This is a genomic window from Aliihoeflea sp. 40Bstr573 (genome assembly GCF_024105655.1).
GTDB lineage: Bacteria > Pseudomonadota > Alphaproteobacteria > Rhizobiales > Rhizobiaceae > Aliihoeflea.
In genome coordinates this window covers 1-51,110 of the sequence record NZ_JAAAMH010000021.1, presented here as the reverse complement: position 1 = coordinate 51,110, position 51,110 = coordinate 1, and the positions used below count along the sequence as shown (strand labels likewise).

Here is a 51,110-nt window from a genome sequence, read left to right as displayed (position 1 = left end):
TCGCCCAGCGCGTCGAGGTTGCGGACGGCGAGGTCCGGATCATGGGATCGAAGACCCGGCTGCTCCAGGCGCTCACCGGAAAAAACGGCGTAAACTCAGTGCCCACTCAAGGACTGAAGTGGCGGAGAGAGAGGGATTCGAACCCTCGAGACGGTTTCCCGCCTACACACTTTCCAGGCGTGCGCCTTCGACCACTCGGCCACCTCTCCGGCGCGCCGCGGCCGAGCATCTCGGGCGGCACGGCGCTGATCTAGTCGATTGCAACGGCCTTGTGAAGGCCTCAACGCCGCGAAAGCGAACCGTTGCGGAATTTCATCGGCGAAGCATGATGGCATCGCGCCGGATTGCGCCTTTGGGCAGCTTGGACTAGCACCTCGAGAGCGCTTCGCCGAAGGTGGGGGGGCGTGGTAAGGATCGCTCATGGGTTTCCTGTTTCGCATCGTCTCGTCGTTCTTCCTCTCAATCGCCGTGATCGTCGCCGTCATCGACGCCGCGCGCTCGATCGCGGCCAATGCCGTGTCGCTTACGCCGCTGCGCGATGCGGCGCTTGCCGCCGGGCTCGATCTGGAAACGATGCTCGCGGGCATCGATCCGGCCGGGCCGGTTGCTGATTTCTGGCCACCGATCACGGTTTCGATAGCTTCCGCCCCCGCCATCTTGGTTTTCTGCGGCCTCGCCCTCATATTCTACGCCATTGGATACAGGCGCCGGCGAGACCCGCGGCAGGCGCTGCATGCATGAGCGGCAGGCCGCTCGAAGGAGATAGGCGATGTTCTTTATGGACGGCATCTTGAACAAGAAACTGAAGCTGCCAACCAAGGCCGAGGCGTTGCCCGGCCGCGCCAATGCGATCCCCACCGCCGCCAGTCATTACGTCTCCGGCATCGCGCAGAAATCCGAGGCGCCGGAAGGCTTCGAAACGATCTACTTTGGCATGGGCTGCTTCTGGGGCGCCGAGCGCCTGTTCTGGCAGACGCCGGGCGTGTGGTTGACGGCAGTCGGCTATGCTGGCGGCATCACGCCGAACCCCACCTATCAGGAAACCTGCACGGGGCTCACCGGCCATGCTGAGGTGGTCAAGGTGATTTTCGACCCCAAGGAAGTCTCCCTTGGCGAACTTTTGCGCATATTCTGGGAAAGCCACGACCCGACGCAGGGCATGCGGCAGGGCAATGACGTTGGCACCACGTACCGCTCTGCGATCTACACCACGACCGATGCCCAGTTGGAGGCGGCCGAAGCCTCGAAGGCACAGTATGAGCGAGCGCTGAAGGCAAAGGGACTGGGCAGCGTGACAACGGAAATCATGGCCGCGCCCGTGTTCTATTATGCCGAGGAGGACCATCAGCAATATTTGGCCAAGAACCCTTACGGCTATTGCGGTCTCCAAGGTACGGGCGTCGCCTGTCAGGTGTCGGCGGCGGCCGCTGTCGTCTGATTGGTCCAGGCTGGCCTTCTCGCCCAAGGCGAGCGAAGCCATTCATCCTGTTAGCCAAAGGTCAAAATTCCGCGTGAATTTTGTGCGCCTGCGTGCAAGAGTGCTGCCAGAGCGGGGGATACCCCGCCGACCGGCGTGCGGGGATCGCCCGTCGCGCCGGCACCAGGCAAGACAACCGACAGGGTGTGGATCACGATGAAGCGTATGGTTCTTGGCCTTCTGGCCGCAACACTATTGACCGTTCCGGCCTTTGCCCAGGACGAGATCAGCCCCGGTCTTCTCTTCGATCTCGGCGGCAAGTTCGACAAGTCCTTTAACGAGGCTTCGTTCGGCGGCGCCGAGAAGTTCAAGGAAGAGACCGGGATCGAATATGTCGAGTTCGAGATCTCGAACGAGGCCCAGCGCGAGCAGGCGCTGCGCCGCTTCGCCGAGGACGGCCGCAACCCGATCGTTATGGCGGGCTTCAACTGGGCCGCCGCCCTCGAGGTTGTTGCCGAGGAATATCCCGAGACGGACTTCGCCATCATCGACATGGTCGTCGAGAAGCCGAACGTCCGCTCGATCGTCTTCAAGGAGCAGGAAGGCTCCTACCTGGTCGGCATCCTCGCGGGCATGGCGTCGGAAACCGGCACGGTCGGCTTCGTCGGCGGCATGCAGGTTCCGCTCATCGGCAAGTTCGAGTGCGGCTATGTCGGCGGCGTCAAGGCAGCCAATCCGGATGCCAACGTCATCCGCAACTATACCGGCGACACGCCCGCTGCCTGGAATGATCCGACCCGCGGCGGCGAGATCACCCGCAACCAGATCGACCAGGGCGCGGACGTGGTCTACCACGCGGCCGGCGGCACCGGCGTCGGCGTGCTCCAGGCGGCGGCAGATGCCGACATTCTCGGCATCGGCGTGGATTCCAACCAGAACGGCATGCACCCGGGCAAGGTGCTGACCTCGATGATCAAACGGGTCGACGTGGCCGTCTACAATGCCTTTATGGACGCCAAGGACGGCTCGTTCGACTATGGCATCCAGAATCTCGGCCTTGCCGAGGATGGCGTGGGCTATGCGATGGACGAGAACAATGCCGAACTCGTCACCGAGGAAATGAAGGCGGCCGCCGAAAAGGCCAAGGCCGACATCATCTCCGGCGCGGTCGAAGTGCACGACTTCATGTCCGACAACGCCTGCCCCTACTGATCAAGCAAGACCAGTCTTAGGACCGCCGGGCTCATAGTCCGGCGGTTTTCGTTTGCGGCGCCGGCCGGCGCTTGCCCACGGACAACTTGGCCCATGCAAATGGGTCGGTTGGAAAGCGACAAGGCAAACCTCTCTCGATAAGAAGTGCGCGACACAACGCGCCGGAGCCGGCACTTGCAAACCCTACCTGCCGACAGACCCCTGCGCATTGCCGCTATCGTCTTGCTGCTGGCGACCGGCGTCTTCACCGGCGCGCAACTCGCAAAGACCGCGCCGCTGATCGGGTGGTATGTCGAGGCGGTGGGCATGACGCTGGTCGAGGCGGGCTGGGTGACGGCGCTTATCGGCATCTTTGTTGCCCTCGCCGCATTGCCGGCCGGTTTCGCCATCGCGCGGATGGGGCCGCAGCGCGCCTTCGTCGTCGCCGCCGCCATCATCGTTCCAGGCGGGCTGGTCCTCGCCGCGACGACCGAGCCCGGCCTGATCTTTATCGCCCGTATGATCGAGGGGCTTGGCTATGTCGTTCTTTGCGTCGGCTTGCCTTCGCTGCTGACGGCAATCTCGCCGCCCGCCTGGCGCGGCCCTGTCTTGGCAATCTGGAGCGGCTTCGTCCCACTCGGCTATGCGGTGTCGGATGTGCTGGCAGGCCTGATCGTGCCCGCCTTCGGTGCGCAGTCTTACCTGCTCGTCGTTGTCCTTCTCTTCGCAGCGCTCGCGCTCGCCTCGAACATCGTCCTGCGTTGGCTGACGGGCGTTCCGGCCGACGCCGCGCCCGCCGCGGCTGGCGCATCCGGTGTTTTCAGCCTGCCGATCCTGCTCGTTGCATTCGCTTTCGGCGCCTTCGTCCTGCAATCGGTGGCGCTGTTCACCTTCATGCCGACTTTCGCCGCGGTCCCGGGCACGCTCCTCATCGCACCCGCGATGGTGGCGCTTGCGACACCTATCGGCAATGCGCTCGCCGGCGTTCTTGTTGCCGGTCGCACCGCGCGCTTCATCGTGCTCTTGGCGCTGGCCGCGTTCGTCGTGACAACCATCGCCGCCCATTTCGCCTTCGTGGCGGGCGGTCCGCTCGCGGCAAGCTGGGGTGCCGTGGCGATGGCGGTGGCGAGCGGCGTTGTCGCCTCGGCGCTGTTTGCGGTGATCCCGTTCCTGGTCTCGCGGCCGCAGGCAATTCCGGCCGCGATCGGCCTCGTCAGCCAGGCGGGCGGCCTTGCGACCCTTGCAAGCCCGCCGCTCGCCGCCTTCATCATCGAGCGGGCGGGCTGGACCGGCCATGGCTGGTTCCTCGGCCTCACCGGGCTGGTCGGTGCGGCGGTCCTTGTTCCGCTCATCGCGGCGGGGAAACGGCGAGCCCCTTGACGAGGATCGGCCCGAGCGGCCGGCCGGCAGGTGACCGTGGCGCATCCTCGAGCGTGATCTCGTAGAGCTGGTCGGGGCGCGGCGTTGGCAGGTCGGGGCCGGAGAGCACCGCCTCGCGCGACGATGACATCGTGCCGAGGGAAACGGGCCCGACAGCTGCGTCGTAGAGCGTCCAAACTTCCAGAACCTTGCCGGCCGGCACGTCGAAATCGGTCAGCGGCAGAATGCGGACGCGGTCGTCGCCATAGGCCTCGACCAGAGCTCCGGGCACGTCCTCTTCATTGAGAAGCACGACGACCACCTCCGGATCGCGAGCGGTGACCGACGCCTGGCCGACCACATAGCCGAGCGCGCAGGCTGCCAGCATGGTGGCGGCGAGTGCGGTTCCCCGCGCACCGCGAAAGAAGCCGGACATCGGCCGCCTGAGGCCGAGAACTCCATGGCGGTCAGGCGCGGTGAGGGGAGTGCCGGAGGCCGCCATGTCCGATTGCACGAGCTCAAGACGCGTTTGCTGGGACGTACCAGCGGTCGCCGCCTCAATGCGCGACCACAAGGTATCGCTCACCGGCTCAAACGGCGCACTTCTGTCGAGGACTTCCAAGCGCTGCGCAAGCGACCAGACGGCCTCGCGGAATTCCGGGTCGATCGTCATGTCGCGTTCGGCGCGGGCGCGGTCGGCCTCGTCCATCAGGCCGAGCACGTAATCGCCGGCGCGCATGATGAGTTCCTGGCTCGTCATGACAGGCACTCCTTGAGCGAAGCGACGCCGCGCCTGATCCAGGCTTTCACGGTGCCCACGGGTGCGCCCAGATGGGCGGCGATCTCGCCATGCGAAAAGCCCACGACGTAGGCCATGACGATGGAGCGGCGCCGCTCCGGCTCGAGCTGGTCGAGGCAGCGCTTCAGGTCTTCCGTCTCCGGCAGGTCGGCATAGGCCGCGTCGGCGTCTGCGGCGCGGTCGCCGAGCGTGGCGAGCTGGTCGGCATCGTGGAAATCGAGGCGGCTGCCGTCGCGGATGAGGTTGAGCGCGCGGTGGCGAACGATCGTGGTCATCCAGGCACGCGCCGCACCGCGCTCATGATCGAAAAGCGCTGCCTTGCGCCAGATGGTGACGAAGGCTTCCTGGACGACGTCCTCGGCAAGTTCGCGCCGGCGCACGATGCGCTTGGCGATGGCGACGAGGCGGGCGGCTTCGAGGTCGAAGATCGCGGCCAGCGCCGACCGGTCTCCATTCGCCACGCGGCGCATCAAGCTGTCGCAATCGTCCATTCGTGCATCCAATGCGTCGCTCCCCGTTCTGTCTTCCCGCCCACTTTACACATGCCGCACTCCCTTCCGATGCAAGGGCACGAAAAAAATCCGCATCGCTGCATCCAGATGGGCGACTCGCGTGTAAAGCAGTCGGAGGACCTGCGCGAAACAACGCGCGCCTCTCCCCGAAACGTTCTTTGAAACGCCAACAGGAGAACCGTCAATGTCCATTCGTCTCACCCGCATCGCCCTTGCTGCCGGCGTCGCCACGCTCGGCCTTGCATCCGCCGCCGCTGCCGCCCCTGCCGTAGGTCTCGTCGGCGACAAGACGCTCGTCTGGTTCGATACCGATGCGCCCGAAATTTCCAACACAGCCGAGGTCGAGGGCGTCGACAGCCTGATCGGCATCGACGTGCGCCCGGCCGACAACATGCTTTACGGTGTGGCCGGCGATGGCACGATTGTGACCATCGACCTTGAATCCGGCGCCGCGACGGCTGGCGAGCAGCTTTCCGAGATGCTGCCTGACGGCGTCGAAGGCATGGTCGACTTCAACCCCGTCGCCGACCGCATCCGCGTGATGGGCACCGACGGCACCAACCTGCGCATCCACCCTGATACCGGCGAGACGACGGTCGACGGCTCGCTGAACTTCGAGGCGGGTGACGAAAATGCCGATGCCACGCCGAACGTGGTCGCCACTGCCTACACCAATTCGATCGGCACGCCCGAGGCGACCGCGATGTACGACATCGACGCCGGTCTCGGCGCGCTCCTGCGCCAGACGGCGCCGAACGACGGCACGCTGGCCACCCTGGGCTCGCTCGGTATCGAGGGCGCTGAGACCTACGCGCTCGACATCCAGGCGACCGCCGAGGGCGAAAACACCGCCTGGCTCGTCGCAGGCAATGGCCTTTACACGGTCGACCTCGAAACCGGCGCGACAGAGATGGTGGCGGAGATCACCGGCGCGGATGGTGACATTCGCGACATCGCTATCCTGCCCGCAATGTAGTTGGCGGCCTGAGCGGAAGGGAAAGGCCGGGTTCGCCCGGCCTTTTTTCGTGTGCTCAGTAGTGCGGCGGCCTGGTCACCGGAATCTCCGGCGCCGATTGCTCCTCGAGCGCGAGAAAGCGCTCCGTCAGCGCGTCGAGCTTCTTTTGCATGCGCTCGATCACCTGCCACTGGCGCGCGACCTCGGCAGATAGTTCCTCGATGGTGCGCTCATGTTCGGCGGCAAGCGTTTCGAGTTGGACAATCCGGTCTTCGCTCATGACGAGATGCTTTTGAGTTTGGCGCGCAGCGCCGGATTGAGCGAGGCAGGGCGGCGCGTTCCCGCATCCACATAGACATGCACGAAGAAGCCCTCTGCGGCTGCCTCATCCTCGCCGTTGCGGAACAACCCGATCTCGTAGCGCACCGAGGAATTGCCAAGCCTGGCGACGCGGATGCCGGCATGCACGGTGTCGGGAAACGCCATCTCGGCAAAATACTTGCAGCCCGTCTCGACGACCAGCCCGATCTGCTCGCCCTTTTGGATATCGAGCACTCCGCCCTCGATCAGCCAGCCGTTCACCGCCGTGTCGAACAGCGAGTAGTGAACCACATTGTTCATGTGGCCATAGGCGTCGTTGTCCATCCAGCGCGTGGTGATGGTGCGGAAGGTGCGGTAATCGGCGCGGGTGGAGCGGGTCATCACCACGCTGCCCTGTAAATCGCCAGCGCATCCGACTCCGACACCGCACGCGGATTGTTCACCAGGAGCCGCTGCTGCTTCATCGCATCCGCCGCCATCTTGGAAAGCGCGTCCTCGCCGATGCCCACGTCGCGCAGCCGCGTCTGCAATCCGACGCGTTTCGACAGTGCCGCCAGTTCCTCGATGAACGCCGCGCAACGCCCCTGGACGCCCTCTTCGCCAGTGAGCGCCGGGAAGCAGTCGCCCGCGATCTCGGCGTAAAGATGTGCCGCGTCCGGCGCGTTGAAGCGCAGGACATGCGGCAGGACCAGCGCATTCGACAGCCCGTGCGGAATGTGGAACGTGCCGCCGATCGGGTAGGCGAGCGCATGGACGGCGGCGACGGGCGAGTTGGCGAAGGCCTGGCCCGCCAGCATCGAACCGAGCAGCATCGCTCCGCGCGCATCGCGGTCCTGCCCGTTGTCGATCACCTTCTCGATATTGGCGCCGAGCAATCGCAACGCTTCGCGCGCGAGCATCTTCGACAGCGGATTGTTGTTGGCGCTCCTGGAGGCATAGGCCTCGATCGCGTGGACCATCGCGTCGATGCCGGTCGCGGCCGTGATGGCCGGCGGCAGGCCGAGGGTCAGGTCCGCGTCGAGGATGGCGACGTCCGGCAGGAGGATGGGCGAGGACACGCCGCGCTTTTCCTCCTCGCCGACGGTGATGATGGAAACCGGGGTCACTTCCGAGCCGGTTCCGGCCGTGGTCGGGATCAGGACGAGCGGCAGGCGCGGCCCCTTGGCCTGTCCCACGCCCCACGCCTCGTCGAGGTCTTCCCCCGAACCGATCAAAAGCGCCGCAAGCTTGGCGATGTCGAGCGACGAGCCGCCGCCGAAACCGACGACCCCGCTCGCCCCTCGTCCGGCCTCGACCGCTTTCATCAAGGTCGCGCGCGACGGATCCGCCTCGACCTCGTCGAACACCATGACCGTTAATCCCGCACCTTGGAGCGAGGCCATCGCCTCATCGCACAATCCGATGCGACGCAATCCCGGATCGGTGACGAACAGCACGCGGTTGCCCACGCGCCTGGCCACGATCTCGCCGAGCCGCGCGGCGCTGCCGGGCTCGAACACGATCGATGCCGTTGTGTTGAAGGTGAAGGGAGAAACGGGGGCTTCTGTCATGCGCGCGAAAGTGCCAAGCGGCCCGCCGCTTGTCGAGTGCCAAAGCGTTAACTGCCTGCATTTGCAGGCCGGATGCGCTCATGCTAATTCCGAAGCTTGACCAAGCGTCCAGACGGAAATCCTGCATGTCCGAAGCTGCGATCGAACTTGTCGGCATCAACAAGAGCTTCGGCCCTGTTCATGCCAACAAGAATATCGACCTCAACATCAAGGCCGGCACCATCCACGGCATCGTCGGCGAGAACGGAGCCGGGAAATCGACGCTGATGTCGATCCTCTACGGATTCTACCAGGCCGATTCCGGCGAGATCCACGTCGCCGGCAAGCCGGTGGCGATCACCAGCTCCAATCACGCCATCGCGCTTGGCATCGGCATGGTCCACCAGCATTTCATGCTGGTTCAAAATTTCACGGTGCTCGAAAACATCATCCTCGGCGCCGAGCGCGAGGCGCTGCTCAGTTCCTCCATTTCCAAGGCGCGCTCGGAATTGAAGCGCCTGGAGAAGGAGTACGGCCTCGACGTCGATCCCGATTCCATCATCGAGGATCTGCCCGTCGGCCTCCAGCAGCGCGTTGAAATCCTAAAGGCGCTCTATCGTGGCGCCGATATTCTTATCCTCGACGAGCCCACCGGCGTCTTGACGCCGGCCGAGGCCGATCACCTCTTTCGCATTCTCGCCCAGCTGCGGGCCGAAGGTAAAACGGTTGTGCTCATTACGCACAAGCTGCGCGAGATCATGGCCATCACCGACAATGTCTCCGTGATGCGCCAGGGCCAGATCGTGGCGACGCGCAAGACGGCCGAGACGACCGTCGAAGAGCTGGCCGAACTGATGGTCGGCCGCCGCGTTCTTCTGCACGTCGAAAAGGGCGATGCCCGCGCCGGGGAGGTCAAGCTGTCGGTGCGCAACCTCACGGTAGTCGATTCGCGCGGGGTCAAAGTCGTCGACGATGTCTCCTTCGACGTGCGGGGCGGCGAGATCGTCGGCATTGCGGGCGTCGCCGGCAACGGCCAGTCGCAGCTTCTGGAGACGATTTCCGGCATCCGTCCCGCCGTCTCCGGCACCGTCATGCTCGACGGCAGGCCGATCGACGTCACCGGCGCGGCCGATCCGGGCGAGTTGCGCGACCGCGGCCTTGCCCATGTGCCGGAGGACCGGCACTATGTCGGTCTCGTCCTGCCCTTCGAGGAATATGAGAACTCGATCCTCGGCTATCACGACCGTCCCGAATATCTGAATGGGCCGTTCCTGAATATCGAGGCGATCCGCGCCGATGCGAAGAAGAAGATCTCGCAATACGACATCCGTCCCGGCAATGAGCGGCTGAAGACCGCGAATTTCTCCGGCGGCAACCAGCAGAAGATCGTTTTGGCGCGCGAGATGGAAAAGGACCCCGGCGTCCTCGTCATCGGCCAGCCGACGCGCGGCGTCGATGTCGGCGCCATCGAGTTCATCCACAAGCGCCTGATCGACATGCGCGACCAGGGCAGGGCAGTGCTGCTCGTCTCGGTCGAGCTCGACGAAATCCGATCGCTCTCCGACCGCATCCTGGTGATGTTCGACGGCCGCGTGGTCGGCGAGCGCTCCGGCGAAGCGACCGAAGGCGAACTCGGCCTCCTGATGGCCGGCATCGACGGCAAGGAGGCCGCCGAATGAGCGTACCTTATGCAAAGCTTCCCGCCTGGGCCGACTATGGGCTGATCCCGCTGATCAACGTCGTCGTTGCCTTCGCGGTCGCCGGCCTCGTCGTCTTGCTCGTGGGCGAAAGCCCGGTCGAAGCCTTTACCTACCTGATCGAGGGCGCATTCGGGCGCGGGCAGAACATCGCCTATACGCTCTACTATGCGACGAGCTTCATCTTCACCGGCCTTGCCGTCGCGGTTGCCTTCCATGGCGGGCTGTTCAACATCGGTGGCGAGGGGCAGGCTTACGTCGGCGGGCTCGGCGTCGCGCTCGTCGTCCTTGCGCTCGACGGCACGTTTCCGTGGTGGGTCAATTTTCCGCTCGCCATCGTCGGGGCTGCGTTCATGGGCGCGTTGTGGGCCTTCGTGCCGGCCTATCTCCAGGCCAGGCGTGGCTCGCACATCGTCATTACGACGATCATGTTCAATTTCATCGCCGCCAGCCTGATGGTCTATCTGCTTACCACCGTGCTCAAGCCGGCCGGCTCGATGTCCCCGCAGACGCGCACATTCCTCGACGGCGGGCAGTTGCCGAAGCTGAACTTCGTCTTCGACTGGTTCGGCGCTTCGGTCCGTTCCTCGCCGCTCAACATTTCCTTTCTGCTGGCGCTCGTCGCGGCCTTCCTCGTCTGGATATTGATCTGGCGCACCAAGCTTGGATACGAGATCCGCACGCAGGGTTTCAGCCCCAAGGCGGCGCGCTATGCTGGAATTGGCGAGACGCGGATCGTGCTCGTCACCATGCTCATCTCCGGCGCGCTGGCCGGCATGATGGCGCTCAACCCGGTCATGGGTGACGCGAACCGGCTGCAGCTCGACTTCGTCACCGGCGCCGGCTTCGTCGGTATCGCCGTGGCGCTGATGGGCCGCTCGCATCCTGCCGGCATCATTCCGGCGGCGATCCTCTTCGGCGTGCTCTATCAGGGCGGCGCGGAAATCGCTTTCATGATGCCCTCGATCAGCCGCGACATGATCATCATCATCCAAGGCTTGGTGATCCTTTTCGCCGGCGCGCTGGAGCACATGTTCCGACCGTCCCTGCAGGCGCTGTTCGCCTCGATCTCGCCGCGTTCGGGCGCGGGCGAAGCCGCCGGCCAGAAGGGAGCCTGAGATGGATCAAGCCTTCGTCGTCCTGATCCAGATCCTGGATTCCACGATCCGCCTTTCGATACCGCTCATGTTCGCGTGCCTTGCCGGGCTCTATTCCGAGCGCGCCGGCGTGTTCGACATCGGCCTTGAAGGCAAGATGCTGGCCGCTGCCTTCGCCGGCGCGGCGGCAGCCGCCGTCTATGGCTCGGCGTGGATTGGCCTTTGCTTCGCCGTCATGGTCTCGGTCGCGCTGGCGCTCGTCCACGGCTTCGCCTCGATTACCAATCGCGGTAACCAGATCGTCTCGGGCGTCGCCATCAACTTCATCGCGGCCGGCACCACCGTCATCCTCGGCCAGGCCTGGTTCGCGCAGGGCGGGCGCACCCCGTCGCTCTCCGCCGAAACGCGCTTCACCGGCGTCCACCTGCCCTTCGCGCAGGAACTGCGCGAAGTCCCCATCGTCGGCTATATCTACTACGAGCTGATCTCCGGCCATTCGATGCTCGTCTATCTCGCCTTCGCGACCGTCGCCTTCACCTGGTGGGTCCTGTTCCGCACGCGCTTTGGCCTTCGCTTGCGCGCGGTCGGCGAAAACCCGGCCGCCGTCGACACCGCGGGCATCTCGGTCACGTGGCTGCGCTATCGCGCGGTCATCTGCACGGGCATCCTGTGCGGTTTTGCCGGTGCCTATCTTTCGATGGGTCTTGGCGCAGGGTTCGTGAAGGACATGACGGCCGGCCGCGGCTACATCGCGCTCGCCGCACTCATCTTCGCCAAATGGAAGCCCGTGCCGGCGATGTTCGCCTGCCTGCTGTTCGGCTTCCTCGACGCAGTCTCGATACGCCTTCAAGGCTCGCCGCTGCCGATCATCGGACCGGTGCCGACGCAGCTCATGCAGGCATTGCCTTACATACTGACCGTGATCCTGCTTGCCGGCTTCATCGGCAAGGCGATCCCCCCGCGCGCCGGCGGTGTGCCTTATGTGAAGGAGCGGTGATGTCGAGCGACCTCTTTGCCGCCGCCCGCGAGGCGATGACCCGCGCCTACGCGCCCTATTCGAAGTTCCCCGTTGGCGCGGCGCTCCTGACGACCGATGGCCGCGTCTTCACCGGGGCGAATATCGAGGTCGCCTCCTATCCGGAGGGCTGGTGCGCCGAGACGACGGCGCTCGGTCACTATGTCATGGCAGGGGGCGGCAAGCTGGCGGAAATCGCCGTCGTCGCCGAGAAGATGGATCGAATCACGCCCTGCGGCGGGTGCCGTCAGCGGCTGGCCGAATTCGCCGATCCCGATACCAAACTGCATCTGTGCGACCAGAACGGCATCGTCGAGACGGTGACCATGGCCGAAATCCTACCTTTCGGCTTCCGCGGAGACACGTTGAAATGAAGGATACGGCTGCCCGCCTGGCCGAACGCCTCGAAGGGCGTGCGCCCAAGATCGCGCTCGTCCTCGGCTCCGGCCTCGGCGGCCTCGTCGACGAGGTCGAGAACGCCGTCCGCATCCCTTATGGCGAGTTGCCGGGGTTCCCGGCGAGCGGCGTCACCGGCCATGCCGGCCAGATCGTCGCCGGCGACCTGTCGGGCCGTCCAGTGCTGATGCTCGCTGGCCGCGCGCATTATTACGAGCACGGCAACGCCGCCGCCATGCGCCCGGTCCTCGAAACGCTCGCAGCCACCGGTATCGACCGGCTGTTCTTGACGAACGCCGCCGGCTCGCTGCGCGAGGACATGCCGCCTGGCTCGGTGATGATGATCACCGACCACATCAATTTTTCCGGCACCAACCCGCTCTTCGGCGAACAGACCGACCGCCGCTTCGTGGGCCTGACCGAAGCCTATGACCCGGGCCTGCGTGCAGTGATCGAACGCGCGGCGAAGACGACCGGCACGGAGCTTCATAAGGGCGTCTACATGTGGTTTTCCGGTCCCTCCTTCGAGACGCCGGCCGAAATCCGCATGGCGCGGGTCTTCGGGGCCGATGCGGTCGGCATGTCGACCGTCCCCGAAGTAATCCTCGCCCGCTTCCTCGGCCTGCGCGTCGCCGCCTGCTCGGTCGTGACGAATCTTGCCGCCGGCATGACCGGCGGGGAACTGTCGCACCAGGAGACGAAGGAGATGGCGCCGCTCGGCGGCAGGCGCCTGGCGGCGATCTTCAGGGCAATGTTCGCGGATGATGCGCTGGATGGGTGACGGATCACAGCCCCCGTCACGGGCGGCGTGACCATGCTGCCCCAGGAAATCATCCGCAAGAAGCGCGACGGCATCGCGCTGGCGCCTGCCGAAATCGGCGCATTCGTGGACGGTCTGTCCAAAGGTACCTTCACCGAAGGTCAGGTCGCCGCTTTCGCCATGGCGGTGTTTCTCAATGGCATGGGCCGCGACGAAGCCGTTGCGCTGACGCTCGCCATGCGCGATTCCGGTCATGTGCTCGACTGGTCGGACCTGCCCGGCCCCGTCACAGACAAGCATTCGACAGGCGGCGTCGGGGACAATGTCTCGCTCATGCTCGCGCCGATCGTCGCGGCCTGCGGCGCCTATGTCCCGATGATCTCCGGGCGCGGTCTCGGCCACACCGGCGGCACGCTCGACAAGATGGATTCGATTCCCGGCTACCGCTCGCAGCCGGACGAGCCGCTGTTTCGCCGAACCATCAAGGCTGCGGGCTGCGCGATCATCGGCCAGACGGCCGATCTGGCCCCAGCCGACAAGCGCTTCTACGCGATCCGCGACATCACGGCGACCGTCGAAAGCATAGCCCTCATCACCGCCTCCATCCTGTCGAAGAAGCTCGCGGCCGGGCTGAAATCACTGGTGCTCGACGTCAAGTGCGGCAACGGCGCCTTCATGGCGTCGCTGGACGAAGCGGCGGAGCTTGCGACCAGCCTCGTCGAAGTCGCGAACGGCGCCGGCCTGCCGACCACTGCCTTGATCACCGACATGAACGCGCCGCTAGCGTCCGCCGCCGGCAACGCCGTCGAAGTGCGCAACGCCGTCGAATTTTTGACCGGCGCGCACCGCGACAGGCGCCTTCAGGACGTCACGCTGGCGCTCGCGGCCGAAATGCTGATGTCGTCGGGCATCGCGGCGACGCCGCAGGAAGCGACGGCGAGGGCGCAGGATGCCCTGGACTCCGGTGCTGCGGCCGAGCGCTTCGGCCGGATGGTGAGCGAACTTGGCGGCCCGGGCGACTTCGTCGAAGAGATGGATGGATATCTGCCGAAAGCCGCCCTCGAACGTCCGGTGCTGGCGGAAGAAGCCGGCATCGTCACGCAAATCGCCACTCGCGACATTGGTCTGGCCGTCGTCGAACTTGGCGGTGGCCGCAAACGCGCGGAAGACAGGGTTGACCCCACCGTGGGCATCACCCGGATCGCCATGCCGGGCGAGCGTGTGGAGAAGGGCGCGATGATCGGCCTCGTCCATGCGCGCAGCGAATTCGAGGCAGAGCAGGCGGCCGACAGGCTGCGCCGTTCGATCCGCCTGGCGCCTGATCGGCCGGACCTACCGGACATGATCCTGAGGCGGGTGGTTGCCTGACTACTGCTCCAGCAGCAGCCGGCCGTCCTCGACCTGAAACCGCCGCAGCCCGTTGAGAAAGCTCATGCCGATCAGCGTGCCGGAGAGCGCCTTGTCGTCAAGAACAACGGCCTGGACGTCGCGCACCACGATGCCGCCGATTTCGAGCCGCGCCAGCGTGGCGGGCGCCGCCTTGATGGTCCCGTTGGCCGTATTGACGCGTTGGGTGAAATCGGCCGGCGAGACGGCGACGCCGATCCGCCTCGCGGTCGCCGCGTTGATCGCAACGACGCTGGCGCCGGTGTCGATCATCGCCTCGACGGAGCGGCCATTCATGCGGAAGTCGCCGATGAAGTGGCCGCGCCCGTCCGGTTCGAGCCGCACGCGCCGGCCGGTCGCGGTCTCTGGCGGTTGCGCCAGCATGGACAGCGTCGGTGATGCATCCTGGTCGCCACGCCCGAGCGCGGCCTGCGCCAGTCCCGGCAGAAGGTCCGGGTTGACATTATGAAGGGCGGGAACGCCGATGGCGACGGCGACGACGGCCGCTCCGAGGAGCATCAGATTGCGCAGCATGGACCACTCCGGCACGAGGCTGGCCGAAACTAGCCGATCGATCGCTGCGGCAGGCTTAACGCCGCGCGCGAAATGGCCGAAGCGTTAAGGGGCGGTTAACGGCTCACTTCGTGCCGTACATCCGGTCGCCGGCATCGCCGAGACCGGGCACGATGTAGCCCTTCTCGTTCAGCTTCTCGTCGATCGAGGCTGTAACGACCGGCACGTCCGGGTGGGCCTTCGTGAAGCGCTCGATACCCTCGGGCGCGGCAAGCAGGCACAGGAAGCGCAAATTGGTCGCGCCGCGTTCCTTCAGCTTGTCGACGGCCATGATCGCGGAATTGGCGGTGGCGAGCATCGGGTCGACGACGATGACGAGCCGGTCGGCAAGATCGCTTGGCGCCTTGAAGAAATACTCGACCGCCTGCAGCGTCTCGTGGTCACGGTAAAGCCCGACATGGGCGACGCGGGCGGCGGGCACGAGGTCAAGCATTCCGTCGAGAAGCCCGTTGCCCGCGCGCAGAACCGAGGCGAAGACGAGCTTCTTGCCTTCAAGCGTCGGCGCGGTCATCGGTTGCATCGGCGTCTCGATCTCGCGCGTCGTCAGTTCGAGTTCGCGCGTCACCTCGTAGCAGAGCAGCAGCGAAATTTCGCGCAGGAGACGCCGGAAGCTGGCCGTCGACGTCGCCTTGTCGCGCATGATGGTGAGCTTGTGCTGGACAAGCGGGTGGTCGACGACGGTCACGCCCTGCATGGTCTGTCTCTCCGGATCGCGTTCAATCGGCTGATGCGAGGACGCATAACGCCTGGCACGCGGGAGTCAAACCCTGATCTGGCGTCAGTGCGTGCCGGCGCGCTTGGACGTCCGCTCGTAAAGCTCTCGCACGATGCGGCTCGCGGTCGTCTCGAAAGCGAAGGGCAGGATTGCATGGATCAGCGCCGCGCCGGCCGCCAAGCCGAGCCGGGAAGCAAACCAGCCGGCAAAGGCCATGTGTCCGAAATAGGTCTCGCCGACGGTTGCCGGATGGTGGGTGAAGATGCGTGCGATCCGCGTGGTCATGACTGGTTCCCCGATTTAAGAACCGCATGATCGCACGACGATCATACCGATATGTCCCAATGCCTCCTTGTGTAAGAGCAACTATTGGGACACCATCCCAATATGGCCTATGAAATAGATGAAATCGACCGGCGCATCGTCGCCGCCCTGCAGCGTGACGCGTCTCTGTCTGTCGACCAGTTGTCGGAGGAGGTGCACCTGTCGCGCAATGCCTGCTGGCGGCGGGTCAAGCTTATGGAGGACGAGGGCATAATCACCGGCCGCGTCGCGCTGGTCGACGCCGAGCGCCTAGGCTACGGGCTTTCGGTCTTCATCCTGGTGCGCACCACGCATCACGAGCCCGGCTGGCTGGACCGATTCCGCACCGCCGTCCAGGCGATCCCCGAAATCCAGGGCGTCTATCGCATGTCCGGCGACCTCGACTATGTGCTGCGCGCCCGCGTGCCCGACGTAAAGGCCTATGACCGGCTCTACCAGCGGCTGATCGCCAAGGTGCCGTTGTCGGATGTCTCGGCGTCCTTCGTCATGGAGGAGATAAAGGAGACGATGATGCTGCCGCCGATCGTGCGGTAGCGATGGTGACAGCACGGCAGGTCGGGCGCATCATCGCTGGCTGGAGGGATTTGCGATGACCGTTCGCCAACTCGACCGCGACCAGTGCCTCGACATTATCGAGAAGAACCGGCTTGGCCGGCTCGCCTGTATCAGTATCGGTGTGCCCTACATCGTTCCGATCCACTATGTGCACGCCGAGGACCATCTCTACGCGTTCTCGATGCCGGGCCGGAAGATCGAGGCGTTGCGGTCCGATCCGGGAGCGGCGATCCTTGTCGAGGACATCGACACGCCACAGCACTGGCGCACGGTCATGGTGCGCGGCCGCTACGAGGAGCTTCCGGACCGGATCGGGTTCAAGCGTCTTCGCGACCGGGCATGGCAGTTGCTCAGCCGTCACGCGGTCTGGTGGGAACCGGGCGCCTACAAGCCCGTGGCACCGGCACTGGCGTTCAAGTCCGAGCAGGTCTTTTTCCGTATCTCCATCGACGAGATATCGGGCAGGGAATCGATCGACGGCGATTGACGCGCCGCGCGCGATGGCGAATAGAGGCCGCCATGACCAGCCCCATCTCCACCACCATCGGTTTCCAGCGGCTTCCCCACGGCAAGGGCCTCGATCTCCCGTCCTACGCGACCGAGGAGGCGGCGGGCATGGATGTGCGCGCGGCCGTCGCGGCCGACCGCGAACTCATCGTCCTGCCCGGTCGCCGTGTCCTGGTGCCGACCGGCTTCGTCATGGAGATACCGGCCGGCTATGAGGTTCAGGTTCGTCCGCGCTCGGGGTTGGCGCTGAAACACGGCATCACCTGCCTCAACACGCCCGGCACCATCGACAGCGACTATCGCGGCGAAGTGAAGGTGCTGCTGATCAACCTGGGCGACGAGGAATTTGCCGTCACGCGCGGCATGCGCATCGCTCAGCTCGTCGTCGCCCCGGTCGTGCGGCCGCGCCTGGAAGAACGTTCGCATCTGGGCGAGACCGCGCGCGCCACAGGAGGCTTCGGGTCGACCGGAGCCTGACACAAATCTTGTTGCCTGCCGCGAATTGATGGTGAACAAAAGCTGAAGCTCCACGTTTGGATGCAGCACCCGTTCGGGACGCGCATTCAGATGAAGGAGACACGCAATGCCGACAATCGGTCAATCGAAGATCATGATCCTCGCCACCGACGGCTTCGAGCAGTCGGAACTTGAGGTTCCGCTCAAGAAGTTGAAGGAAGTCGGCGCAACCGTCGATGTCGTATCGCTCGAGGCAGGCGAAATTACCGGCTGGGACAAGGACGACTGGGGTAAAGCCGTTGCGGTCGACAAGGTGCTCGGTGATGCGTCTGTGTCGGACTACGACGCGCTCGTGCTGCCAGGCGGCCAGATCAATCCCGACCTGCTTCGTGTAGAGGAAAACGTCGTCTCGTTCGTGCAGGCGTTCGAGAAGACCGGCAAGCCGCTCGCGGCCATCTGCCATGCCCCCTGGCTCCTTATCGAGGCCGGGCTCGTGAAGGGCCGCAAGGCAACTTCCTACAAGTCGATCAAGACCGACATGATCAACGCCGGCGCCAAGTGGGAGGATTCGACCATCGTTCGCGACGGCAATTTGATCACTGCTCGAAATCCCGGAGATCTGGACGCCTTCTGTGCCGCCCTCATCGAGGCGGTGGAAGGCGGTTCGGCACAGCGTTCGGCCGCCGAGTAGCGGATCAGTCTCGCGGCCGGGCAAGCGGCGCTGGCGCCTTCGTGGCTGCCGCGCCGCTTCTTTTTTGCGGGCTATTCTCGTCGCATGCTGCGCATGCCATAAGGCCTCGGATTCACCGGACATAGGCCCATGACACTCGCAGGCTTCGCCGCCTACAGCGCCGCCCTTGCCATCGCGGCGGCCATTCCCGGACCCGGCATCATCGCGCTGGTTGCGCGCGCGCTTGGCTCCGGAGCCCGCTCGACCGTGCCAATGGCGGTCGGGCTCGCTATGGGCGATATCGTCTACCTGACGGCAGCCGTCATGGGCTTGGCCTTCATCGCCCAGACTTTCGGTGCGGCCTTTCTGGTCGTCAAATACGCAGGTATCGCCTACCTGCTCTATCTGGCGTTCAAGCTTTGGAATGCCGGACCGGCGGCCGAGCGCGTCGAGGCGAGGAAGGGCGAGGGGCCCCTGGCATCCTGCCTGAGCGGTCTCGTCGTGACGCTCGGCAATCCCAAGGTGATGGTGTTCTACCTGGCGTTGTTGCCGACCATTCTCGATTTGCGCACGGTCTCGGGCGGCGACCTTCTGGTGCTCGCCGGGCTGACCCTCATAATCTTGATGATGGTGCTGCTGCCCTATGTCGCGCTCGCCGCCCGGGCGCGGGGGCTGTTGTCGACGCCGCGCGCTTTGAAGCGCCTCAACCGCACGGCGGCCGGCATCCTGGTCGGTGCGGCGGCCGCGATCGCCGTTCGCACCTAATTGATCCTAGTGCATCAGCGCACCGCCGCCGCCGCGGCGCGCGCAGGCGGGGCCAGGGCCGCGCATGTAATGGCGCTCCGGCCGATAGGTTGGCAGGAGAAACTCGCGCAGCGCGCGGGGAAGATTGTTGAGGCGAGCCCAGATACGCATGACCCAATATCCTTGGCCAGTCGGTTGTCCCTTCCGAATGGCGTCAAACTAGCGAATTCAGATGAATTTCCGGTGAATCGGAAATTAATCCATGCGGCAAATCTGCCTGCAAGAATGGCGGAAATGCGCGGGTTTGGTGGCGCATTTGCGCCATAATTCGGGGGCGTCAGCTCTGTTGCCAAAATGCCACGGTTTTGGATGGCCTGAAACATTCGATCACGATCGGCGTCGCCCCGGAACATGCCCCCAGACCGGACGTTGGGACCTCATCGGGCACGGGCAATCCGGCCCACCACAACAACCACGAGGATAGACGGACCATGGGTTTCTTTTCCAAGGACATCAAGACGATGGACGATCTCTTCGTCCACACGCTTCGCGACATCTACTATGCCGAGAAGCAGATATTGAAGAACCTGCCGACCATGATCGACAAGGCGACCAGCCCCCAGTTGCGCCAGGGTTTCGAGACGCACCTGCGCGAAACCGAAGGTCACGTGTCGCGCCTGGAGCGCGTTTTCGAACTTCACGGCGTAGAAGCGAAGGCCGTCAACTGTCCTGCGATCGACGGCATCTTGAAAGAGGCGGACGAGATTGCCGGCGAGGTTGAGGACAAGCAGGTGCTCGATGCCGCGTTGGTGGCGGCGGCGCAGGCCGTCGAACACTATGAGATGACGCGCTACGGCACGCTGGTGGCATGGGCGAACAAGCTCGGCCGCAGCGACTGCGCAACCCTTCTCAAGCAGACGCTCGATGAGGAGAAGGCAACGGATCGCAAGCTCACGGACCTTGCCGAGAGCGGCGACGTCAATTTGGCGGCGGCCGAATAGGAAGGCAACTCGGGCAGCGTCACAATTCGCCGTGCCGGTATCCCGCGCAGGGAGCTTGGGCCGTTGCGGTGCTGCCGGGAGCGTGCGAGATTCGCTGACGGCAGATTGATCCTTCTCCCTCGCCCCGGGCGGCCAGCGGGATAGCGGGGAGTGGAATTCGGCGGTCCGGCTTCATGGCGAAGCCGGGCCGCTATTGCCTTGACGTGGCGTGGCTTCATATGAAGCGCGATGGCGATCGAGATCGAACGGAAATTCCTGCTCAGTTCCGAAGCCTGGCGCGGCCAGGCCGTTTCCGTCATGCGGATGCGGCAAGGCTACGTCGCGGCGGCGCCGGACAGGTCCGTACGTGTACGCGTCGCAGGGCCTCATGCGTGGCTGACGCTGAAATTCGGCCGCGCCGGACCCGCGCGCGAGGAATTCGAGTACCCCATCCCGCTTGGCGATGCCGAGGCCATCCTCGCCCATGCCGCGCGCACGATCGACAAGGAGCGCCACATCGTGCCCTGGCACGACCTTGTCTTCGAGGTCGACGTGTTCCACGGACGGTTGGAAGGCCTGGTCCTTGCCGAACTCGAAACGGAACGGACCGTTGGCGAAGATCTCCTGCCGGAGTGGATCGGGCGCGAGGTGACGGATGACTCCCGCTATTACAATGCCGTCCTCGTCCGGGACGGCCTGCCGGAAAACCCCACATGAGCCGCCGCATCGTCCCGCGCCATCCGCTGGCCGCTGAAGCGCATCGTCTTTTCGCCAATGATCTCGACGCCATTTCCGACGGCCTGCTGCTCGCTCGCGAGAAGCGCGACGAGGGCCTTCACGAGACCCGCAAATCGATCAAGAAGGCGCGCGCCCTCCTGAAGCTTCTTCGTTTTGCCGACACTGATTTCTATGCCGCCGAAAACGCCCGCCTTCGCGATCTGGCCCGTTCCCTCGCCCATGCCCGAGACGCCGCCGCGATGGTCGAGGCGGTCGACCGACTTGTCCATTCCCATCCGCAGGGCGCCGAGCTGCTGGAGGATCTGAGATCCCCGCTGACGAAACGGCGCGACGAGCAAGTCATCGACGAAGCAGCGCTGCGCTCCTTGATAGACGATGGGTTGAGCCGATCGGCCCAGATGCGCCGCGACATGGATAGCTGGACGCTACCGGTCGATCCGAAACCGGCCGCCGCGGTCCTCGCCGATGGCGTGCGCGCCAATCTGCGTCGGGCGGAGCGCTCCACGAAGCGCGCGGGCGAACGGTCTGCCGACGGGGATTTCCACGATCTGCGCAAGGCAGTGAAGGCGCACTGGACGCAGCTTGGCCTGTTGCGCGATCTCTGGCCAACGAAAGTCGGTAAAGCGCGCCGGCAACTCTCCGCTCTTGGCGAGCGGCTTGGCGAGCACAACGACCTCGCCGTACTTCTCGCCCTCCTCCGCTCGCGCGAGATTGATCTGGAGCGCAAACGGCGGACTTTACTGTGCAAGCTGGTCAAACGTGAAAAGGCTGCCCTGGCGAAGTCGACATTGAAGACCGCGCAACGGCTGTTTGACGATCGTCCGAAAGGATTGCGCTCGGCTTTCATCAAGCATCTTCAAGCCTCTGCGTCGTCTCCGGAGATACCGACACGTGAACTTGGCGCATCTCATCTGTGAATTTCTCTTGCCTGCACTGCGCGTCTGTCACTAAAAGGCGGTGGGGATTTCGGGGTCTTCAAGAAGGCGATAGTCCTTTGCCAGACTTCCGGGCTGATTAACGAACCTTTCAATGACGTAGCGTTAGTCTAGCAAATGGCGTGACTTGTGGTCCGCTCGCTTTCCGTGCCTTCGGCGCGGAAGGTGGTCTTTGGGGATCAGGTGGGAATGCAGCTTTCGGAAATGCCCGAGCCGCTTGCGGCCGACATTGGTGCAAACGTGCTTGCACGTCTGCGCCAGATGCATTTGGAAGCGATCCCCCGCAACTATGAAGTGATCTATGAAGCGCTGAGCGGTGCAAACCCGGCCCTCGTCGATGCGATCGCCGCGCTTGGTCCCACCCCCGGCCAGGACGGGTTCGACCGCATGGCCGATCGCACGCTCGGCCGCGGGCGTGGCGAACGCATGATCGAGAGCGCCCATGCCTCGATGAGCGTCAAGCTCGACGAAATCCTGCGCGTGCTCAAGAGCGAGCGCTCCTCGCGCGAAAGATATGGCGAGATTCTCGACGTCACCTCGCAAGGTCTGCGCGCCCGCAGCCATTTTTCGCAAGACTGCCTGCAACAGGTCGCGACCGTCATGTCTAGCGTGACGGACACGGCGCTCGACAGCACGAGGCGCGTCGCCTCGACCATGCAGGACAAGTCGGCTGAACTCGAAGCCGTCAAGGCCGAACTCGAGCAATACAAGAAGCTGTCGGAGACCGACGCGCTGACGAGCCTTCCCAACCGCCGCGCCTTCGACCGGGCCATGAAAGGCGTTTATGCCAACCACCGCGAGGCGATGTTCGGTGCGCTGATCCTAGCCGACATAGACCGTTTCAAACCGGTCAACGACAAGCACGGTCATCCGATCGGCGATCGCATCCTGCAGATCGTGGCCTCGCTCTTCAAAGCGTCCATGTCGACCAATGTGACGGTCGCGCGCACCGGTGGCGAGGAATTCGGCCTGATCGTCACCGGCATGAGCGAGAAGGCGGTGGCGGACCTTGCCGAGGAAATTCGGTCCGCCGTGGAGCAAACCCCCTTCGTCAACGCAAGGACCGGCGCCGACTACGGCCCGATCACGGTCTCCTTCGGCATTTGCATGGCGTCCGAGGCCAAGGGGCCGGACGAGCTCTACCGCAAGGCGGATCGCGCGCTCTATGCGTCGAAGAATGGCGGCCGCAACCGCGTGACCTCCCACTCCGCGCTGAAGGACGGCAAGCTCACCAAGGGGTGGAAGCTCTACAGTTCCGAGTGATCAGGCCGGCGCCTCTTCCAGCGGTTCGATCGGAACGAGTGGTGCGGGCACGGATGTCGTCTTTTCGGCGGACTTGCAGATGTCCGCGATGACGCAGGCCGGGCAGTCCGGCTTGCGCGCCTTGCACACATAGCGCCCATGCAGGATCAGCCAGTGATGGGCATGGCGCATGTATTCATCCGGGATGATGCGTACGAGAATGTCCTCCACCTCGTCCGGCGTCCTGCCCGGCGCGAGCCCGATCCGGTTGCCAATACGCAAGATGTGGGTGTCGACCGCCATGGTCGGCTGGCCGAAAGCCATGTTTAGAACCACGTTGGCCGTCTTGCGCCCGACGCCTGGCAGTTGCACCAGAGCATCCCGTTCGCCCGGCACGTCGCCGCCATGGTCACGGATAAGCGCCTGCGAGAGCGCGATGACGTTCTTCGCCTTGTTGCGCCAAAGCCCGATCGTCTTGATGTAGTCGCCGACCTTCGCCTCGCCGAGCGCCAGCATCTTTTGCGGGGTATCGGCGATAGCGAACAGCGCGCGCGTTGCCTTGTTGACGCCTGCGTCCGTCGCCTGCGCGGAAAGCACGACTGCGACCAGCAGCGTGAACGCGTTGACATGCTCCAGTTCGCCTTGCGGTTCGGGCCGCTGGACATGGAAACGGCGGAATATCTCGGAAATCTCCGCCCGCGTGTAGCGCGTGCGCCGCGAGGGCGCTTTCGGCTTGCGTTTCGAAGCATCGCGCAGAATTGAACGGGTGTCCGCGCCTGCGGCGTTTTTCGTCTTGGGCTTTTCCATTCAGCTTCTATAGATTTGGGTGATGGCTGATACAAATGCCGAAGACGCGCCGATCTTCAAGGCGCTCCTGACGCCGCATCGCTCGCTCGGGCGAACCGGCTTCTTCGTCCTGATGGGCCTGCTCGTCGCCATCTGGATCGGCATGGGCGGCCTGTTCGTTTCGATGGGCGCGTGGCCCATTTTCGGCTTCTTCGGCCTCGACGTCCTCCTGGTATATCTCGCCTTTCGCGCCAGCTACCGCTCCGGCCGCGCCCGCGAAGAAGTTGCCGTTTCGCGCACCAGTCTCGACATCCGCAAGATCGCGCCGTCCGGCCGGGAGGAAGCCCACGCCTTCAACCCGTTCTGGACCAAGTTCCGCATCGCGCGCCACGACGAGATCGGCATCACCGACATGGCGGTCGAGGGCGAGGGAAGGCGCGTGGCGATCGGCTCGTTCCTCAACCCCGATGACCGCGAAAGCTTCGCCGCGGCCTTCGGGCAGGCGCTGGAGACAGTGAAGATGCGGTAGTCAAGAATCGGGTGGCGACAGCCCTTCCGGCGCGCGATATTCGTGGCATCAGGAGATGATTGCCATGAACGCCCACAGCGCCGTGCTTCAAAAGGACATCACGCCGGAAGGCTCCGACTACGAGACCGTCCGCCGTGTGATCGAGAAGATCAGCCTCGATTTCCGCGACCAGCCCTCGCTTGACGAACTGGCGGCCGAGGTCGGCGAGACGCCGATAGGGCTGCAGAAGCTGTTCACGCGCTGGGCGGGCCTGTCTCCCAAAGCCTTCCTGCAGGCGGTGACGCTCAACCATGCACGCCGGCTGCTCGACGAGGGCCTGCCGCTGCTCGAGGCCTCGATGGAGGTCGGCATGTCCGGCCCCGGCCGCCTGCACGATCTCTTCGTCACCCATGAGGCGATGTCGCCCGGCGACTACAAGACGCGCGGCGCGGGGCTGACCATCCGCTATGGCTATCATCTGTCGCCCTTCGGCGTGGCGCTTGTCATGGTCACCGATCGCGGTCTTGCCGGCCTCTCCTTCAACGATGCCGGGGGCGAGCGCGCGGCCTTCGCCGACATGTCCAGCCGCTGGCCGAACGCCGCCTATGTCGAAGACATGAGCGCGACGGCCCCCTATGCCGCGCGCATCTTCGATCCGGCCCGCTGGCGCGCCGAGGAGCCGCTGCGCGTCGTCCTCATCGGGACCGACTTCCAGGTCCGCGTCTGGCAGGCGCTTTTGAAGATCCCGATGCACAAGGCCAAGACCTACTCCGCCATTGCCGGCGAGATCGGCGCCCCGAAGGCGAGCCGCGCAGTGGGGGCGGCGATCGGCGCCAATCCGGTGTCCTTCGTGGTGCCGTGCCACCGTGCGCTCGGCAAGTCCGGCGCGCTCACTGGTTATCACTGGGGCCTCACGCGCAAGCGCGCGATTCTTGGCTGGGAAGCAGGTCACGTGTTGACCTAGCATCGGACCAAAAGGTGGTTGTCGGTTTTCGGACCGTTCCGATGCGCCGGCAAGAATGACGATTTTTCTGCCCCTATCAGCAAAAATCGACTAGAGGCGTTTCGCGAAGGGACATTGCGGAGGCTTCAAGTTCAATGATCACGGTGATCGGCTCGATCAATCTCGACCTCGTGGCCAATGTCGGCCAGTTGCCGCAACCCGGCGAAACTGTGCCCGGCGACGGCTTCAAAACCTCGCCCGGCGGCAAGGGCGCCAATCAGGCGCTGGCGGTCAAGCGCGCCGGGGGAGAAGTGCGCATGGTGGGCGCGGTCGGGCAGGACGCCTTTGCCGACGAGGCGCTCGCCTGCCTGCGTGAAGGGCTTGTCGACCTGTCGGGCGTGCGCGAATCCCATTCCACAACCGGCACGGCGAGCATTCTGGTCGCCAAGGACGGGGAGAACATGATCGCGGTCGTGCCGGGTGCCAACGGCTCGCTTGTTCCCGGCGATATCAAGAACGTGCATCTGGAAAAGGGCGACTGGCTCCTTCTCCAGCATGAAATCCCGATGCGTACGGTCAGGGCCGCGCTGGAGGAGGCCAAGCGCGTCGGCGCGATCTCGATCCTGAATACCGCGCCGTTCCGGCCCGAAGCGGCCGAGTTCCTGCACCTGGCCGACTATGTCGTCGCAAACGAAACCGAGTTCGACGCCTATGCCGAGCTCAAGGGCATCGCCGTCTCCGACCGCCGCGCCGCCATGCGCAAGATGGCGGACGAAACCGGCACGACGATCGTCGTCACTCTCGGCGCGGCCGGCGTCGCGGCGGCCGTCCAGGGCGGCATGCTGGAGGCGCAGGGGCTGAAGATCGAGCCGGTCGACACGGTCGGCGCGGGCGACACCTTCTGCGGCTATCTCGCCGCGTCGCTGGCAGACGGCATGAAGCTGGAGGAAGCGCTGCGCCGTGCCGCCGTCGCCGGCTCGCTGGCCTGCCTCAAGCCCGGCGCTCAGCCTGCCATCCCGCAGGCGAAGGATGTTGCCGAAGCCATGGGCTAGCGCTCGGAGCCGGGCTTTGTTAGAAGCCCGGCAACCAACAGGATTCCTGACATGGCAGAGAAAATCGAAGAGGCGGTTGCCCGCCGCCGCACCTTCGCGATCATCTCGCACCCCGATGCCGGCAAGACGACGCTCACTGAAAAGCTTTTGCTCTTCGGCGGCGCGATCCAGCTTGCGGGCGAGGTGAAGGCCAAGAAGGACAAGATTCAGACCCGCTCGGACTGGATGAAGATCGAGCGCGAGCGCGGCATCTCGGTCGTCACCTCGGTGATGACCTTCGAATATGGCGACCATGTCTTCAACCTCCTCGACACACCCGGCCACGAGGACTTTGCCGACGACACCTATCGAACGCTTACGGCGGTCGACAGCGCGGTCATGGTCATCGACGCCGCCAAGGGCATCGAGCCGCGCACGTTGAAGCTGTTCGAGGTCTGCCGCCTGCGCGACATCCCGATCGTCACCTTCGTCAACAAGATGGACCGCGAGACGCGCGACACGTTCGAGATCCTCGATGAGATCGAGGAGAAGCTGGCGCTCGACACCGCGCCTGTCACCTGGCCGATCGGCAAGGGCAAGAGCTTTGCCGGCACCTATCATCTGTCCAAGAACGCGGTGCGCCATGGCGACGCCGACAAGGACTGGATCCAGGTCAATGGGCCGGATTCCAACCGCGTCGCCGGCAAGCTGCCCGAAAACGAGCGCGAAGCGTTCACCGAGGAACTGGAACTTGCCCGCGAAGCGTGCCGCCCCTTCGACCTGGCAGCCTTCCGCGAAGGCCATCTGACGCCTGTCTTTTTCGGGTCGGCGTTGCGCAATTTCGGCGTGCGCGACCTGATCGAGGCACTGGGCGAATTCGCCCCGCAGCCGCGCGCACAGGAGGCAGACACGCGCCGCGTGGAGGCGACGGAAGAGAAGATGACCTCATTCGTCTTCAAGATTCAGGCCAATATGGACCCGAATCACCGCGACCGCATCGCCTTCGTGCGCGTGTGCTCGGGCAAGCTGGAGCGTGGCATGAAGGCCAAGCTCGTGCGCACCGGCAAGCCGATGAGCCTGTCGGCGCCGCAGTTCTTCTTTGCCAAGAGTCGCATCACCGCCGACGAGGCCTTCGCCGGCGACGTTGTCGGCATTCCCAACCACGGCACGCTTCGCATCGGCGATACGCTGACCGAGGGCGAGGAAATCCTTTTCCGTGGCGTGCCGAATTTCGCGCCGGAGATACTGCGCCGCGTGCGCCTCGGCGACCCAATGAAGGCGAAGAAGCTGAAAGAAGCCCTGCAGCAGATGGCCGAGGAAGGCGTCGTCCAGCTCTTCCTGCCCGAAGACGGCTCGCCCGCCATTGTCGGCGTCGTCGGTGCGCTGCAGCTCGACGTCCTGAAGGAGCGCCTGTCGGCCGAATATTCACTCCCGGTCGATTTCGAGATCGCGCGTTTTTCGGTCTGCCGCTGGATCACGGCGGAGAAGACGGAACTGCAGCGCTTCATCGAGGCGCACAAGGGCGACATCGCCCGCGATCTCGACGGCGATCCTGTCTTCCTCGCGCAGCACGCATTCGGTCTGAACTACGAAGCCGACCGCTGGAAGCAGGTCACCTTCGCGGCAATCAAGGACTATCAGGTGCGCGACGCGGCCTGATCTGCAGCTTGCGGAATTATTTTGCGCAAGCTGCGCCTTCGGGTTCGCATTTTGGCGAAAACAGCGCCTGCGACAGCTTGATTTTGCTCGCCTGATCCCCTGCTTGCGCTAGGATGTCGCCAACGCCATATGGCCTTGAACGACAATCCGCGAAGGGAGAGACGACCATGAGCTTGCGCATCAACCAGACCGCGCCCGACTTTACCGCCGACACGACAAAGGGCGAGATCAACTTCCACGAGTGGATCGGCGATGGCTGGGCCGTTCTCTTCTCGCACCCGAAGAACTTCACGCCCGTCTGCACGACCGAGCTCGGCGCCATGGCCGGCATCGCGCCCGAATTCGAAAAGCGCGGCGTCAAGATCATCGGCATTTCCGTCGATCCGGTTGCCGACCATGGCAAGTGGAAGGAAGACATCAAACTGGCGACCGGCCACTCGGTCGATTATCCGCTGATCGGCGACAAGGATTTGAAGGTCGCCAAGCTCTACGACATGCTGCCGGACGATGCCGGCTCGTCTTCGGAAGGGCGCACGCCCGCCGACAACGCGACCGTCCGCTCGGTCTACGTCATCGGCCCGGACAAGAAGATCAAGCTGATCCTCACCTACCCGATGACGACGGGACGCAACTTCGACGAGATCCTGCGCGCCATCGATTCCATGCAACTGACCGCCAAGCACCAGGTCGCGACGCCCGCCAACTGGAAGCAGGGCGAAGACGTCATCATCACCGCCGCCGTCTCCAACGAGGACGCCAAGCAGCGCTTCGGCGACTATGAGACCGTGCTGCCGTATCTTCGAAAGACGAAGCAGCCGCAGGCATAGCCGGCGTCGAACGAAAAAGGCCGGGATCGCTCCCGGCCTTCTTGTTTCAATCCTGCCTCAGGCAGCCGACTTGCGGCTGCGCCAGCTCTCCACATAGCTCTCGCGCGCATCGCGCGAATAGGGGACTGCCGAGACGCGGACACGGATCTCGACCTGCTTGGACGGCTCGACCGTGGTCTTGCCCGAACCACCATCCGGCTCGCCCCACACGAGCGTCAGCACGTCGCCTTCCTTGATATCGGCATCGACGGTGCCGAGCGAGAGCATGCGGCGCTCGTTGTAGCTGTAGCCTGCGAACATCGATAGGCCGACCATCTTGCCGTCCTTCATGATGCGGTCGTAGCTCGACGAGGCATAGTTCGACAGCGGCAGGTCCATGAACTTGGCGTTCTGGCCTTCCTGGAACATGGTTGCGAAGGCGGCGATCACGTCGTCCGGGTTCCACTCGAAGGTCACCTTCCGGCGATGCGGGCCGTCGGCCATCTTCTCCAGCGCCTCGCGGCCGATGAATTCGTGGTCGAACTTGACGTAGATGCCGTAGCCGAGGTCCCACGGCGTCAGGTAGTAGTCCTCGATGTTGTCGGAGATGTAGGAGCCGCCGATGGCGCCGGTCGCCTCGTAGCTCTTGTCCGAAAGCCACTCGCGATAGCCCTTCATGCTCTCGCCGGTATAGATCGCCGGCAGCGGCGAGGGGATCCAGCCCGATTCGAGCGTGTTGGTCGCGTAGGCACGCGAGCCGACTGCGACAAGACCGTGTTCCTCGCCGGCCGCGAGGATCGCGTCGCGGATGAGGTCGTAATCCTCATAGGGGCCATAGAGCTCGAGGCCGGGAACGCCCGCCATCCCGTGGCGCAGCGCGCGCACTTTCTTTCCGGCGACTTTGATCCAGTCCATGTTGAAGAACTTGATCTCCGGCACCGGGCCGCCATTGAGCTTTTCGAGGATCGCGGGCGCGTTCGGGCCCTGCACCTGGAAGCGGTAGTGACGGCGCAGGACCGGCTTGCCCTGCGGGCGCGAGGGCGAGCGCGGGTCCTCGGTCAGCGTGACGTCGTAGTCGCCGGTCTCGGCGTGATATTGCACCCAGCTCACAGTCGGCGCGCGGCCGACGAGATTGAACTCGGTCTCGCTCTCGCGGAACATGATGACGTCGCCGATGACATAGCCTTCGGGTGTCACCGGCACGAAATGCTTGGCCTTGCCCGGCGTGAAGTTCTTGAACGAGTTGATCGCGAGGTAGGAGAGAAGCTTTTCCGCGTCCGGTCCCTCGACCTTCAGTTCGGCCATGTGGTGCGACTGGTCGAAGAGCACCGCGCTTTCGCGCCAGGCACGCTGCTCGTCGCGCCAGTTCGTGAATTCGGGCGCGACCACTGGATAGACATAGGCGCCGATCTTGGAGTTGCGCAGCATGTCGACCGTGTTGCCGGCAGACTTCAATTTCTGTTCGAGATTGCTCATGGGTTTCCTCCCGGTGGATTAATGGCGCGACGCGTCGCCAGCAGGCTCGAAAGCCGGCAGCGCACATCGTTGGATACAGAATGGCTCCAGATCGACCGAAGTCAAGCCGAATGCGCACGCAAGAGGCGTCAGCGGATCAATTTCTGTATACAGATACTAGGTCGCGATGAGTGACAAACCAGGTACGCGCCCGATCAGGTTCGGCGCCTCGCCAACGACGAAGTCGAGATTCTTGCGCGCAAGCCGCGCGTGTTCGCGTCCCAGCGCCTCCGCCCGCGCGCCTTCGCGCATCGCGATCGCCTCGACGATGTCGCGGTGCTGGCGTTGCGCATGGGTCAGCGAGCGGCGAAAGGCGAGCACGTCCGCCTGGTTCTCCAGGAATGCGCTCGGCGAAGCGAAGGGCAGATGCATCGCCCGCTCGACCTCGCGGCGCATCGTCTCGCTGCCGGCAAGGCCTGCGAGCATGGCGTGGAATTCGGTGTTGAGCTCGACGTATTTGTCGAAGAGCATGTCCTCCGGCCGCTCGCGAAAGCAGGTGTCGAGTTCGTCGACGAGGTCGCGGATGGCCTTCAAGCGCTCGGGCGCGACGCCCCGCTCGGCCGCAAGCCGCGCCGCCGTGCCTTCCAACACGCCGCGCAACTCGATCGCATCGATCACGTCGGCAAGCGTGAAGGCGCGCACGGTATAGCCACCGGTCGGCAAGGGCTCCAGCAGACCCTCTTGCTCCAATCTTGCCAGCGCTGCGCGCAGCGGGGTGCGCGAGATTTCGAGCTGTTCGGACAGACCGATCTCGGACAGCCGCTGGCCGGGCTGGACGGACCCGCCGAGCACGAGTTGGCGCAGGCCGAGGAGCGCCTTCAATGCCTGGCTGTCGCGCCGCTTTTCCATCGGCTCAGTCGCGCAAACGGTCGGCGACGAGACCGGCGAGCTTTGCGGCAACCTCGTCCTTGGTCATCTCCGGCCAGGCCTCGTTGCCCGCGCGCGAGACGATGGTCACGCGGTTGTTCGCCCCGCCCATGATGGCGCCTGCCGATGTCGCGCCCGCCGCCGAGACGTCGTTGGCGACGATGAAATCCGCGCCCTTGCGGTCGAGCTTGGCCGCCGCGTGGTCGATCAGTTTCTCGGTCTCGGCCGCGAAGCCGACGACGAGCCTGGGCCTTTGCGCATGATGGCCAATCGTCGCGAGGATGTCCGGATTCTCGGTCATGCCAAGGCTCGGCGCGCGCGAGCCCGCCACCTTCTTGATCTTCTCGCCATTCTCCGATTCCGGGCGCCAGTCGGCGACAGCGGCGACGAAGATCGCCGCATCGGCGGGCAGCGCTGCCTCGACCGCCTCCTTCATCTGCCGCGCCGTTTCGACATGGATCGTGGCCACACCGGCAGGGTCCGCGATGGAGACGGGACCGGAAACAAGCCGAACATCGGCGCCAAGCTTCGCCAGTGCCGCGGCGATCGCATGGCCCTGCCGACCCGATGAGCGGTTGGCGATGTACCGCACCGGGTCGATCGGCTCGTGCGTCGGGCCCGACGTGACGATGACGCGCTTGCCCGCCAGCAGCTTTTGCGATCCGTCCAAGAGCGCTTCGATGGCGGCGACGATCTCCAGCGGCTCAGCCATCCGGCCTTCGCCCGCCTCGTTGCTCTCCGCCATTTCGCCGCGTGCGGGACCGACGAAGCGGACACCGTCGGCCTCCAGCGTCTTCCGGTTTCGCCCCGTGGCGGCGTGGTTCCACATGGCAGGGTTCATCGCCGGCGCGACGAGAACCGGCTTGTTCGTCGCAAGAAGCACGGTCGAGGCGAGGTCGTCCGCCAGCCCATGCGCCATTTTCGCCATCAGATCGGCCGTCGCGGGCGCAACGACGATCAGATCGGCTTCACGCGACAGGCGGATATGGCCGACGTCGTGCTCGGCCTGCCGGTCGAAGAGTTCGGTGAAGACGTGGTCGGCCGACAGTGCTCCGACGGAGAGCGGGGTCACGAACTCCTGCGCCCCTTTGGTCATCACGCATCGAACCTTCGCGCCGCGCTCGCGCAGGCGCCGGATCAGGTCGAGCGACTTGTAGGCCGCGATCCCGCCGGAGATGATCAGGAGAATGCGCGTGTTCGAAAGGGTCATGCGTTGGGGCGATCCTGCAACGGCGTTCCGCGTTTGATAGCCCAGCTTCGCCATTAGGTCACCTGCACAGCGATCCAGACCAGTGTCGTCGCGATCACCCACAACGCAATCCGCCCTGAGCGCGTGTGCCGCGCCTCCGCCTTGCCGATCCTTGCCGCCGTCTCGTCATCGAAGCGCAGGCCGTTCTCGGCCATGGCGTCGATCTCGCGCGACAGGCGCTCGGTGCGCGCGGCGATGTCGGGCGCCTGGCGGGCGAGGGCGGCGAGCGCGCCGGCGGCGTCGCGGGCATCCTCCACGAAGCCGCGCGGCCCCAGATTGGCACGAATCCAGTCGCCTACCACAGGCTCGGCTGTCTTCCACATGTTGAAGGCGGGGTCGAGCGTGCGCGCAACGCCTTCGACGACGACCATCGTCTTTTGCAGGAGAAGCAGTTCGGAGCGTGTCTCCATGTCGAAGAGTTCGGTGACCTCGAAGAGCAGCGTCAAGAGCCGCGCCATCGAGATCGTCTCGGCCGGCTGGCCGTGGATTGGTTCGCCAATGGCGCGGATCGCCTGCGCGAAGGCGCGCACGTCATGGGTGCGCGGCACGTAGCCGGCCTCGAAATGCACCTCGGCGACGCGCACATAGTCGCGCTTGATGAAGCCGTAGAGGATTTCGGCGAGAAACCGCCGCTCCTTCTTTCCGAGCCGCCCGGCGATGCCGAGATCGACCGCGACGATGGTGCCGTCCGGTTCCACGAACAGATTGCCCGGATGCATGTCCGCATGGAAGAAGCCGTCGCGCAGCGTGTGGCGCAGAAAGGACTGGATCAGGTTCGCGGCGATACGCTTGAAGTCGTGGCCGGCGGCCCGCATCGCCTCGACGTTTGACATCTTGATGCCGTCGATCCACTCCATCGTGATGACGTCGCGCCCCGTTCGCTCCCAGTCCACCCAGGGCACGCGGAAGCCGGGATCGGTGGCCGTGTTCTCGCCGAGTTCGGAAAGGGCGGCCGCTTCCAGCCGCAGGTCCATCTCGATGCGCGTCGTCTGCGCCAGCGTCTTTGCGACCTCCACCGGCTTCAGCCGGCGCGCGGAGGGGATGAAGCGCTCCTGCATGTGTGCGGCGAGGAAGAAGCCCTCGAGGTCGTTGGCAAAACGCCGCCGGACGCCTGGTCGGATCACCTTGACGGCGACCTTTTCCACGCGACCCTGCCGCTCGATCGTGCCGGCATGCACCTGCGCGATGGAGGCGGCTGCGATCGGCTCGTCGAGCGAAAGGAACATCTCGTCGACCGGCCGGCCGAGCGATTCCTCGATTTCCGCGCGCGACAGTGCGGTCGGGAAGGTCGCCATCCGGTCCTGCAGGCGGGCAAGTTGGTTGGCAACGTCCGCGCCGACGACGTCCGGGCGCGTGGCCAGGAACTGGCCGAGCTTGACATAGGATGGCCCCAGCCGGTCGACTGCATTCGACATCCGGTCGGCCGCGTCATGGCCGCGCGCGCGGCGCCGCGCGAGCTTGCGCGCAAACTGCCACGCCATGCGCGGCGCACCGATGAGCTGGTCCCCGGGCAACGCTGCGATCACGCCTTCGCGCGCAAGAATCCAGCCGGCATGGGCCAGACGAAAATAAGCTGCAGGCGTGGTCATCGAGCGGCCGGCCTCACAGCTTCCAGCCCGAGTGGAGCGCGGCGATGCCGCCCGAATAATTGCGCCAGGTGACGCGATCGAACCCCGCCTCGCGGATCATCGCGGCGAAGTTCGCCTGGTTGGGGAACTTGCGGATGGATTCGACCAGGTAGCGATAGGGCTCGCCGTCGCCCGCGACGATCTTGCCGATCTGCGGGATGGCGTTGAACGACCAGGCTTCGTAGACCTTGTCGAGGACGGGCATCTCGACGTCGGAGAATTCGAGGCAAAGGAAGCGCCCGCCGGGCTTCAGCACGCGGAAGGCTTCCGACAGCGCCCTGTCGATGCGCGGCACGTTGCGGATGCCGAAGGCGATCGTATAGGCGTCGAACGTCGCGTTCTCGAACGGCAATTCCTCGGCGTTCGCTTCGATGAAGTTCACATGCGCGTCGAGTTTGCGCTTGAGGGCCCGGTCCTGGCCCACGGCAAGCATCGAACCGTTGATGTCGAGCACGGTCGCCTGCGCGTTCCTGTCGGACGCCTCGATGATGCGAAAGGCGATGTCACCCGTGCCGCCGGCAACGTCCAGCACGCTCCAGCCGGGGCGCCGCGGCGGATTGAGCCACGTCACCATCGCATTCTTCCACACCCGGTGAAGGCCGGCCGACATCAGGTCGTTCATGACGTCGTAGCGCTCGGCGACCTTGTGGAACACGTCGTTGACGAGCGGCTGTTTCTCGCCTTCGCCGACCTGGCGGAAGCCGTAGGAAGTTTCCATTCCGCCCTGTGCGGTGGTTCGTGCGTCCGACATCAATTCACCTGTTTCGTCCTGCAAATCGCGGCGACCATAGCCGATCGACCATCGGGGCGCTATCTTCCCGCCCGCGATGAAGAGCCGCGCCGAACAACGAAGTTAGAAAGTCCGTAATGGTTCTCAAGGCAGAATTGCATTGTCATATCGAGGGTGCCGCCGCGCCCGAGCTTGTCGAAGCGCAAGCCCGCAAATACGGCAAGGACGTTTCCCATTTCATCAAGGACGGCTCGTTCGTCTGGCACGATTTCACCAGTTTTCTGAAGGCCTATGACGAGGCCGCCGATCTCTTCCGCACCGAAGAGGACTATGCCCGCCTTGCCGAGCATTACCTGACCTCGATCGCACGCGACGGCGCGATCTATTCGGAGGTCTTCACATCGCCCGACCATGCCGAGGCGGCTGGCCTGTCGCCGCAAGCCTATACCGACGCGCTCGGCGAAGGCATGGCGCGCGCGAAGGCGAAGACCGGTATCGAGTGCCGGATGATCGTCACCGGCGTTCGCCATGTCGGCGTGGAATCGATCGAAAAGGCCGCGCGCTTTGCGGCCCGGAGCGGCCATCCGCTGGTCACCGGCTTCGGCGTGGCCGGCGACGAGCGCATGGGCACGATGGACGATTACGTGCGCGCATTCGAAATCGCGCGCGAGGCCGGTCTCGGCATCACCGTTCATGCCGGCGAGTTCGGCGGGCCGCAAAGTATCCGCGACGCGCTCGACCACATCCGCCCCGCTCGCATCGGCCACGGCGTTCGCGCCATCGAGGATGCCGAGTTGGTGAAGCGCATCGCGGATACAGGCATCGTGTTGGAGGTGTGCCCGGCCTCGAACATCGAGCTCAAGGTCTATCCGTCTTTTGCCGAGCATCCCTTCGTCAAACTGCGCGCCGCAGGCTGCAAGGTCACGCTCAATTCCGACGACCCGCCATACTTCTGGACGTCATTGAAGCGCGAATACGAGATCGGCCGCGACGAGTTTGGCTTGTCCGACAAGGACCTGACGGCGCTGACCCGCACCGCGATCGAAGCCGCCTTCTGCGACCGCAGGACGAAGCAGGCGCTTCTGGCGAAGGTGGACGCCAAGCGCTAGCCGCCCTTGGTCCGTCCGTAGGTCTTCGGCGCGTCGTCGAGCCCCTTCAGCACCGCTCTCGCGCTGTCCAGATAGGCCTTGCGCTTCTCGCGATCCATCCGCGCCCAGTTGCGGTAGGTCTGCGTCAGCCGCTGGTTTCTCGACAGCTTCTTCGCGTTCCTGTCCAGAAAATCCCAGTAGAGCGGGTTGAACGGGCAGGCATCCGGCCCGGTCTTCTGGCGAACGTCGTAGCGGCATGACCCGCAGTAATCCGACATCCGGTCGATATAGGCGCCGCTCGCGGCATAAGGCTTGGTGCCCAGAATGCCGCCATCGGCGAACTGGCTCATGCCGATGACGTTCGGCAGTTCGACCCATTCATAGGCGTCGGCATAGACCTCCAGATACCATTCATGCACCTGCCGCGGGTCGATGCCGGCGAGAAGCGCGAAGGTGCCGGTCACCATCAGCCGCTGGATGTGATGCGCATAGGCATGATCGCGCGTCTCCTCGACCACGTGCCGCACGCAGTTCATCTCGGTTTCGGCGGTCCAGTAGAAATCCGGCAGGTCGCGCGTCGCGCCGAGAAAGTTCATGTCGCCGTAGCCGGGCATCTTCAACCAGTAGACGCCGCGCACATATTCCCGCCAGCCGATGATCTGCCGGATGAAGCCCTCGGCCGCGTTGAGCGGAACGTCCCCCGCCCGCCATGCCGCATCGACGCGTCGGCAAAGATCGAGCGGATCGAGAAGGCCGATATTGATGTAGGGCGAGAGCAGCGAGTGATAGAGGAACGGCTGCCGCGACAGCATCGCGTCCTGATAGTCGCCGAACGCCGCCAGCGCGTCTTTCAAGAACGCATCGCGCGCCCTCTCGGCCTGTTCGCGCGTCACCGCCCAGCCGAATTTCTCCTGCGAGCCGAAATGATCCGCGAACCGGTCCTCTACCAGCGCGATGACGTCTGTCGTGATTGCATCGGGCTGGAAGCGCTTGGGCCGCGGCATGAAAAGGTCGTCGGCGGCAGGCTTGCGGTTTTGCGCATCGTAGTTCCACTTGCCGCCCGCTGGTTCGTCGCCCTCCATCAAGAGGCCGGTCTTGCGCCGCATCTCGCGATAGAAAAACTCCATGGTGAGTTGCTTGCGGCCCTCGGCCCATGCTGCGAAATCGGCATGGCTCGCCAGAAAGCGGATGTCCGGACGAATTTCGACCGGGCAGGCGACTGCCTCTTCCCAGCCTCGCATCATCTCCATCACACGCCATTCGCCCGGCTCCGTGACGATCACGCGTTCCGGCCGGTGCCGCGCGACGGCGCGTTCGAGTTCGCCGGTAAAGCTACCCGTGTTCCCCCGGTCGTTCAGCTTCACATAATCGACGACGAATCCCTCCCGCCGCATCTCGTCGGCGAAATGACGCATGGCGGAGAAGATGAAGGCGATCTTCTGCTTGTGATGGCGCGCATATGTCGTCTCGTCGGCGACCTCGCACATGAGCAGAACGTCCTGCGCGGGATCGGCGCCGTTGAGGCTGGACATCGCCGGCGAGAGCTGGTCGCCGAGAATGAAGATCAGGTGTCGCGCCTTGCGGCGGTCGAGCGTCATGCGTGTCTCCGGTCCGGTTTCGAAACGCATACGAACGCGCACGCCCAGCGGTTGCCCGCCGCCAAAATGCCGCAGCGCGACAAGGTGCCCCTGCGACAGGCCGCGCCTTTGACGCCCCCGCCGCTTGGACTATGTTCCCTTACAGGCAACCGACAAGGATCACGTCATGGACCCGCTCATCCTTTCCAGGATTCAGTTCGCGGCGAACATTTCGTTCCACATCCTGTTTCCGACGATCACGATTGCGCTGGGCTGGGTGCTGCTCTTCTTCAAGCTGCGCTTTGATCGTACTGGCGACCATGCGTGGATGAAGGCCTATTTCTTCTGGGTGAAGGTCTTCGCACTGTCCTTCGCCCTCGGTGTCGTCTCCGGCGTCACGATGAGCTTCCAGTTCGGCACCAATTGGCCAGGTTACATGGAGACGGTCGGCAACATCGCGGGCCCGCTCCTCGCCTATGAGGTGCTGACCGCCTTCTTCCTCGAGGCCGTGTTCCTCGGCATCATGCTGTTCGGCTTCCGCCGTGTGTCGAACCGCGTCCATACGCTGGCGACCTTCCTCGTAGCCTTCGGCACCACCATGTCGGCCTTCTGGATCCTGGCCCTGAATTCATGGATGCAGACGCCCGCGGGCTTCGAGATGCGCGACGGTGTCGCGCATGCGACGGACTGGTTCGCCATCGTCTTCAACCCGTCCTTCCCCTACCGTCTGATCCACATGCTGATCGCGTCGGGCCTGACGGTTGCCTTCCTCATCGCCGGCCTCTCGGCCTTGCGCTATCTACGTGGCGACCGCTCGGCCTCGATGCACAAGGCGCTGAAGACGGGCGTCTACATGGGCGCGATCCTGATCCCTGTGCAGATCTTCGTCGGCGACATGCACGGCCTCAACACGCTCGAGCACCAGCCGCAGAAGGTCGCGGCAATGGAGGCGAACTGGGAGACGCGCCCCAACGTGCCGCTCGTCCTCTTCGCCTTGCCAGACGAGGAGGCACGCGAGAACCGCTTCGAGATCGCCATTCCCAACATGGCAAGCGTCATCTTGAAGCATTCGCCCGATGGCGTCGTGCCCGGTCTCAACGACTATGAGGGCGAGCATCCGCCCGTCGCCCCGGTTTTCTGGGGCTTCCGCATCATGGTCGGGACAGGCATGGCAATGCTGGCGCTTTCCTGGGCGGGCGCGTTCTATCTTTATCGCCGGGACGCTCTCCCCATCCCGCTTGCCTATGGCTTCGCCGGCATGGCCTTTTCCGGCTGGCTCGCGACGCTCGCTGGCTGGTACACCACCGAGATCGGTCGCCAGCCCTGGCTGGTGACGGGCGTCCTCAGCACCGCCGACGCCGTGGCCCCTGTCCCCGGTGCCCATGTCGCGCTGACGCTGGCGATCTACGTGGTCCTCTATCTGGTGCTGATGGTGGTCTATCTCGGCGTCCTCACCCATCTGGCGCTGAAAGCGGGCAAGGAAGGCGACGACGAGCCCGATCCCGCCGTCGAAGAAGCGCCGCTGTCGCAGCCGGTGGCGGGGGAGTAGACCGATGAACATCGACTGGCACGTTGCAATGCCCCTGATCTTCGCCGGCCTGATGGGCCTGTCGATCCTGATCTACGTCGTCCTCGACGGGTTCGACCTTGGCATCGGCATCCTGTTTTCCGTCGCGACCAACGAGGAACGCGACACGATGATCAACTCCATCGGCCCGTTCTGGGATGCCAACGAGACCTGGCTCGTCCTCTCCGTCGGCCTCCTGCTCGTCGCATTCCCGGTCGCGCACGGCATCATCCTGACCTCGCTCTACCTGCCGGTCTTCGTGCTGCTTCTCGGCCTCATCATCCGCGGCGTCGCGTTCGATTTCCGCGCCAAGGTGCCGGTGCACCGCAAGGGGCGCTGGAACTTCCTGTTCTTTGCCGGCTCGCTGACCGCCTCGCTTGCGCAGGGCTATATGCTTGGCGTCTACGTGATGGGCCTCGATCGCGGGCCGGCGACGTTCGGCTTCGGAATACTGGTCGCGCTTTGCCTTGCCGCCTCCTACGCGGCGATGGGCGCGGCATGGCTGATCTACAAGACCGAGGGCGAATTGCAGCGAAAGGCCGTGCGCTTCCTTCGCTCCGCGCTCGTGTTCACCGCCGTCGGCATGGTTGTGGTCTCGCTGGCGACGCCCTTTGCCAGCCCCCGCATCTTCGAGAAGTGGTTCACCTGGCCCGAGATCGCCTACCTCGCGCCGCTGCCGATCGTCACCGGCGCGATGTTCCTGTGGCTGTGGTTCCTGAGCTTCAAGCTTCCGCACAAGGACGACCGCCATTCGATCACGCCGTTCCTCGTGCTCGCCGGCATCTTCGCGCTCGGCTTTGCCGGCCTCGCCTATTCCTTCTACCCTTATGTCGTGCCCGACCGGATAACGATCTGGGAGGCGGCATCGGCGCCCGAGAGCCTGGCGATCATTCTGATCGGCACCTGTTTCGTGCTGCCCGTCATCATCGGCTATTCGTTCTATGCCTACCGGATCTTCGGTGGTAAGGCGACGGACCTGACCTACGACTGACAGGCTGCATCGACCCATGAACGCGCAGGCTCCGGCCCCGAAGATCCGCCGCCTGCGCACCGCGATCGCGTTGTTCGCATTCGGCCTCACGGGCATCGCCGCGCTCTATTTGGCGCTGCCCCCGGTCACCGAGTTTCCCCGCTGGGCCTATGTCGTCAATCCGACGATCATGCTCGCCGTGTTCGTCGTCGCGGGCACGTTCATCGCACCGGTCTGCGGGTTTCGATCGCGAATCGCCGAACGCGTTTCTGGCCATGCCGTGTCGCTATTGCCGCCGGGCGCGGCTCTCTTCGTTCTCGCCGGCATTGCGGCCGGCATCGTCGTCGGTCTCGCTGATCACGGGACCCGGCCGCTCTGGCAGGACCCGCATGGCCTGACCCCGGCGCTCACAGACAATTGGCGCCTCACCAGTCTCAGGGTCGGCATCTTCTATGGCGGCGTGGTCGAAGAACTCACGCTTCGCTGGGGCGTCATGAGCCTCGCCGTCCTCGTCGTCTGGAAGGCGTTTGGCCGCAATGCCCCGCGCCCCTCGGTGAACCAGGTCTGGATCGGCATTGCCATCGCCGCCATCCTCTTCGCGCTCGGCCATCTGCCCGCCTTGGCGTCCAGCGGCGCAGAGCTGACACAAGCGCTGGTCTTTCGAACCCTCTTCTGGAATGCGACGCTCGGCATCCTCTTCGGCACGCTTTTCGCCCGCCACGACCTCGAAGCGGCAATGCTGGCCCATGCCGGCTTCCATGTCGGGCTGCTGCCGGCCTCTCTTTTGGCGGTCCTTGTTTAGCGAACCCGGAACTAACGCGCTTTTGCCACATTCTGCTGTGGAGCGGCGCGCGGGCGGGGATTCCGCGCGCCATGGTATCAAGCAAGAGGGGGCCGCGGGGCTCGGGGGACAAGCAGAATGGCAGAAAAAGTCGCAACCGGGAGGCTGGGGCCGTTTCCCCACGTGTCGATACCGGTCTTTTCGATATCGGCGCTCTTGATCGTCGGTTTCATCCTTTTCGGAGCATTGCTTCCGGAGACCGCTAGCACCATTTTTCTCGGCGCGCAGAACAGCATCGCGGACTATTTCGGCTGGTTTCTGATACTCGTCACCAATATCGCCGTCGCGCTCAGCCTCTACCTGGCGCTCGGGCCGTACGGTTCGATCCGCCTCGGCGCGCAGACGGAAAAGGCGCAGTACGGCCTGTTCTCCTGGATCGCGATGATGTTCTCGGCCGGCATCGGCATCGGGCTCATCTATTGGGGCGTCGCCGAACCGCTCACCCATTTCTACGCCCCGCCGCTCCAGGACCCGGAAAGCGTCGCCGCCGCCGAACAGGCCATGGTGCTGACCTTCCTGCATTGGGGCTTTCATGGCTGGGCGATCTACTGCGTCGTCGGCTGTGCGCTGGCCTATTTCCACTACCGCAAGGGCCTGCCGCTTTCGATCCGTTCGGCGCTCTATCCGATCATCGGCGAGCGCATCTACGGCCCGTGGGGCCATGCGGTCGACATCCTGGCCGTCTTCGGCACCATGTTCGGCGTCGTCACCTCGCTCGGGCTCGGCGTCATGCAGATCAATTCGGGACTGGGCATGTTGTTCGGCGTCGCCGACAGCGTCTTCATCCAGATCGGCCTGATCGCCTTCATCACCCTGCTCGCCACGATCTCTGTGCTGCTGGGCCTCGACGGCGGCATCAAGCGGCTGTCGAACCTCAACATCCAGCTTTCCTTCGTGCTCCTGGCCTTCATGGTCATTGCCGGTCCGACGCTCTACATCTTCGATTCCTTCGTCGAGAACATGGGCAACTACATCAACGAGTTCGTCTATTTCTCCTTCTGGTCGGAGGCCTATTCGGGCACCAACTGGCAGGTCGGCTGGACGATCTTCTACTGGGCCTGGTGGATTTCCTGGTCGCCCTTCGTCGGCATCTTCATCGCCCGCATCTCGCGCGGCCGAACGGTGCGCGAATTCATTCTCGGCGTGCTGTTCGTCCCGGCCACGATCATGTTCTTCTGGTTCACGGCGTTCGGCGGTGTCGCGATCCAGATGGAACTCGCGGGCGATCCGGGGCTGATCGCGGTGACGCAGGAGGCCTATGGCAACGCCATCTTCCGCCTGATGGACTTCTACCCCCTGACCGATCTCGTCACCGGTCTTCTCGTCGTCATGATCGTGATGTGGTTCGTCACGTCGTCGGACAGCGCCAGCTTCGTCATCGACATGCTGACGGCCGGAGGCGAGGCCGATCCGCCGAAGATCCAGCGCCTGTTCTGGGCGATCAGCGAGGGCGCGATCGCGGCCGTGCTGCTGCTCGCGGGCGGCTTGTCGGCGTTGCAGGCGGCGGCGGTCGTGGCCGGTTTCCCCTTCGCCTTCGTCATCATGGTGATGATGTACGGCCTCTTGCGCGGCCTGTCGCGCGACCACCTCGTGCTTTACCGCTACGAGCAGTGGTACACGACCGAGAAGGAGGCGGAGGCCAATCTGCCCAAGGCCTATGTCGACGAGGACGCGCTGCGCGGCCCGCCAAGGCTCGCACAGGGCGGCTGACAGCAAAAAAGGCGGGCCTTGCGGCCCGCCTTCTTCATTTTGGTCGTAACGTCGATCGTTACGATGCGTTGCGTGCCGTCTCGAGCCAGGCGTCGACCGTCTCGCGGTTCTCTTCGATCCACGCCGCGGCCTGCGCCTCGACATCGTCGTCGCCGTCGTTCATCGCCGCGTTCTGCTCGAAGATGGCCTCGAGCGGAATGCTTGCCTCGTCGAGCAGGGCGCGCACGGCCGGGTTCTCGTCGAGGAACGCCGTATTGGCGACCGGCACGATGTCGTTGGCCGGGAAGCCGAGCGTGCACGGATCGGCGACGCAGCCCGTCACGCCTTCGCGCGTCGCGGCATCGGCGAGGTCTGCCATGTCCTCGGGCAGGTTCACCTCCGGCACCTCGACCCACACGACGTCCTCGCCCGGGACGAGCTCGTTGACCGTCCAGTTCGGGGTCCAGGTGTAGAACAGGATCGGCTCGTCCTGCCCATGCGCGGCGATCGCGTCGGCCATCGAGGCGGCATAGCCGGCCTTGATCGGGTTGACGTGGTCGCCCAGCTCATAGGCCTCCAGGTGATGCTCGATCATGATCTCGCAGCCCCAGCCGGGCGGGCAGGCGACGAGGTCGGCCTTGCCGTCGCCGTCGCGGTCGAACGCTTCCTTAACTTCGTCGCGCTTGAAGTCGTCGAGCGTGGTGATGTCGAATTCCTCGGCTGCCGCCTTCGAGACCAGATAGCCCTCGAGCGCGCCGCCCTCGGCCACCGCACCGGTGATTTCGGCCGAGCCTTCGAAGGTCGGCCGGTAGGTGTTGTGCAGCGGGAACCAGCCATTGACCCAAAGGTCGACGTCGCCCTGCGCGACCGCCTGGTAGAAGGGCGGGTTGTCGAGCGTGGTCGGGCCTTCGACCGTGTAGCCCAGCTCCTCGATGAGCTGCTTGTAAATCGCCGCATGGAACCAGCCGGTGTCCCAGGTCGCCTGCGCCATGCGCACGGTCGTGCCTTCGCCGGGCATGTCCTGCGCGGAAGCGGCGAGCGGGCTGGCGAAGATCGCGGCGGCCGAAACGGTGCCGATGAGCATTGTCTTCAAGGTGGATGTCTTCATGGGTGAAGTCTCCTTTTGCATTTCAGGTATGCCTGCGTAGGCAGGACTTTGCGAACCGGCCCTGGATCGGGCCGGCCGTCAGGCTTCCGTCGGCCGCGTCGCGCGGCCGCCGGAAAAGAGGTTGGCGAAGGTCGCCCGCAGCGACGTCTTCTTCATGCGCTGCGGCTCGCCGAGCGACTGCGTGATGCGGTCGAGAATGATCGCCAGGAGAACGATGCCGATCCCGCCGGCCGTCGCGCCGCCGACATCGAGCCTGCCGAGGCCGGTAAAGACGGTGAGGCCAAGGCCCCCCGCGCCGATCAGCGCGGTGATGACCACCATGGAGAGCGCCAGCATCAGCGTCTGGTTGAGCCCCGCCATGATCGTGCGCAGCGCGAGCGGAAACTGAACGTCCCGCAGCATCTGCCAGCGCGTCGAGCCGAATGATTGCGCCGCTTCCACCAGGTCCTCGCGCACGTTGCGAATGCCAAGATTGGTCAGCCGTACGATCGGCGGCAGCGCGAAGATGATGGTGGCGATGATGCCCGGCACCATGCCGACGCCGAACAGCATGACGATCGGCACCAGATAGACGAATGACGGGATCGTCTGCATGATGTCGAGCACGGGTCGCAGCACGGCCTGGAATCGGTCGCTTCCCGCGGCGAGGATGCCGATCGGCACGCCGATCACGGTGCAGAACAGCACCGCGGTCACCACCATGGAAAGCGTCGTCATCGTCTCGGGCCAAAGCCCGATCATGTCGATGAAGGCGAGCGCGATGACCGTGAAGATCGCGACGCCCCGACCGGCCGTACGCCACGCGACGAACGCCAGAACCGCTGTGAACAGCAGCATCGGCACGGCATTCAGGAAGCCGTCGAGCGCGTTCAGAACCTGCGTGATCGGCCATTGAAGCGAGCGGAAGAATGGCCGGAAATTGGGAACGAGCCAGTCGCGAACGAGGGTGTTGACCCAGTCGGCCAGCGGAATGGTGAGTATGTCCGAAGGACTGAACACAGCGCCTCCTTTCGATTAAGCGAACGGGGAAGGGCTCAGGCCGCGACTGGCGTGGCGAGCTTGGCAAAGACGTCCTGCGGAGCGACGACACCCATCAGCTTGCCCTTGCGGTCGGTGACGGCGATCGGCAGGCCGCTTTCGGCGAGCGCGTAGAGCTCGAAGAGCTGCGTCGTGCGGCCGACCTTTGGAAAGTCGGTGACCATGGAATCCTTCAGCACAGCGTCATCGGCGCCCTCGCGCAGCGATGCGGAGAGGTCGCGATAGGCGACGACCCCGAGGATCGCATCGCCTTCGGTGACGTGCAGCGCGTCGCGGCCCAGCGCTTCCATCCTCGCGATGGCCGTTTCGGCCGTGTCGGTGCGGATGTCGAGCGCTTCGGCAGGCACCGCCACGCTGCCGGCGGTGAAGACGCGGGAGCGGTCGATGTCGGCGGTGAAGGCGGCGACGTAATCGTCTGCCGGCTGATCGACGATTTCTTCCGCCGTGCCGACCTGGACGAAGCGGCCATCCTTCATGATGGCGATCCGGTCGCCGAGGATGAGCGCCTCGTTGAGGTCGTGCGTGATGAAGATGATGGTCTTCTTGAGCGAGCGCTGGAGCTCCAGCAACTCTTCCTGCATGTCGCGGCGGATCAGCGGGTCGAGCGCGGAAAACGGCTCGTCCATGAGCAGGATTTCCGCATCCGATGCGAGGCCGCGAGCAAGGCCAACGCGCTGCTGCATGCCGCCGGACAATTCGTCCGGGTAGCTGTCGGCATAGGCGGCGAGGCTGACCTGGCCCAGCGCCTCTTCGGCCTTCTTGCGCCGTTCAGCGGCGCCCAGCCCCTTGATCTTGAGCCCGTAGGCGACGTTGTCGGCAACCGTCATGTGCGGAAACAGTGCGAAATGCTGGAACACCATCGCGATCTTGGACCGGCGCACGTCGCGCAGCACCTTGTCCGAGCAATTGGCGACGTCCGTGCCGTCGATCAGCATCTGCCCGGATGTCGGCGCGATCAGCCCGTTGATCATCCGCACCAGCGTCGACTTGCCGGAGCCCGACAGGCCCATAACGACAAAGATCTGACCTTCGCCGACATCGAAGGATGCGTCCTGCACCCCGATCGTGTTGCCCGTCGTTTCGAAAATCTCTTCCTTCGTCTGCCCGTCGCGCAAAAGGCGCAATGCTGCGTCGGGCGTGTCGCCAAATACCTTGAAGATGGATTTGGCCGCTACCTTGATTGTCTTCCGATCTTGCAAAACATCACTTTCTGCCGGGATCGCCGGCGTCGGTCCAGGACCAGACAAAACGGCCACAGTCCGCGATCTGGGCAAGATCACGGCGAAACGAGTTCGTTCCTGCGGCTTGGTTGATCGAAACCTAACGCACCATATGCCTCAGGGCAACCCCAAAAGGCACGAAATATATCGGATCGTTACTTTCGAAATACTCAGCGGCTTGTTTCAGAAATGGGCTTTCGGGCGCCCGGCGCGCCTCGAATCAAGCCGCAATCCGCTCTCGCTCGCGCGCCTGGAAGGAACCGCCGGAAACCTCAACAATATGGCCGAAGCGGGCGAGGGCGCTGAGAAGTTGCTCGATCCTCGGTTGGAGGCGCTTGCCCCCGCGCTTGAAGGCGCGGGCAATCTCTGCTGCCTGCATCGGCACGCTACTCGACGCCAGAAGGTCGGCGACGGCGAGAATCTGTTCTTCGCGACGGGTTGGAAAGGCAGGCATCGCCCTGTCGATCGATACGACGCTGGCTGGAAGCGGGAGTTCTTCGGTGCGTTCGATCTTCGTGCCGCCAAGTCGCGACTCCTGATATGCCGGTCGCAGCCAACGCACGCGGCCACGAGCTTCCTCCCGTGCCCGCTCCGTGTTCAAGTCGACTAGCCGTGCAAGAATTTCGCCATCCGTCATCGCTCTCGGCCAGCCAACGCTTCCGCCGTCAGCCGGTCGATCGCTTCGTGGATTTCCTCGAGTATGAGCACCAGACCCCGTGTCTTGACGTCATCATCCTTCTGGGAAAGGGCTGTCCCGGCTCTCAGCTTTTCGAGGATGTTGTAGAGACCGGTCATGGTCAGGTCGACATGCTCCTCGAGCACGCGTCTGCGGGTTGCGTCGAGTTCATCGCCTGCATCGCGCAACGCTCGTTGAACTTCAAGTGAGGGGTCTGGAAAGGGGAACGGATCGAAGCAGCGGGATTTCGAATATCGCGGATCGTTGCCAATTCCGAGCCATCCGCCAGCCGCAAGAGCCCACGTCCTGTGAACGCGACTGGACAGGACGGCCAGATGCGCAGCATCGTTCGACGCAATCGCGATGATCATGTGGTCGGGAACGACGCTTTCGTCCAGAAACTGGAAGATGCGGTGCTTCGCCGTTTCCGTCGTTCCGATATAGCGGCCGAGGCCGCGTAGAGCAGGACGAAAGGTTTTACGCGGCTCGCCGAAAATCCACCATCGCTCGCGGAATGCTTTTCGCCTGTTCTGTGATCGTCCAGGTTTTACGGTGGCGAGAAGATGTTGATATATCGCTGGATGCCGTTGCCGCAATTCGGCATCGGCAAACCCAAACGCGTCGATAACGAAATTTCGTTTCGGATGACCGACCAACTCGCCTCCGTTTTGGTAAGGTTTGATCAGCTGGTCTTGCGGTGGTTGGGAGCCACACAGGTAGGATGCTTCCTTGGGAGTCAGAACGAATCCACGGCCCGCAAGCATCATTCCGTTACATGCAATTCCCGAATTGGCGGTCAGGCTGGAGGCAGTGCTGATGGCCGGGCCTGTCGTTAAATCGGCGTGGATCATTCCCATTCGGCGCACGAAACCCAAATGCGGCTCGTCAGTTTGCAAATCAGCCTCGTCGCTGATTTCAAGCAGTGTCCCCATTTGTTTTCCCGCCTCGCAGACGGTCATCGCGATCCGCACGGCGGCACTGTCCTTGGTCGCTTTTGTCCATGGATGGTCGGGAATGGCATAGATCAGGCTGACCGGCCTGTTGGCGGCGATGTGCCGTTCGATCGTCCTTCGATTGAAGACCTGGCTTATCGAATTGGTTGTCACAAGCCCGAACCGCCGCAGGACCGTGCCCTTTCGCGTCAGGAGTTCGGCGGCGCGGTCCCACCAATACATCACGAAATCGGCGCTCTCGTTCATGTGCCGATGCGCGGCCCACAAAGCATCGACATAATCGCCTCCAAGTGCGCTGCGCATGGCGGCACCCTTGCCGATGAACGGAGGGTTGCCGACGATGAACTCGGCTTCGGGCCAGTCCGGCCGGCTTGGGGCGTCGAAGATTCGCTCGCCCTGCGCATTCGCATCCCGCGCAAGCACTGCGTCATAGCCGTCCTTCATTCCGAAATTGATGTTCTGGAACGCGCGCAGGATCGGCTCGCCCGGATGACCGCTGTGGGTGCGGTAATGTTCCTGAAGGAAGCCGATCCAGATGACGAGTTCGGCGATCGCGGCGGCGCGGGGATTGAGTTCCAGACCGAGAAACTGCTGCGGGCCGACGGTCTCCGCATCGAGCCCGAGCAAGCCGGTTTCGCCATGGCCGACGAGCGCTTCCAGCACTTCGCCTTCCAGAGTCTTCATCAGTTGCAGGCATACGTAGAGGAAATTGCCGGTTCCGCAGGCCGGATCGAGCACCCGCGTTGTGCAGAGCCGGTGATGAAACGCGCGTAGGATTGCGGCCGCGCCGCGCTCGTTGCCGGCATCCCGTTCGCCGTCCGCTTGTTTCAAGGCCCGCCGCCAGTCGGCGCGCAGCGGCTCCATGACCGTCGCCTCGACCAGCCTGACGACGTAAGCACGCGGTGTGTAGTGAGCGCCGAGCTTGCGTCGTTCGGAAGGTTCCAGCGCCTGTTCCAGAAGCGTGCCGAAGATCGCCGGATCGACGTCGGTCCATTTGTGCTTCGCCGCAGCGACAAGCTCGCCGATCTCTTCCGCTTGAAGCGGGAATGCGCGCGCGTCGCGGTAGAGATTGCCGTTGAAGTAGCGGATGTCGGCATCGAAATACGGGAAGTAGCGTTCTGAGGAAGCGCGCGTATCCATTTTCGACCAGAGCTGCTCAACCAGAGGTACGAACGAGCGCGGTGCGGCAACGCACTCCTGCAGAAGTTGGGTGAATTTGCCTCGTGGCAACAGATCGACGTCTTCCGCGAACATGCAGAAGATCGCGCGCATCATGAACAGCGCCACCTCTTCGGGCTGGTAGTTGCTTTCCAGCGAGCGGCTGACCTTGGCGAGCCTGTCAGCGATCTGCCGCGTGACCCGCGCGCTTTCCCGCGCCGGGTTCAGGCTGTGGGGATCCGTCCAGATCGTCCTGAGCAGTTCGCGGCATTGCGGCCTGCGCAGGTCTTCGAGCGTGATCCTGAACCCTGTGCGCCCGCGAAACTGCGTATAGGCACGGCCGGTGCCCGAAAAATCCGAGTAGATCTCGATCACGCGGCCGACGTCGCAAACAAGCAGGAAGGGCGGAGCCGGATGACTGGCCTCGAGCAGGAATACGTAGTCTTCCGCCTGTCGCCGCGCGCGCGCCATAAGAGCGTTGAACGCGTCGCGCTGCGGCCTCCCGCGTCATCGCCCGCGCTTGTGAACCCCCCGCCGCCCTGCTAAAGCGCGGCTCATGAAGACGCCCCTTTCCAAGATCCGCAATTTCTCCATCGTCGCCCATATCGACCATGGCAAGTCGACGCTTGCCGACCGGCTGATCCAGATGACCGGTTCGCTCGAGGTTCGCGAGATGAAGGAGCAGGTGCTCGACGCGATGGACATCGAGCGCGAGCGCGGCATCACCATCAAGGCCAACACCGTCCGGCTCGAATACGACGCCAAGGACGGCGAGCACTATGTGCTGAACCTGATCGACACGCCCGGCCATGTCGACTTCGCCTATGAGGTCTCGCGCTCCCTGCGCGCCTGCGAGGGCTCGCTGCTCGTGGTCGACGCCTCACAGGGCGTTGAGGCGCAGACGCTGGCCAACGTCTATCAGGCCATCGACGCCGACCACGAAATCGTCGTGGTCCTCAACAAGATCGACCTGCCCGCCGCCGAGCCCGAGCGCATCAAGGAGCAGGTCGAGGAGGTGATCGGCCTCGACGCATCCGACGCGGTGATGATCTCGGCCAAGACCGGCATCGGCATCGAGGACGTGCTGGAAGCCATCGTCACGAAGCTCCCGCCGCCGAAGGAGGGCGACGAGACCGCGCCGCTGAAGGCGATGCTCGTCGATAGCTGGTACGACGCCTATCTCGGCGTCATCGTCCTGGTGCGCATCATCGACGGCCGGCTGAGGAAAGGCCAGCAGATCCGCATGATGGGCACCAACGCGCGCTACACGGTGGACCGCGTCGGCGTCATCACGCCCAAGATGGTGATGGTGGATGATCTTGGCCCCGGCGAGCTCGGCTTCATCACCGCCTCGATCAAGGAAGTGGCCGACACCCGCGTCGGCGACACCATCACCGACGACCGCAAGCCGACCGCCCACGCCCTGCCGGGCTTCAAGCCGGCGCAGCCGGTGGTCTTCTGCGGCCTCTTCCCCGTCGACGCGGCCGATTTCGAGGATCTGCGCGCCGCCATGGGCAAGCTGCGCCTCAACGACGCGTCGTTTTCCTTCGAAATGGAAACCAGCGCCGCGCTCGGCTTCGGCTTCCGCTGCGGCTTCCTCGGCCTTTTGCACCTGGAAATCATCCAGGAGCGGCTGGAGCGCGAGTTCGACCTCGACCTGATCGCGACCGCGCCGTCGGTCGTCTACAAGCTCGCCATGAATGACGGCTCGGAAATCGAGCTCCACAACCCGGCCGACATGCCGGACGTGATGAAGATCGACACGATCGAGGAGCCGTGGATCCGCGCCACGATCCTGACGCCGGACGACTATCTCGGCTCGATCCTGAAGCTGTGCCAGGAGCGGCGCGGCCTTCAGGTCGATCTGTCCTATGTCGGCAAGCGCGCCATGGTCACCTACGACCTGCCGCTGAACGAGGTCGTGTTCGACTTCTACGACCGCCTGAAGTCGATCTCCAAAGGCTACGCCTCGTTCGACTACCAGCTGACCGACTACCGCGAGGGCGATCTCGTCAAGATGTCGATCCTCGTCAACGACGAACCCGTCGACGCCCTCTCCATGCTCGTCCACCGCTCCGCCGCCGAAAAGCGCGGCCGCGCCATGTGCGAGAAGTTGAAGGATCTGATCCCCAAGCACATGTTCAAGATCCCGATCCAGGCGGCCATCGGCGGGAAAGTGATCGCCCGCGAGACGATCTCGGCGCTGCGCAAGGACGTGACGGCCAAGTGCTACGGCGGCGACGTGACCCGCAAGCGCAAGCTTCTGGAAAAGCAGAAGGAAGGCAAAAAGCGCATGCGCCAGTTCGGCAAGGTGGAGATTCCGCAGGCGGCGTTTATCGAGGCGCTGAAGATGTCAGACAACTGAGTTGTCGCTCAAATCCTGAAGATTCTGAGCCTCGATCCAAATCCCCCAATCGCGTAGCGAGACGCCGTAGCGGCGACACGACGCGGTTGACCAGTTAAGCTCTAGCAAATCCGACAGGTACGTTCCCACTTCGTCAGCTGGAGACCTCGAAGAACCTCCCCATCTCGCCCGTTTCATGATTCAATCTTCCGGTGATTTGCGGGAGGCTGCAGATGCGGGGACAGGTTGGGTTCTGGGATATTGACGAGCGTTATGTACGGCTGAG

At 64.2% G+C, this 51,110-nt stretch carries 52 protein-coding genes and 1 tRNA gene; 31 read left to right on the top strand and 22 right to left on the bottom strand.

Annotated features, from left to right (window positions below):
• Positions 1-119: 119 nt before the first annotated feature.
• Positions 120-209 (bottom strand) — tRNA-Ser (locus GTK01_RS18055).
• A gap of 211 nt (positions 210-420) precedes the next feature.
• Here GTK01_RS18055 and GTK01_RS18050 point away from each other — a divergent pair.
• From GTK01_RS18050 to GTK01_RS18035, 4 genes are all read left to right on the top strand, one after another.
• Complete coding sequence (locus GTK01_RS18050; RefSeq protein ID WP_252928723.1) at positions 421-741, top strand: hypothetical protein; 321 nt, start codon at positions 421-423, stop codon at positions 739-741.
• Between the two features lie 28 nt (positions 742-769).
• A complete protein-coding gene (gene msrA, locus GTK01_RS18045) occupies positions 770-1,438 on the top strand; it encodes a peptide-methionine (S)-S-oxide reductase MsrA (protein ID WP_252928721.1) in 669 nt (222 codons plus the stop codon).
• Positions 1,439-1,633: 195 nt separating this feature from the next.
• Positions 1,634-2,629 (top strand): BMP family protein, encoded by a 996-nt coding sequence (locus tag GTK01_RS18040; RefSeq protein WP_252928711.1) that lies wholly within the window; start codon positions 1,634-1,636, stop codon positions 2,627-2,629.
• Between the two features lie 174 nt (positions 2,630-2,803).
• Entirely contained in the window at positions 2,804-3,988 is a 1,185-nt protein-coding gene (locus tag GTK01_RS18035; RefSeq protein WP_252928710.1) for an MFS transporter, read from the top strand.
• Here the strand turns inward: GTK01_RS18035 and GTK01_RS18030 are convergent.
• Positions 3,957-4,727, bottom strand: coding sequence for an anti-sigma factor domain-containing protein (locus tag GTK01_RS18030; protein WP_252928708.1), 771 nt, complete (start codon positions 4,725-4,727; stop codon positions 3,957-3,959). The genes GTK01_RS18035 and GTK01_RS18030 overlap by 32 nt on opposite strands.
• The gene (locus GTK01_RS18025) at positions 4,724-5,257 is read right to left on the bottom strand and encodes a sigma-70 family RNA polymerase sigma factor (protein WP_252928705.1); all 534 of its coding nucleotides are present in this window, start codon (positions 5,255-5,257) and stop codon (positions 4,724-4,726) included. Before GTK01_RS18025 ends, GTK01_RS18030 begins: the two co-directional genes overlap by 4 nt.
• Before the next feature lie 205 nt (positions 5,258-5,462).
• Between GTK01_RS18025 and GTK01_RS18020 the strand changes: the two genes are divergently transcribed.
• Complete coding sequence (locus GTK01_RS18020) at positions 5,463-6,254, top strand: DUF4394 domain-containing protein (protein WP_252928703.1); 792 nt, start codon at positions 5,463-5,465, stop codon at positions 6,252-6,254.
• Between the two features lie 55 nt (positions 6,255-6,309).
• On the opposite strand, the gene GTK01_RS18015 is transcribed toward GTK01_RS18020, so the two are convergent.
• The 3 genes from GTK01_RS18015 to GTK01_RS18005 are packed head-to-tail and all read right to left on the bottom strand — an operon-like array spanning position 6,310 to position 8,104.
• Positions 6,310-6,513: a SlyX family protein gene (locus GTK01_RS18015; RefSeq protein ID WP_252928702.1), complete on the bottom strand. Its 204-nt coding sequence runs from the start codon at positions 6,511-6,513 to the stop codon at positions 6,310-6,312.
• Positions 6,510-6,935 carry a thioesterase family protein gene (locus GTK01_RS18010; protein WP_252928700.1) on the bottom strand — a complete coding sequence of 142 codons (426 nt, stop codon included), beginning with the start codon at positions 6,933-6,935 and terminating at the stop codon, positions 6,510-6,512. Before GTK01_RS18010 ends, GTK01_RS18015 begins: the two co-directional genes overlap by 4 nt.
• On the bottom strand, positions 6,935-8,104 hold the full coding sequence (locus tag GTK01_RS18005; RefSeq protein ID WP_252928698.1) for an iron-containing alcohol dehydrogenase: 1,170 nt from the start codon (positions 8,102-8,104) through the stop codon (positions 6,935-6,937). Before GTK01_RS18005 ends, GTK01_RS18010 begins: the two co-directional genes overlap by 1 nt.
• Before the next feature lie 125 nt (positions 8,105-8,229).
• Between GTK01_RS18005 and GTK01_RS18000 the strand changes: the two genes are divergently transcribed.
• Genes GTK01_RS18000 through deoA form a run of 6 tightly spaced genes read left to right on the top strand, consistent with a single transcriptional unit; the run spans position 8,230 to position 14,416 of the window.
• Positions 8,230-9,762, top strand: coding sequence for an ABC transporter ATP-binding protein (locus GTK01_RS18000; RefSeq protein ID WP_252928696.1), 1,533 nt, complete (start codon positions 8,230-8,232; stop codon positions 9,760-9,762).
• Entirely contained in the window at positions 9,759-10,898 is a 1,140-nt protein-coding gene (locus GTK01_RS17995; RefSeq protein ID WP_252928694.1) for an ABC transporter permease, read from the top strand. Before GTK01_RS18000 ends, GTK01_RS17995 begins: the two co-directional genes overlap by 4 nt.
• Position 10,899: 1 nt before the next feature.
• Positions 10,900-11,874, top strand: a complete 975-nt coding sequence (locus GTK01_RS17990) for an ABC transporter permease (RefSeq protein WP_252928692.1) — start codon at positions 10,900-10,902, stop codon at positions 11,872-11,874.
• A complete protein-coding gene (cdd, locus tag GTK01_RS17985; protein WP_252928683.1) occupies positions 11,874-12,266 on the top strand; it encodes a cytidine deaminase in 393 nt (130 codons plus the stop codon). Before GTK01_RS17990 ends, cdd begins: the two co-directional genes overlap by 1 nt.
• Positions 12,263-13,069 carry a purine-nucleoside phosphorylase gene (locus GTK01_RS17980; RefSeq protein WP_252928681.1) on the top strand — a complete coding sequence of 269 codons (807 nt, stop codon included), beginning with the start codon at positions 12,263-12,265 and terminating at the stop codon, positions 13,067-13,069. The genes cdd and GTK01_RS17980 overlap by 4 nt, the downstream gene beginning before the upstream one ends.
• 33 nt (positions 13,070-13,102) lie before the next feature.
• Positions 13,103-14,416 (top strand): thymidine phosphorylase, encoded by a 1,314-nt coding sequence (gene deoA / locus GTK01_RS17975; RefSeq protein ID WP_252928679.1) that lies wholly within the window; start codon positions 13,103-13,105, stop codon positions 14,414-14,416.
• On the opposite strand, the gene GTK01_RS17970 is transcribed toward deoA, so the two are convergent.
• The 3 genes from GTK01_RS17970 to GTK01_RS17960 form a co-directional block, all read right to left on the bottom strand.
• Entirely contained in the window at positions 14,417-14,968 is a 552-nt protein-coding gene (locus tag GTK01_RS17970; protein ID WP_252928676.1) for a TIGR02281 family clan AA aspartic protease, read from the bottom strand.
• Positions 14,969-15,071: 103 nt separating this feature from the next.
• Positions 15,072-15,701 (bottom strand): uracil phosphoribosyltransferase, encoded by a 630-nt coding sequence (upp, locus tag GTK01_RS17965; RefSeq protein ID WP_252928674.1) that lies wholly within the window; start codon positions 15,699-15,701, stop codon positions 15,072-15,074.
• A gap of 84 nt (positions 15,702-15,785) precedes the next feature.
• Complete coding sequence (locus tag GTK01_RS17960) at positions 15,786-16,007, bottom strand: DUF6356 family protein (protein ID WP_252928673.1); 222 nt, start codon at positions 16,005-16,007, stop codon at positions 15,786-15,788.
• A gap of 102 nt (positions 16,008-16,109) precedes the next feature.
• Between GTK01_RS17960 and GTK01_RS17955 the strand changes: the two genes are divergently transcribed.
• The 5 genes from GTK01_RS17955 to GTK01_RS17935 all read left to right on the top strand — a co-directional run bounded on the left by GTK01_RS17955 (position 16,110) and on the right by GTK01_RS17935 (position 18,999).
• Positions 16,110-16,580 (top strand): Lrp/AsnC family transcriptional regulator, encoded by a 471-nt coding sequence (locus tag GTK01_RS17955; protein WP_252928671.1) that lies wholly within the window; start codon positions 16,110-16,112, stop codon positions 16,578-16,580.
• A gap of 55 nt (positions 16,581-16,635) precedes the next feature.
• Positions 16,636-17,088: a pyridoxamine 5'-phosphate oxidase family protein gene (locus GTK01_RS17950; RefSeq protein ID WP_252928669.1), complete on the top strand. Its 453-nt coding sequence runs from the start codon at positions 16,636-16,638 to the stop codon at positions 17,086-17,088.
• Positions 17,089-17,120: 32 nt separating this feature from the next.
• The gene (dut, locus tag GTK01_RS17945) at positions 17,121-17,585 is read left to right on the top strand and encodes a dUTP diphosphatase (protein ID WP_252928667.1); all 465 of its coding nucleotides are present in this window, start codon (positions 17,121-17,123) and stop codon (positions 17,583-17,585) included.
• Positions 17,586-17,691: 106 nt separating this feature from the next.
• A complete protein-coding gene (locus tag GTK01_RS17940; RefSeq protein WP_252928665.1) occupies positions 17,692-18,255 on the top strand; it encodes a type 1 glutamine amidotransferase domain-containing protein in 564 nt (187 codons plus the stop codon).
• Positions 18,256-18,384: 129 nt separating this feature from the next.
• Entirely contained in the window at positions 18,385-18,999 is a 615-nt protein-coding gene (locus GTK01_RS17935) for a LysE family translocator (protein ID WP_252928664.1), read from the top strand.
• Between the two features lie 6 nt (positions 19,000-19,005).
• Here the strand turns inward: GTK01_RS17935 and GTK01_RS17930 are convergent, their stop codons facing one another.
• On the bottom strand, positions 19,006-19,149 hold the full coding sequence (locus tag GTK01_RS17930) for a hypothetical protein (protein ID WP_252928662.1): 144 nt from the start codon (positions 19,147-19,149) through the stop codon (positions 19,006-19,008).
• Between the two features lie 320 nt (positions 19,150-19,469).
• Between GTK01_RS17930 and GTK01_RS17925 the strand changes: the two genes are divergently transcribed.
• The 4 genes from GTK01_RS17925 to GTK01_RS17910 all read left to right on the top strand — a co-directional run bounded on the left by GTK01_RS17925 (position 19,470) and on the right by GTK01_RS17910 (position 22,894).
• The gene (locus tag GTK01_RS17925) at positions 19,470-19,979 is read left to right on the top strand and encodes a ferritin-like domain-containing protein (protein ID WP_252928660.1); all 510 of its coding nucleotides are present in this window, start codon (positions 19,470-19,472) and stop codon (positions 19,977-19,979) included.
• 228 nt (positions 19,980-20,207) lie between these two features.
• Complete coding sequence (locus GTK01_RS17920; RefSeq protein ID WP_252928657.1) at positions 20,208-20,675, top strand: CYTH domain-containing protein; 468 nt, start codon at positions 20,208-20,210, stop codon at positions 20,673-20,675.
• Positions 20,672-21,613 carry a CHAD domain-containing protein gene (locus GTK01_RS17915; protein WP_252928654.1) on the top strand — a complete coding sequence of 314 codons (942 nt, stop codon included), beginning with the start codon at positions 20,672-20,674 and terminating at the stop codon, positions 21,611-21,613. Before GTK01_RS17920 ends, GTK01_RS17915 begins: the two co-directional genes overlap by 4 nt.
• Before the next feature lie 207 nt (positions 21,614-21,820).
• Positions 21,821-22,894: a diguanylate cyclase gene (locus GTK01_RS17910; protein WP_252928651.1), complete on the top strand. Its 1,074-nt coding sequence runs from the start codon at positions 21,821-21,823 to the stop codon at positions 22,892-22,894.
• On the opposite strand, the gene nth is transcribed toward GTK01_RS17910, so the two are convergent.
• The gene (nth, locus tag GTK01_RS17905) at positions 22,895-23,680 is read right to left on the bottom strand and encodes an endonuclease III (RefSeq protein ID WP_252928648.1); all 786 of its coding nucleotides are present in this window, start codon (positions 23,678-23,680) and stop codon (positions 22,895-22,897) included. It lies immediately after the preceding gene.
• Positions 23,681-23,702: 22 nt separating this feature from the next.
• Between nth and GTK01_RS17900 the strand changes: the two genes are divergently transcribed.
• From GTK01_RS17900 to GTK01_RS17880, 5 genes are all read left to right on the top strand, one after another.
• Positions 23,703-24,188 carry a DUF2244 domain-containing protein gene (locus tag GTK01_RS17900; protein WP_252928646.1) on the top strand — a complete coding sequence of 162 codons (486 nt, stop codon included), beginning with the start codon at positions 23,703-23,705 and terminating at the stop codon, positions 24,186-24,188.
• Between the two features lie 64 nt (positions 24,189-24,252).
• Positions 24,253-25,131, top strand: a complete 879-nt coding sequence (locus GTK01_RS17895) for a bifunctional helix-turn-helix domain-containing protein/methylated-DNA--[protein]-cysteine S-methyltransferase (protein ID WP_252928642.1) — start codon at positions 24,253-24,255, stop codon at positions 25,129-25,131.
• Positions 25,132-25,265: 134 nt separating this feature from the next.
• Entirely contained in the window at positions 25,266-26,162 is an 897-nt protein-coding gene (locus GTK01_RS17890) for a ribokinase (protein WP_252928639.1), read from the top strand.
• 51 nt (positions 26,163-26,213) lie between these two features.
• A complete protein-coding gene (locus GTK01_RS17885; RefSeq protein WP_252928637.1) occupies positions 26,214-27,800 on the top strand; it encodes a peptide chain release factor 3 in 1,587 nt (528 codons plus the stop codon).
• 167 nt (positions 27,801-27,967) lie between these two features.
• Positions 27,968-28,627: a peroxiredoxin gene (locus GTK01_RS17880; RefSeq protein WP_252928634.1), complete on the top strand. Its 660-nt coding sequence runs from the start codon at positions 27,968-27,970 to the stop codon at positions 28,625-28,627.
• A gap of 57 nt (positions 28,628-28,684) precedes the next feature.
• Here GTK01_RS17880 and GTK01_RS17875 read toward each other — a convergent pair whose 3' ends face one another.
• From GTK01_RS17875 to ubiE, 5 genes are all read right to left on the bottom strand, one after another.
• A complete protein-coding gene (locus tag GTK01_RS17875; RefSeq protein WP_252928633.1) occupies positions 28,685-30,082 on the bottom strand; it encodes an aminomethyltransferase family protein in 1,398 nt (465 codons plus the stop codon).
• A gap of 156 nt (positions 30,083-30,238) precedes the next feature.
• Positions 30,239-30,970 carry a GntR family transcriptional regulator gene (locus tag GTK01_RS17870; protein ID WP_252928630.1) on the bottom strand — a complete coding sequence of 244 codons (732 nt, stop codon included), beginning with the start codon at positions 30,968-30,970 and terminating at the stop codon, positions 30,239-30,241.
• A 4-nt stretch (positions 30,971-30,974) separates the two neighbouring features.
• Positions 30,975-32,198: a bifunctional phosphopantothenoylcysteine decarboxylase/phosphopantothenate--cysteine ligase CoaBC gene (coaBC, locus tag GTK01_RS17865; protein WP_252928627.1), complete on the bottom strand. Its 1,224-nt coding sequence runs from the start codon at positions 32,196-32,198 to the stop codon at positions 30,975-30,977.
• A gap of 53 nt (positions 32,199-32,251) precedes the next feature.
• Positions 32,252-33,826, bottom strand: coding sequence for a 2-polyprenylphenol 6-hydroxylase (ubiB, locus tag GTK01_RS17860; RefSeq protein ID WP_252928625.1), 1,575 nt, complete (start codon positions 33,824-33,826; stop codon positions 32,252-32,254).
• A 13-nt stretch (positions 33,827-33,839) separates the two neighbouring features.
• A complete protein-coding gene (gene ubiE, locus GTK01_RS17855; RefSeq protein WP_252928613.1) occupies positions 33,840-34,616 on the bottom strand; it encodes a bifunctional demethylmenaquinone methyltransferase/2-methoxy-6-polyprenyl-1,4-benzoquinol methylase UbiE in 777 nt (258 codons plus the stop codon).
• Positions 34,617-34,732: 116 nt separating this feature from the next.
• Between ubiE and GTK01_RS17850 the strand changes: the two genes are divergently transcribed.
• Positions 34,733-35,704, top strand: coding sequence for an adenosine deaminase (locus GTK01_RS17850; protein ID WP_252928603.1), 972 nt, complete (start codon positions 34,733-34,735; stop codon positions 35,702-35,704).
• On the opposite strand, the gene GTK01_RS17845 is transcribed toward GTK01_RS17850, so the two are convergent.
• On the bottom strand, positions 35,701-37,281 hold the full coding sequence (locus tag GTK01_RS17845; RefSeq protein ID WP_252928601.1) for a cryptochrome/photolyase family protein: 1,581 nt from the start codon (positions 37,279-37,281) through the stop codon (positions 35,701-35,703). The two genes, GTK01_RS17850 and GTK01_RS17845, sit on opposite strands and share 4 nt — an antisense overlap.
• A 166-nt stretch (positions 37,282-37,447) precedes the next feature.
• Here GTK01_RS17845 and GTK01_RS17840 point away from each other — a divergent pair, with 166 nt between their 5' ends.
• The 4 genes from GTK01_RS17840 to GTK01_RS17825 all read left to right on the top strand — a co-directional run bounded on the left by GTK01_RS17840 (position 37,448) and on the right by GTK01_RS17825 (position 42,348).
• Positions 37,448-38,809 (top strand): cytochrome ubiquinol oxidase subunit I, encoded by a 1,362-nt coding sequence (locus GTK01_RS17840; RefSeq protein ID WP_252928599.1) that lies wholly within the window; start codon positions 37,448-37,450, stop codon positions 38,807-38,809.
• Positions 38,810-38,813: 4 nt separating this feature from the next.
• Complete coding sequence (locus GTK01_RS17835) at positions 38,814-39,818, top strand: cytochrome d ubiquinol oxidase subunit II (RefSeq protein WP_252928597.1); 1,005 nt, start codon at positions 38,814-38,816, stop codon at positions 39,816-39,818.
• A 16-nt stretch (positions 39,819-39,834) separates the two neighbouring features.
• Positions 39,835-40,599 (top strand): type II CAAX prenyl endopeptidase Rce1 family protein, encoded by a 765-nt coding sequence (locus GTK01_RS17830; RefSeq protein ID WP_252928595.1) that lies wholly within the window; start codon positions 39,835-39,837, stop codon positions 40,597-40,599.
• Between the two features lie 117 nt (positions 40,600-40,716).
• Positions 40,717-42,348 carry a BCCT family transporter gene (locus GTK01_RS17825; RefSeq protein ID WP_252928583.1) on the top strand — a complete coding sequence of 544 codons (1,632 nt, stop codon included), beginning with the start codon at positions 40,717-40,719 and terminating at the stop codon, positions 42,346-42,348.
• A gap of 58 nt (positions 42,349-42,406) precedes the next feature.
• On the opposite strand, the gene proX is transcribed toward GTK01_RS17825, so the two are convergent.
• From proX to GTK01_RS17800, 5 genes are all read right to left on the bottom strand, one after another.
• Positions 42,407-43,435, bottom strand: a complete 1,029-nt coding sequence (proX, locus tag GTK01_RS17820; protein ID WP_252928581.1) for a glycine betaine/L-proline ABC transporter substrate-binding protein ProX — start codon at positions 43,433-43,435, stop codon at positions 42,407-42,409.
• Between the two features lie 78 nt (positions 43,436-43,513).
• Complete coding sequence (locus GTK01_RS17815; RefSeq protein WP_252928579.1) at positions 43,514-44,434, bottom strand: ABC transporter permease subunit; 921 nt, start codon at positions 44,432-44,434, stop codon at positions 43,514-43,516.
• A gap of 35 nt (positions 44,435-44,469) precedes the next feature.
• Positions 44,470-45,672: a glycine betaine/L-proline ABC transporter ATP-binding protein gene (locus GTK01_RS17810; RefSeq protein WP_252928567.1), complete on the bottom strand. Its 1,203-nt coding sequence runs from the start codon at positions 45,670-45,672 to the stop codon at positions 44,470-44,472.
• Between the two features lie 241 nt (positions 45,673-45,913).
• Complete coding sequence (locus tag GTK01_RS17805; RefSeq protein ID WP_252928565.1) at positions 45,914-46,330, bottom strand: hypothetical protein; 417 nt, start codon at positions 46,328-46,330, stop codon at positions 45,914-45,916.
• Complete coding sequence (locus tag GTK01_RS17800; RefSeq protein ID WP_252928563.1) at positions 46,327-48,951, bottom strand: DNA methyltransferase; 2,625 nt, start codon at positions 48,949-48,951, stop codon at positions 46,327-46,329. Before GTK01_RS17800 ends, GTK01_RS17805 begins: the two co-directional genes overlap by 4 nt.
• Positions 48,952-49,036: 85 nt before the next feature.
• On the opposite strand from GTK01_RS17800, the gene lepA reads away from it, so the two are divergent.
• A complete protein-coding gene (gene lepA / locus GTK01_RS17795) occupies positions 49,037-50,845 on the top strand; it encodes a translation elongation factor 4 (protein WP_252928559.1) in 1,809 nt (602 codons plus the stop codon).
• The last annotated feature ends 265 nt before the right edge of the window (positions 50,846-51,110 follow it).

Bases quoted from the DNA above. Each gene is read 5' to 3' on its own strand.
- GTK01_RS17805 (WP_252928565.1), bottom strand. From the start codon at position 46,330: ATGACGGATGGCGAAATTCTTGCACGGCTAGTCGACTTGAACACGGAG.
- GTK01_RS17850 (WP_252928603.1), top strand. From the start codon at position 34,733: ATGGTTCTCAAGGCAGAATTGCATTGTCATATCGAGGGTGCCGCCGCG.
- dut (WP_252928667.1), top strand. From the start codon at position 17,121: ATGACCAGCCCCATCTCCACCACCATCGGTTTCCAGCGGCTTCCCCAC.
- ubiB (WP_252928625.1), bottom strand. From the start codon at position 33,826: ATGACCACGCCTGCAGCTTATTTTCGTCTGGCCCATGCCGGCTGGATT.
- GTK01_RS17800 (WP_252928563.1), bottom strand. From the start codon at position 48,951: ATGGCGCGCGCGCGGCGACAGGCGGAAGACTACGTATTCCTGCTCGAG.
- GTK01_RS17900 (WP_252928646.1), top strand. From the start codon at position 23,703: ATGGCTGATACAAATGCCGAAGACGCGCCGATCTTCAAGGCGCTCCTG.
- GTK01_RS17880 (WP_252928634.1), top strand. From the start codon at position 27,968: ATGAGCTTGCGCATCAACCAGACCGCGCCCGACTTTACCGCCGACACG.
- GTK01_RS17950 (WP_252928669.1), top strand. From the start codon at position 16,636: ATGACCGTTCGCCAACTCGACCGCGACCAGTGCCTCGACATTATCGAG.
- GTK01_RS18005 (WP_252928698.1), bottom strand. From the start codon at position 8,104: ATGACAGAAGCCCCCGTTTCTCCCTTCACCTTCAACACAACGGCATCG.
- GTK01_RS17890 (WP_252928639.1), top strand. From the start codon at position 25,266: ATGATCACGGTGATCGGCTCGATCAATCTCGACCTCGTGGCCAATGTC.
- GTK01_RS18010 (WP_252928700.1), bottom strand. From the start codon at position 6,935: ATGACCCGCTCCACCCGCGCCGATTACCGCACCTTCCGCACCATCACC.
- GTK01_RS17845 (WP_252928601.1), bottom strand. From the start codon at position 37,281: ATGACGCTCGACCGCCGCAAGGCGCGACACCTGATCTTCATTCTCGGC.
- ubiE (WP_252928613.1), bottom strand. From the start codon at position 34,616: ATGTCGGACGCACGAACCACCGCACAGGGCGGAATGGAAACTTCCTAC.
- GTK01_RS17915 (WP_252928654.1), top strand. From the start codon at position 20,672: ATGAGCCGCCGCATCGTCCCGCGCCATCCGCTGGCCGCTGAAGCGCAT.
- GTK01_RS17980 (WP_252928681.1), top strand. From the start codon at position 12,263: ATGAAGGATACGGCTGCCCGCCTGGCCGAACGCCTCGAAGGGCGTGCG.
- GTK01_RS17955 (WP_252928671.1), top strand. From the start codon at position 16,110: ATGGCCTATGAAATAGATGAAATCGACCGGCGCATCGTCGCCGCCCTG.
- GTK01_RS18020 (WP_252928703.1), top strand. From the start codon at position 5,463: ATGTCCATTCGTCTCACCCGCATCGCCCTTGCTGCCGGCGTCGCCACG.
- lepA (WP_252928559.1), top strand. From the start codon at position 49,037: ATGAAGACGCCCCTTTCCAAGATCCGCAATTTCTCCATCGTCGCCCAT.
- GTK01_RS17920 (WP_252928657.1), top strand. From the start codon at position 20,208: ATGGCGATCGAGATCGAACGGAAATTCCTGCTCAGTTCCGAAGCCTGG.
- GTK01_RS17870 (WP_252928630.1), bottom strand. From the start codon at position 30,970: ATGGAAAAGCGGCGCGACAGCCAGGCATTGAAGGCGCTCCTCGGCCTG.
- nth (WP_252928648.1), bottom strand. From the start codon at position 23,680: ATGGAAAAGCCCAAGACGAAAAACGCCGCAGGCGCGGACACCCGTTCA.
- GTK01_RS18015 (WP_252928702.1), bottom strand. From the start codon at position 6,513: ATGAGCGAAGACCGGATTGTCCAACTCGAAACGCTTGCCGCCGAACAT.
- GTK01_RS17990 (WP_252928692.1), top strand. From the start codon at position 10,900: ATGGATCAAGCCTTCGTCGTCCTGATCCAGATCCTGGATTCCACGATC.
- cdd (WP_252928683.1), top strand. From the start codon at position 11,874: ATGTCGAGCGACCTCTTTGCCGCCGCCCGCGAGGCGATGACCCGCGCC.
- GTK01_RS18040 (WP_252928711.1), top strand. From the start codon at position 1,634: ATGAAGCGTATGGTTCTTGGCCTTCTGGCCGCAACACTATTGACCGTT.
- GTK01_RS18025 (WP_252928705.1), bottom strand. From the start codon at position 5,257: ATGGACGATTGCGACAGCTTGATGCGCCGCGTGGCGAATGGAGACCGG.
- GTK01_RS17970 (WP_252928676.1), bottom strand. From the start codon at position 14,968: ATGCTGCGCAATCTGATGCTCCTCGGAGCGGCCGTCGTCGCCGTCGCC.
- upp (WP_252928674.1), bottom strand. From the start codon at position 15,701: ATGCAGGGCGTGACCGTCGTCGACCACCCGCTTGTCCAGCACAAGCTC.
- deoA (WP_252928679.1), top strand. From the start codon at position 13,103: ATGCTGCCCCAGGAAATCATCCGCAAGAAGCGCGACGGCATCGCGCTG.
- GTK01_RS18030 (WP_252928708.1), bottom strand. From the start codon at position 4,727: ATGACGAGCCAGGAACTCATCATGCGCGCCGGCGATTACGTGCTCGGC.
- proX (WP_252928581.1), bottom strand. From the start codon at position 43,435: ATGAAGACATCCACCTTGAAGACAATGCTCATCGGCACCGTTTCGGCC.
- GTK01_RS17925 (WP_252928660.1), top strand. From the start codon at position 19,470: ATGGGTTTCTTTTCCAAGGACATCAAGACGATGGACGATCTCTTCGTC.
- GTK01_RS18050 (WP_252928723.1), top strand. From the start codon at position 421: ATGGGTTTCCTGTTTCGCATCGTCTCGTCGTTCTTCCTCTCAATCGCC.
- GTK01_RS17875 (WP_252928633.1), bottom strand. From the start codon at position 30,082: ATGAGCAATCTCGAACAGAAATTGAAGTCTGCCGGCAACACGGTCGAC.
- GTK01_RS17830 (WP_252928595.1), top strand. From the start codon at position 39,835: ATGAACGCGCAGGCTCCGGCCCCGAAGATCCGCCGCCTGCGCACCGCG.
- GTK01_RS17885 (WP_252928637.1), top strand. From the start codon at position 26,214: ATGGCAGAGAAAATCGAAGAGGCGGTTGCCCGCCGCCGCACCTTCGCG.
- GTK01_RS17840 (WP_252928599.1), top strand. From the start codon at position 37,448: ATGGACCCGCTCATCCTTTCCAGGATTCAGTTCGCGGCGAACATTTCG.
- GTK01_RS17960 (WP_252928673.1), bottom strand. From the start codon at position 16,007: ATGACCACGCGGATCGCACGCATCTTCACCCACCATCCGGCAACCGTC.
- GTK01_RS17835 (WP_252928597.1), top strand. From the start codon at position 38,814: ATGAACATCGACTGGCACGTTGCAATGCCCCTGATCTTCGCCGGCCTG.
- msrA (WP_252928721.1), top strand. From the start codon at position 770: ATGTTCTTTATGGACGGCATCTTGAACAAGAAACTGAAGCTGCCAACC.
- GTK01_RS18000 (WP_252928696.1), top strand. From the start codon at position 8,230: ATGTCCGAAGCTGCGATCGAACTTGTCGGCATCAACAAGAGCTTCGGC.
- GTK01_RS17940 (WP_252928665.1), top strand. From the start codon at position 17,692: ATGCCGACAATCGGTCAATCGAAGATCATGATCCTCGCCACCGACGGC.
- coaBC (WP_252928627.1), bottom strand. From the start codon at position 32,198: ATGACCCTTTCGAACACGCGCATTCTCCTGATCATCTCCGGCGGGATC.
- GTK01_RS17895 (WP_252928642.1), top strand. From the start codon at position 24,253: ATGAACGCCCACAGCGCCGTGCTTCAAAAGGACATCACGCCGGAAGGC.
- GTK01_RS17825 (WP_252928583.1), top strand. From the start codon at position 40,717: ATGGCAGAAAAAGTCGCAACCGGGAGGCTGGGGCCGTTTCCCCACGTG.
- GTK01_RS17995 (WP_252928694.1), top strand. From the start codon at position 9,759: ATGAGCGTACCTTATGCAAAGCTTCCCGCCTGGGCCGACTATGGGCTG.
- GTK01_RS17910 (WP_252928651.1), top strand. From the start codon at position 21,821: ATGCAGCTTTCGGAAATGCCCGAGCCGCTTGCGGCCGACATTGGTGCA.
- GTK01_RS17935 (WP_252928664.1), top strand. From the start codon at position 18,385: ATGACACTCGCAGGCTTCGCCGCCTACAGCGCCGCCCTTGCCATCGCG.
- GTK01_RS17930 (WP_252928662.1), bottom strand. From the start codon at position 19,149: ATGCGTATCTGGGCTCGCCTCAACAATCTTCCCCGCGCGCTGCGCGAG.